A 54,076-nucleotide genomic window follows, 5' to 3' on the forward strand; every position below is an offset into this window, starting at 1 on the left:
GCGGCTGCCCGACCATCTGCGTGACACGCAGCGTCTGCTGTTCATCGCCAAACATGCGCGCTGGACCGGGGGGCTGCACCCCGATGACGGCAATCACGCGCCCTATCACCGGGAAATGCGCGAAACGCTCGAAGGGCTGGGCATGGCGCTGTCGATCGCCGATAATTATGCTGTGCTGTTCGACCGTCCCGCAGTCGACTTCGTCTTTCCGCTCCTCAACCGTGGCGGCTTCTTCAATTCGGAAATGCTGCTTCCCTTGTTGTGCAATCGGCATGGCCTGCGCTATCTCGGCGCCTCGCCGATTGTTCGCGGCCTGTCCGACGACAAGCATCTGACCAAGCTGGAGGCCGCGGCGCGCGGCGTGCCGACCGCACCCTGGGCGCTGTTCCGCCGCGGAGCGCCCGTTGATGCCGCGCGCTGCCCGCCTGCGCGGCGCTGGGTGATCAAGCCCAACAACAGCTCGGCATCGTGGGGCGTCCGCGATGCGCACGATCGCGCGCAGATCGCGCAGGCCGTCGCCGAAATCCATGCGCTCGACCATGACGCGATTGTCGAACCCTTTATCGACGGCAGCGATATCGAAGTTCCCGTGATCACGCTGGGCGGTGAGCCTGCGATGCTGCCGATGATGATCTTTGAACAAGCCGACCCGACGCAGCTGCGCACCTATCAGGAAAAGCGCGATCTGACCGGCCAGGTCGGATATGCGATCAAGCGGTTTGACGATCCGTTTATTGCCGGCCGGATCGCCGACTATACCGCGCGGATGGCGGACGTCTTTCATCCGTTCGACTATGGCCGCTTCGAGTTCCGCATCGACCATGTGACGGGCGATGTCCGGCTGCTTGAGGTCAACCTCAATTGCAACCTCTGGTCGGAAAAGCTGTTCTCGCGGTCGGCGTTGGTGGCGGGGTTCACTCATGCCGGACTGATCGAAACAATCGTGGCCGAAAGCATGATCCGCCAGATCGCACCGGCGGCGGCGCGGCGCGACGCGGCATGAGCGGGTCGATCCTGATCCTGGCCGGGCGTCGTCCGGGCGCGGTCGATGCGCTTGCCAACGCGCATGGCGTGGCGGACAAATGCCTGGTTCCTGTCGCCGGGCGTCCGATGATCGCACATGTGCTTGAAAGCGCGGCGGCGACGGCGGCGACGCATATCTTCGTTTCGACGCACCATGAGCGGCTGCGGGATGATCTGGCTGATCCGGTGGTCGAACGGCTGGGCGACCGGCTTGTCATCGTCCCCGCGGCGGACAATCTGGCCGATTCGGTGCTGGGCATCGCCGAGCGCGCCGCCTTTCCGCTCTTCATCACCACGGCCGACAATTGCCTGCTCACCCCCGCGACGATCGACAAGATCGGCCGCGAAGCAGCGCGGCTGGGGTGCGAAGCGGGGGTGGCGCTGGCGCGGCGCGAGGATGTGCTCGCCGCCCATTCCGAAGGACAGCGGCGCTTTTACGAGTTTTCCGACGTCGCCGTGTCGAACTGCAACGCCTATTGGATCGGCGATCGCCGCGCGCTAAAGGCGGCCGAGGCGTTTCGCGGCGGCGGACAGTTCGTCAAGAAACCGCTGCGGGTGATGCAGGCCTTCGGTCTGGTGAACCTGCTCCGCTTCCGGTTCGGGCTGGGCCCCATTCATCATATTTTCGGGCGTATTTCGCGCCATATGAAGGTCGATGTCGCCCCGCTGCTCGTCAGCGACGGGGCGAGTGCGATCGATGTCGACAATGATCGCTCGCTGCGCGTGACCGAGGCGCTGATGCGGCGCGCCGAAACGCTCAGTCCGCGACCCAATTGCCGTGAAATCCCGGCGGAACGCGATGCGGCAGATGGACGACGGCTTGCGGTGGCCCGGTAAAATCGTCGGCGTTCAGGATGACAAGATCGGTGGTTTCGTCGTTCATGTCGACGACGAGGCCGATCAGCCAGCCGTCATCCTCCGCCCCCGCCGTGCCGCGTGGTACGAACACGAACTCGCCGGGGTGACGGCCGGGACCAAAATCGCGAATATCGGTCGTTCCTTTTTCCAGGTCGTGCCGGAATAGCCGGGTATCGGCGATCTCCATCTCGGTCGCCGGCCGGTCGGGTAACGCGACCGTATAGATATAGCGATAGGGCTGCGTCGTGCGCCGTTCGTCATAGCGCGGAAATTCCTGTGCATGGTCGTGGATCACCGTGCGGGTCGTCGTGCGGGCGGCAGGATCGATCGTCCAGCGTTCCATGCGCGACTTTTCGCTGTCGGGCCCACGCCGCGAGCTCGCGAACATCGTGTCATGCGCCACGACATCGACGATCACCTTGCCGTCGGCGGTTTCAAAAGCGTTGGCGGGATGAAAGACATAGCAGGGGTCGACCGGCACCCAGACGATCTCGTTGCCGCGGCCCTCGCGCGGAAGAAGGCCGACGCGCGCCGGGTGGCTCTCGTTCCACGCATAGGGAAAACGATACCCCGCGAGCAGCATCTTCATCGAGAAGGTGACGGGCAGGTCGAAGACGAGCACATAATGTTCGGTGATCGCGCAATCGTGGATCGAGGGGCCGTCGCTGACCGCAATCGCCTCTTCGCGAACGACATGCGCCTTTTCGTCCAGCACAACGTGCCACACCTTGTTCGGCTCGTCGCCGCGATAGGCGATGGCGTGCGTTTCGCCGGTGAAAGGGTCGGCGTGGGGGTGCGCGGAATAGGCGCCCGCCAGTGTCCCGTCGAAGGGGTTGTGCGCGATGGTGGCGAGGTCATAGTCAAGCTCGACGGGCTTGCCCCCCGCCTCGACGATCGCAAAGGTCCGGCCCGCAATACCGATGACGTTGGTGTTCGGCGCATCGCTATGCGCTTCGCGCGGGCCGGGAGGGAGCGCCTCGCCAAGCATGGCGCACGCTTCGCTGCCGCGCACCCAGCGGTTGCGGTACCAGTTCGCCCGGCCATCTTCGATCCGGATGCCGTGGACCATGCCGGCGCCGGTGAACCAGTGATAGCTGGCGGGATCGGGCGCCGCTACCGGATTGGGACCGTTGCGCAGGTACCGGCCGCGGAGGGCGGCGGGAATTTCGCCGTCGACGCGAAGCTCCTCGATCGTCACTTCTTCGGTCATCGGCTTGTGAATGCCGGTCAGGAAGGGGTGCGCGTCGGTGGGGCGGGGAAGGCGGCGGCGGTTGAAATCGGCGACCTTGCCGATGCCTTTTGCGACGGCGCCGCGGATCAGAGATTCGACGTTGCTAGCCATGGAGAGCCTCCTTACGGATGTTGCAATATATGCCACGCAGCAGAGGGTTGTGCGGTCGACTCGAAATGTTTACATCGGCAACATAATGCACAGCAAAGATAACAGTGTCAACATAAAAGAGGCCGTTGCAAAGGCGGCGGGCGCCTATCATCACGGCGACCTGCGCGCAGCAGTTATCGCGGCCGGGTTGAAGCGCATGGCCGAAGGCGATGGCGGCGATCTGGGGCTACGCGCGCTGGCGCGCGACGTCGGTGTCAGCGCGACCGCGCTGTACCGCCATTTCCCCGACAAGGAGGCGCTGCTCGACGCGCTCGCCGACGAAGGGTTGCGGCGACTGGGCGCGCTTCAGGCGCAAGCGTGGCTGAAGGCGGGCGGCGGGGTCGCGGGGTTCAAGGCGACGGGCATCGCCTATGTCCGCTTTGCCCACGACGAGCCGGCGCTGTTCCGCCTCAGTTTCACGCGCCAGAGAGCGGAACGCAAAGCCGAAGGCGAAGGCGACGGAGGGGAAACGGCCTATAATCTACTGCGCGCAGGTATCGGCGAAGCCTTGCCCGACGCCGCCGATCCCGACATCGCTGCGCTCCATGCCTGGGCGCTGGTGCATGGGCTGGCGATGCTGATTCTCGACCGGCGCGTCGACTGGGACGAGGCGCGGGTTGCCGAAGTGGTCGGCCTGACCTTTGGCGGCGTGGGGTAAGGCGCGCCGCAAAGGCGCGATAATCTTAGCAGTTTATTTTCCTGTTTCCGGCTATTGGGTGGCATGATCCGGTCGCTGCCCCCCAGAGTCGAAGCGGTCTTTTGGTTCCTGTTGACCGCCACAGGCTATTTCTTGCTGGCGAGCCTGTCGCTCTATGCGACGAAAGGCGCCGACAATATCGCCGCGGTCTGGCCGCCGAGTGGTTATTTTCTCGCGCTGTTGTTGCTGATGCCCGATGCGTTGTGCACGCGTCTCGCCGCCTTGGCGGGCATGCTCCTGTCGAGCCTCGCTGCAAATATGTTGGCAGGGGGATCGCTCGATACCAGCGTCGCCTTTTCGTTCGCGAACGGGGCCGAGGCGATCGTCGCGCTCATGCTGATCCGGCTGCACGAAAAAGACACGCCGTCGTTCATGGTGCCGCGATCCGTGATCGCCTTTTGTATCGCGACGATCGCGGCGAGCGTCACGAGCGCGGGGCTGGCGGCGCTGCTGACCGGCGGCGACTTCGACTTTTTCCGGTCGTGGCTGACCACCGTGGCGTTGGGGATGCTGATCGTTACCCCGCCGATTGTGATGCTTGCACGGCTGGTCGAAACCGGGGCGCTCGCGAGCGTGAGCCGCCGGGGCATCGTCGAGGCGATCGCGATCCTTGTCGTGACCGCGATCATCGCCACGGCGAGTTTCTCGCAGGCCGAGTTTCCCGTCACCTTCCTGCCATGCCTTGCGGTTGTTGCCGCCTCCTACCGGCTCGGGCCATTCGGCGCCGCGAGCAGCGTGCTGATTGTCACGGTCATAGTCGCATGGATGACAGGGCGCGGCCTGGGGCCTATCGCGCACATGCACGAACCGCCGACGACGATCATCCTGTTCCTGCAATTTTATCTGCTGATGCTGCTCGGATCGGCGCTGCCGCTTGCGGCATTGCTGGTCGCACGCCGGCGGCTTGCCAAGCGGCTGGAACAGAGCAACCGCTGGCTATTGCAGGCCGAGGCGGCGGCGCTCGTCGGACATTGGCGCGTCGATCTGGTCCGCTGGAGCATCTATTGGTCCGATCAGGCCTATCGTATTCATGGGCTGGAACCCGGATCGGACGTGGGGGTCGAGTTCAGCATCGAGCAATATCTGCCCGAAGACCGCGTCGAAGTCCGAAAGGTGCTCGAAGAAGCCGTGCGGACCGGGCAACCCTTCGAGTTTCAGGGCCAGATCCGGCGCGCCGACGGCAAGATCCGGCATATCAAATCCCATGGATCGATCGAAACGGGACGCCGCGGCCGTGCGATCGCAATTTTCGGTACGATTCAGGACGTGACCGAAACGGTCGAGAATGCGCGGATATTGGAGGCGGCGCGCAGCGCGGCCGAGCGCGTCGCGAACACCGATATGCTCACCGGCCTGCCCAATCGGCGGCATACCCTGGCCTTTCTGGAAAAGGCGATGGCGGGCGCCCGCGAACATGGGGCGCCGCTGGCTGTCGCGATTTTCGACATCGACCATTTCAAACGCATCAACGACCTGCACGGCCATGCGACCGGCGACCGCGTGATCCAGCGCGTCGCCCAACGCGCAAAATCGGCGCTGCGCGACGAGGATCTGGTGGGACGGATCGGCGGCGAGGAATTTGTCTGTATTCTCCAACGATCGAGCGCGCTGGCGGCCGAAATCGTAGCCGAGCGCGTCCGCAAGGCGGTCGAAGTCGGGATGGCCGAAGCAGCCGACCTGCCGTTGGCGACGATCAGCATCGGCCTCGCGGTCTATGACGGCGAACCCGACATCAAGGAGTTGCTGCACCGCGCCGACGAGGCGCTGTACGTTGCAAAACGCGAAGGCCGGAACCGGATGCGCAGCGCCGCCTGAACCGACGCGACAGGAAAAGGGCGCGGAAGCCGTGCTTCCGCGCCCTTGACGCAATCGACCGTGTGAACAGCCTTTTCTGGCCGGTGGTTATCCGCCCGTTGCCTGCGCCACCGCAGCGGCGAACTGTTCGGCGGTGTAGGCGGCAGCGAGACCCGCGGGCGACATCAAAAAGGCGCTGCGCGGAAGGCTGACGTCCGCACCCGCGGGGGTCGTCACGACGACGGCATCCGCGCTCGCCGATTTGACCTTGCCCAGCACGGCGGCGCCCTTGAGGCTGCGCACCTCGGCGCCCGCGACGAGCGCGGCGGCGACCGCGGCATCATCGGCGGCCGCGGCGGTGTTCACTTCCTTCATCGCCGCAGCGAATTGTTCGGGCGTGAAGCTGGTCTGAAGCCCGGCCTGCCCCATGAAAAAGGCGTTGCGCGGCAGCTTGACTTCGCCCGACGGCGTCGTGAGGACGGCGCCGTCGGCGGCGACGAGCTTGACCGTGCCCAGCACGGCTTCACCGTTGACGCCGCGCACCTCGGCGCCCGGTTGCAGCGCGGCGGTCAGCTTGGCTTCATTGGCGGCGGCGGCCTGATCGACCGCGGCGACGACCTGTGCCTTGGTGGCGCCGATCGTCGGTCCCTTTTCGAGCATGCCGAACGAGGCGCTGGGGAGTGCGATCTGTTTGCTGTCGCCAAGATCGACGACGACATTCGGGCCCTGCACGCTGGTCACGGTGCCCAGCTCGGCGCCTTCGGAATCGAAAACCTTGGTGCCGACCGACAGGTCGACGGCCGCAGCGGCGGCATCCTGCGCAAGCGCGGGCGCCGCAGCGGCGGCAGCCATGGTTAGAGAAAGAGTTGCAACAAAGCCTGCGAGTTTCCGCATCGCTTACGGTCTCCTTGGATAAAGTTAGAATGGGAACGATGGGTCTTGAACGCGCCTGAGGCAGCAAGGGCTACGCCACGACTGACGAACCGTGCCTGCGATACGATGAACCGAGTGATTGCGTCCTGAAACGGGCGCCCTGGGGCGGCGCGGCAGCGGGTTTGGGGTTAAGGCGGATCTACAGCATATCGTCATCCCGGCGAAGGCCGGGATCTCAACCTTTCGGTTTACCGCACCGGCGAGATCGTGGCCTCCGCCGGGATGACGGGTAAAAAATGATGGCAGCTCCCTGCCCCAAAGACGCCGCCTTGCCGCCAGTCACTCCTGCGCCGCACGCACGAAGCGCATGTCGCCTTCGGTGCGGTGCAGGATAAGACCCTCTTCGGTCGGCTCGGCGCAGGCGGGGGCGAAATCGGCCGTGCCCATATCGTTCGGGACGAGGATGACGCGGAGCTTGCCACGGTCGTCTGCCGTCAGTTCGAAGCGCGGGGCCGCGATGCGATGAATGGGTTCGTGGAGTTCGACCCAGCGCGGCACGCGGGCGTCGCCCTCGGGCATCGTCCAGCCGTCATATTGGGTGTAGCCCGTCAACGGTTCGCCGCGATCGAAGCCGATGACGAAATCGACCCCCGGAACGCCCCGTCCGCCCGGCCAGGTGACGAGCAGGGTGGGGACGGCCCCGCCGACCTCGATCAATGGCCCCTTGGTCATTGCGGGCGGCACCGGTCTGGGTTCGGTGGTGAGGCAGACAAGGTCATCCTTCGCCTCCCACCGCCCCGCCGCGCGTTCGTCGAGCGCGCCCGCAACGAGCCAATAGGAAAAGCGGCCGTCGCCGCCGATCCGCAGCGCCCCGCCGACATCGGGGCCCTCGGCAAGCCGATAGTCGCCGACGAGCGGCGCGTCCTGTGCGGCGGCGGGCGCAACGAAAAGCGCGGCGACGAGGAGCAGGCTTCGCATCGGCCGATCATGCGCGTGTCGCGGCGCGCACGCCAGCCCCTTTCCACCTTGCCCGCCACCTGCTAGGCGCCCGCGCCATGTCCAAGCATCCCGAACGCCGTACCTTTGCCATCATCTCGCACCCCGACGCGGGCAAGACGACGCTGACCGAAAAATTGCTCGTCGCGGGCGGCGCTATTCATATTGCCGGCGAGGTGAAGGCACGCGGGGCGGCGCGGCGCGCGCGGTCGGACTGGATGAAGATCGAGCAGCAGCGGGGCATTTCGGTGACATCGTCGGTGATGACCTTCGAGCACGCCGGCCTGATTTTCAACCTGCTCGATACGCCGGGGCACGAGGATTTCAGCGAGGACACCTATCGCACGCTCACCGCCGTCGACAGCGCGGTGATGGTGATCGACGCCGCCAAGGGTATCGAACCGCAGACGCTGAAGCTGTTCGAAGTGTGCCGCCTGCGTTCGGTGCCGATCATCACCTTTGTCAACAAGGTCGACCGCGAGGGGCAAACGCCGTTCGAGCTGCTCGACGAGGTCGCCGACCGGCTCGCGCTCGATGTGTGTCCGATGAATTGGCCGGTGGGCATGGGCGGCACGTTTTCCGGCCTTTATGACCTGATCGACCCCGCCCTTGCGGTGCCCGGCCGCGAAGCCTCGCGCGTGTTCGACGGGGAAAGGATCGCGCTGTCGGGCCATGACGATCCCCGGCTCGCGGCGGCGGTCGACGCGCGCGCGCTCGACCAGTTCAACGAAGAGATTGAACTGGCCTCGGCGGGCTATGCGCCTTTTGACGTGGCGGCGTATCGCGCGGGCGATCTTACCCCGGTCTATTTCGGTTCGGCGCTCAAGGAGTTCGGCGTCACCGACCTGCTCGCGGGCCTCGCGAACCATGCGCCGGGGCCGCAGCCGCAGCCCGCCGAACCCGCGCCGGTGCAGCCCGGCGACGATGCCGTCACCGGCTTTGTGTTCAAGGTGCAGGCGAATATGAACCCCGCGCACCGCGACCGCATCGCCTTCATGCGGCTCTGCTCGGGGAAATTCGAACGCGGGATGCGGCTGACGCAGGGCGGGACCGGCAAGGCGATCGCGATCAGCCGCCCGATGCTGTTTCTGGCGCAGGACCGCGAAATGGCCGAAGAGGCGTTTCCCGGCGACATCATCGGTATTCCGAACCACGGCACGCTGCGCGTCGGCGATACGCTTTCCGAGCGCAGCGATATCACCATCACCGGCCTGCCTAATTTTGCGCCTGAAATTCTGCGCCGCGTCGCGCTGGCCGACCCGACCAAGACCAAGCAGCTGAGAAAAGCGCTCGACGACATGGCCGAGGAGGGGATCATCCAGGTCTTTTATCCCGAAATCGGCGCGAACATGATCGTCGGGGTTGTCGGCCAGTTGCAACTCGACGTGCTGATCAGCCGGCTGGAGGCCGAATATAAGGTCGAGGCGAAGCTCGAGCAGTCGCCTTGGGAGACCGCGCGCTGGATCGCGAGCGACGATGCGGCCGCCCTGAAAGCGTTTCAGGCGGACAATCGCGGCGCCGCGGCCACCGACCGCGACGGTGCGCCGGTGTTCATGGCAAAGGACGCGTGGGAGGTCGGTTATATCACCCAGCGCAACCCGGCGATCCGCTTCACCGCCACCAAGGAACGCGTTTTCGCGCCCGCGGGTTGATTGCGCGCGTTCTTTTCGCCACCATGACGTCATCTTCATCGGTGAGGGGGTGACGATGCGTGGATGGATGATGGTGCTGGCGGCGGCGGCCGCGACCAGCGTGTCGGCAATGGCACAGCCGACGATCAAATTGCCGATCGCGCCCGGTTTCTGGACCAACGACAATCAGAAATGCGCGACGGTGCGCTATGGCTATATCTTTGACGGCAAGCGCTGGGGCTCGGTCTATTATTACGGACCGACCGGCAACCTCGGCCCCATGGCCGAATTGCGGGCGATTACCCAGACCCGCCCAGTCGCGGGCGGCTTTACCCAGATGCAGTTCGGCGGCTTCGATGGCGCGGGCTATTTCCGGGTGAAGGCGACCGGGACCGATCGCGCTCTCTATCGCGTCGGCGCGCCGTTTCGCGAGGAAATGCAGGTGACGGACGAGCCGCTGATCCGCTGTTCCTATCAGGCGATGTCACCCAAGATGAAGGCGGCGATACGGCGTTTCGCGCCCGCGCTCGCTAAATAAGGCTGAGCAGGTCGGCGGGGGCGGGGGATAGGTCCTCTTCCTCTTCACCCTCGAACTTGCTCAAGGTCACGCCGAGCAGGCGGATGCCCTGTTCGGCGGGGAGCAGGGGGGCAAGGATCGCCTCCCCAACGGTCAACAGCGAATTGCCGTCGACGATCGGCGAGGGCACCGACCTGGCGCGGGTGATCGTGCGGAAATCGGCGTAGCGCAGCTTCAGCGTCACCGTGCGCCCGCGCGCGCCCTTTCTGGCCGCGCGATCCCATACGACGGTACAGACATGCGCGAGCGCCTCGCGGATTGCGGTGTCGGTGACGAGGTCGTTGAAAAAGGTGCGCTCGCCGCCCAGCGACTTCAGCGGCCGGTTCGACTTGACGCGCCGGTGGTCGATCCCGCGCGCAAGGTTATACAGCCATTCGGCGCTGTTGCCGAAATGCGCAGCGAGCCACGCCATGTCCTTCGCGGCGAGATCGGCGCCGGAAAAGACGCCGAGCCCCTCCATCTTTGCGGCGGTGACGGGACCGATGCCGTGAAAACGCCGGATCGACAGCGTCTGGACAAAGGCGGCGCCCTTGCCGGGCGGAATGACGGTGAGGCCGTCGGGCTTGTTCTGGTCCGACGCCAGCTTGGCGATGAACTTGTTGTAGGAGACGCCGGCGGAGGCGGTGAGGCCGGTTTCGTCGCGAATGCGGCGGCGGATCATGCGGGCCGTCGCGGTTGCGCTGCCCAGCCTCGCTTTGTCGGCGCTGACATCGAGATAGGCTTCGTCCAGGGACAGCGGCTCTACCTCGTCCGCATAGTCGCGAAAGATCGCGCGGATCTGGTGCGAGATGTCGCGATAGACGTCGAAACGCGGCGGTACGAAGATGAGGCCAGGGCATTGGCGTTTTGCGGTGACGCTTGGCATGGCAGAGCGCACCCCGAATTTGCGCGCTTCGTAGCTTGCGGCGGCGACGACGCCGCGCCGCGACGACCCGCCGACCGCCACGGGCTGTCCGCGCAGCGCCGGATCGTCGCGCTGCTCGACCGAGGCGTAAAAGGCGTCCATGTCGACATGGATGATCTTGCGGACCGGAGCCGCGTCTGCACCGCCGCGAGGGTCAGAGGTTTTGCCGTCGTCCACGGCGGATGCTTACCATGTTTCCGAAATGTTCTCAACGATCCGCGACGCGCCGCTTGACTGGCGCCGATCAAAATGGCAATCGCCGCCGACCTTGGCGACGCGGGTATAGCATAGTGGTAATGCTCTAGCCTTCCAAGCTAGCTAGGCGGGTTCGATTCCCGCTACCCGCTCCACCATATTCGGACATCGCTACGCAGTTGCCGGTGGGTTCGATTGGCCGCCGCTTCGCTCTGGCCGTCTCCGGGCTGCGCCCTTCGGCTCCCCGCTACCCGCGCCAGGTTCTCCCCTCATCCCCCGCATCGATGGCGAGCAGCTCGACGGTGAACAACAACGTCGCGCCGCCCGGAATCCGGCCCTTGCCGTCGGGGCCGTAACCAAGCTGCCACGGGATGGCGAACTCGACCTTGTCGCCGACGTGCATCAGTTGGACGCCTTCCTGCCAGCCCGCGATCACGCGATTGAGCGGGAAGGTTGCGGGTTCGCCGCGGCGGATCGAGCTGTCGAACTCGCGCCCGTCGGCGAAGGTGCCGACATAATGGACGGTGACGCGGTCGGCGGGACCGGGACGGGCGCCCGATCCATCGCCCGCGACGCGTCGCCAGCGAAGCCCGCTGGGCGTGACGCGCCAGCCGTCGGCGCCGTGGCGCCCGGCAAGCGCCGCCATCTGCTTGTTGAGCCAGGCCGTTCCCTCAGTTGCCGGCGCTTCGGCAGGCTGCGCCGAAGCCGCGACGGTGAGACCGAGCGCGACGGTCGCGGCAAGCAGGTGGTGGGTCGATAACATGTGACGGCTTCTCCCTCGATCATTGCCGCATAAGCGCCTCGAGTGGTAAATGTGCAAGAGGTCGCCTTGATACAGAGAAGAAAAACCACGCAGCGGCAAAAAATTTTGCGATCGCGGGAACCATCGCGTCGATGCCACGTTTCTCTGACCTATCCGATCGAAAGAAACGATAGAATTTGGTGCCGTCTTCGGACGGAACCGAGGGGAGCCCCGCCGCAGACATGCGACGGGGCTTACTCGTTTTGGAAGCCCCTTCGACCTTTTCCTCCAAGCGGCTGCTTTCCACGCAGCGATCGGCTGAACCGCCGCGCCTTTGCGACGAATGGTTGGCCGGGAAGGCATCAAACCGGGTTTGCGACCGTTTTTCAAGGGCAAGGCCAAATCACCCAATGGAGATTGATATGCAGATGATAAAAAAGGCGGCCATCTCGCTGGCGGCGTTGTCGGTTGTCGCGGCCCCGGTCGCCGCGTCGGCAGCAAGCGGCCTGCGCGCGGCGTCGAATGCGCCCGGCGCGAGCAAGCTTGAAGGCAATTCGAGCTGGATCATCGGGCTGATCGGCCTGCTCGCCGGTATTACCGCCATCGTGCTGGTTGCCGAAGACGATGAGGATTCGCCCGTCAGCCCCTGAGCGATCCCATCGATCCGCTACGATTCTCATCGGTCGGCCGCACATCCTGTGGCCGGCCGTTTTCTTTGCGCTGCGATGAACGGGGGCGCGCCGCTGCGACAATTTGCGACAATTTTTCGCCGACCCGGCACGGCGGTGGGACAAATGATGCCTAGAAAGGCTCCATCGCAAGTGCGGCGCTCCCGTGCCGCCTTGCCACGAAGGAGTTTGTCACATGAAGAAGAAGATCATCTTTTCGACGCTGGGCGCCGCGCTGGTCGTGACGCCCGCGCTCGCCGCGCCCGGCGGCGGCGACCGCAACGCGCCGCAGACGCGCGCCGAGGTGCAGGCGAAGGCCGCTGAAATGTTCGCGCGGATGGACGTCAACAAGGACGGCAAGCTCGACGCCGCCGACCGCGCCGCCGCGCGCGCCGAACGACAGGCCAGGATGTTCGAGCGGCTCGACGCCAACAAGGACGGCAATATCAGCAAGGCCGAATGGGACCAGCATGGCGCCGATCGCGCGGCGAAGCGGGCCGAGCGTGGCGACAAGCGCGCCGATGCTGGCGAAGGCAAGCGCGGAATGCGCGGTCATCACGGCAAGCGCGGCGGCCATCGCGCGATGATGATGGGCAAGGCCGACACCAATGGCGACAAGGCGATCAGCCTGGCCGAGTTCCAGACCGCGGCGCTCGCGCGTTTCGACGCCGCCGACGCGAACAAGGACGGCCAGGTCACGCCCGAGGAACGCCAGGCCAAGCGCGGCGAATGGCGTGCCAAACGCGGCGCCGCGGCCCCGGCGGCTGCTCCCGCAACCGAATAACCCTTTTGGCAGGGGCCTGCGGTCGAGGTCAGGCCATCCCCCTCCCGGCATTGCCTTTGGCGCCGGTCCCTGCCAGCTATCGCCCACCGGTCCTTGGCGGCCGGTGGGCGAACCAGTTTTCGACGGACGAACGATGACCGATAGCGACATGCCGCGCATCCTGTTGATCGACGACGAACCGTCGATCCGCGAACCGCTGGGCGAATATCTGGCGGCGCAGGGTTTTGCCGTCACCGACGCCGCGAGCGCGGCCGAGGCCCGGTCGGTGCTGCGCGCCAGGTCGGTCGATCTGGTGGTGAGCGACATCATGATGCCGGGCGAGGACGGGCTGTCGCTCACCCGCCATCTGCGTGAAACGAGCGGCATTCCGGTGATCCTGCTGACCGCGCGCGCCGAAGATACCGAGCGGATCATCGGGCTGGAGATCGGCGCCGACGACTATATCGTCAAACCCTTCAATCCGCGCGAACTTGTCGCGCGTATACGCACCGTTCTGCGCCGGACCCAGCAGGGGGGGCGAACGCTCGACAGTGGCGGCGCATCCTATGCCTTTGGCGGATGGGTGCTGCGCGAGGTCGAGCGCGTGCTTGTCGATGGCGACGGTAACGAGGTTGCCTTGTCGTCGGGCGAATATCATCTGCTCCACGCCCTGCTGCGCCACCCGCGTCAGGTGATGAGCCGCGACCGACTGCTCGATCTGGTGCGTGGGCGTGAGGCCGACATCTTCGACCGCGCGATCGACAATCTGGTCAGCCGCCTGCGCAAGAAGATCGAAGCCGATCCCGCGCATCCGCAGATCGTCAAGACCGTGTGGGGCGGGGGCTATACGCTCGCGTGCGAAGTGCGGCGGATGGGGCCCGCGGCATGAGATTGCGGCTCTGGCCCCGCAGCCTTGTCGGCCAGCTTGTTTTCGCGGTCGCGGTGATGCTGTTCGTAGCGCAGGCGGTGAATTTCGCGCTGCTCGTGCGCGGCCAGAAACAGCAATCGCTGGCACACGGCGGCGGCATGGCGGTGGCGCGGATCATCGACGCGATGGACCGGCAGGACCGGGTGGAGCGCACCCGCGCCCAAGACCAGCCCCCGCGCCTGACCCGGCAGAGCCGCCGCCGCGCGTCAAAACTGTGGGTCGACGCCGCGCCGCCGCCGGTTCCGGAACGTGCGGTGCCGCTTCCCGATATGGCCAATTATGTCGGCGACTTGCTGGCCGAAGCTAATATCGAATCGCGGAATGTGCGGGCGTGGGCGCTTCCGCAGCCGCCGCGCTTCGGGCGCACGCAATTGCCCGGCCGCACGGTGCTGGTCGTCGCGCAGATCGACGGGCGCTATTATGGCGTGCGCAGCCGGATGCCGGCGGGCGGCCACCGCCTGCAAGGTTTCCTGATCTGGCAGACGCTGTCGCTTTACCTGCTGCTGCTCGTTCCGATCATGCTGATCGCGTGGCGCGCGGCGCGGCCCTTGCGCGACCTGACGCGCGCGGCGCGCGCCAACCCCGCACTGCGCGACGCGACTCCGCTCGACGAGGAGGGGCCGTCGGACGTCCGCGACCTCATCATCGCGTTCAACGCCTATCGCGCGCGGATTGCGACGATGCTGTCGGACAAGGACCGGATGCTCGGCGCGGTCGGACACGACCTGCGCACCCCGCTCGCCAGTCTGCGCGTCCGTGTCGAGGCGGTCGAGGACGAACGGTTGCGTGACAAGATGGTCGCCAGCATCGACGAAATGACGGCGATGCTGAGCGACATATTGGCGCTCGCGCGCTCCGGGGCACGGACCGAGGCGCAGGAGCGTATTCCGCTTCGCGAACTGATCGATGAGCTTGCCGCCGACTATGCCGAGCGCGGCAAGGACGTGACCGCCGCCGATGTCGCCGATGTGACGATAGTTGTGCGCCCGATGCTGCTCAAGCGCGCGCTGCGTAACCTGGCCGACAATGCGCTCGCCTATGGCCAGCGTGGCCGTTTCTCGGCGACGACCGAGGCGGGATGGGTGCGGATTATCGTGTCCGACGACGGACCCGGCCTGACCGACGAACAGATCGGCGCGCTGATCGAACCCTTTGCGCGCGGCGAACAATCGCGCAACCGCGCCACGGGCGGGGCAGGGCTGGGCCTTTCGATCGCGCGCGAGATTGCGCAGGGCGAGGGCGGCGTGCTCACCCTCCAGAGCCGCCCCGGCGGCGGCCTCGACGCGATCATCGAACTGCCGGTTCAGGCGTAAGGCAGACGGCGAAGGGAAGGGCGGTTTGGGGTGGTTTCCCGACCTTCCTTTATCCGTCATCCCGGCCTTCCCGGGCACACCATTGTTATAACTCCCTGGAACTTGCCATTTGAGTTCTTCCGAGGGCAAAGAAGGACGTTTTTGCGCTTCATCTCGGCCGTTGGGGCCATAACTAGGTCGCGTTGACAAAAGACTTCACCTATAGTCGCACGGCGGCGAGGTTGAGGAAGCTTTCGAAGGACAGGACGGATTTGTCGTAACGGGTGGCGATGCTGCGCTGCTGCTTGAGTTTGCCGAACATGCGCTTGATGCGATTGCGGTCCCTGTAACGCCGATAGTCGGGATGGTCGGGCGCCTTGCGGTTCGAGCGCGGCGGGATGATCGGCAGGATGCCCTGGATCAACAGGCTTTCTCGGAAGCGATCACCGTCATAGCCCTTGTCGGCGAGCAGCGCCTTGGGCTTGGCGACCGGGATTTTCATCAGCGGTTCGGCGGCGGCGTAATCCGATGCTTCGCCGCCGGTCAGGAGGAAGCCGAGAGGGCGTCCCTGATTGTCCGAGCGGGCGTGGACCTTGCACGTAAAGCCACTGCGTGATCGACCAAAAGCGTTCGCAGCATCCCCCCTTTTCCGCCGACAGCCGAGAAATGGCCGCGAACCGTGGTGCTATCGATCATGCGCTGCCAGTCGTCGGTGAGCCCCAGATCGACCAGCGTTTGCAGCAGGCCATCCCAGACCCCTTGCTCAGCCCAGCGCCGGAACCGGACAGTCGCACCAATCACCACGTCCATAAGGTGCACGTTTTTCATATCCGACCGTTAGCAGCGGCAATGTCGCATCACCACCGCATTCAATCTCAATTCGCTTCATCCGCAGCAGTGGGCCAATTAGAGTTGGATTTTGTCCACGCCGCCTAGCTCGTGGTACGAACGTCCGCTCTCTCTGTTTGGTCGCCAAAAGCTGCCCTTCTCAAACCGGCCAGCGATCGACGTTCCCCTGCGATCGCTGAAAAGTTCTTCCTAAAATCGTACGCTGGCCGACACCCCGTAAATGCGCGGCTCGTTTGCCATGATGCGGTTCGCGGTGCTGCCCGGAAAGGCGCCGTTGTTGAGCCCGAGTGCTGCACCGAGCGGCTGATAGACCGCTAGCGGGCGATAATGGGTGTTCGTGAGGTTGCTGCCGAAGATCGCAAGCGACCAACGATCGTCGGGACTGTTCAGCGCCAGTCGCGCCCCGAGCAGCGCATAGCCGTCGGCGATCGACTGCGGATTGGCATCGTTGACGGTGCCGACATATTGGTCGGAGACGAAGGAGACATTGGCGTTCGCCGCCCATGTCCATCCGCTCGACCCGACGTCGCCGTTCCAGTCGATCGCGATATTGCCCGACCAGTCGGGCGAGAAACTGTTCGGCTTGCCGGTAAGGTCCTGTGTTCCGCCGATGCCGGGAAGGCCGGAGGCAGTGGCGAAATCGATGAATTCGGAGTCGAGATAGGCGAGCGCGCCCGATAGCGAAAAACGGTCGCTGGGCGCGAGGCGAAGGTCGAGTTCAAAACCCTGCTGGCGGAGGTTGCCCGCATTGCGGACGACGAAGCTCACGCCGTCGAACGCGCGATCCTGAAAACCCGCGATGTCCATGCGAAAGAAGGTGATGTTTGCAGTCAGCGCGCGATCGAGCCAGCTCGTTTTGGCTCCGAACTCGTAATTCTTGACCGTTTCGCGATCGAACACGCGCCGGGTCGAGACCAGATTGCCTTGCGGGTCGAAAGTCGAGAGCGCCGGCACCCCGCCCCCCGAATTATAGCCGCCCGACTTGTAACCCGTCGAATGGGTGGCGAAGAGCATCACATCGTCGGCCGGCTTGTAGTTGAGGCTGATGCGATAGGTGAAGCGGCTTTCCGACAGGCCCGGATAGCGCAGCACCTCGGGCGCACGGATTGTTTGGGTGAAGGGGCTCGACACCTGCGAATAGCCGCCCCGCTTGCGGTCGTTGGTCCAGCGCCCGCCGAGCGTCAGCGTCAGCGCGTCGGCGAGGTAAATATTGCCCTGAGCATAAGCGGCGATGCTGCGGACCTTCTGGAACACGTCCTGATCGGTCGCAGCAATACCGCTGGTGCTCGCGTAATAGGCTGCGCAGGCGGTGCGGCCCGGCCCCGCGGGGACCAGGACGTTGCAGAACTGTGAGTTCATGTTGAGCTGCTCGCCGAGCGCGAACTTCTCCTCGAAATAATAGAGACCCGCAACCATGTCGAAATGGCCGCTCAGCCATTCGCGCTCGGGCGAGATGAACTGGACCTCGTGGTTCCAGCTTCCCGAATCGAAGAGGCTGCGCCGCGTCGCGAGCGGAACGGGGAGGAAGACGATGTCGCCATCAAGCTGGTCGTTCGTCCATTTGCGGTAGCTGTTGATCAGCCGCAGCGTCGATCCGCCGACGATATCGAGCGAGGCGGTGCTCGACACGCCCCAATTCTTGTCGAGCAGGCCCGATGCGACCGACTGGTTCATTACCCGATCACTCAAATTGGTGTCGGGGCCGCCGCTGAACGCCCCTTGCAGGAAGGCGAGCCGCGCGGGGGCAACCGAGGCGGGGTCGAAGTCGAAATTGACGACGCCGTCGCCGTCGAGTCGCGTGTAATCGCCGCGCACGATCCATTCGAGATCGCCGAATTCGGCCTTCACCGTGCCGCGCACCGCGACATCGTCCGACCCGCCATAGGTCTTGCCGTCGTAGCGGTTCTTCCACGGGCCGTGATACCATTGCCCCATGGCGGCGACGCGTGCCGAGACGTTCTCGCCGAGCGGGATATTGACGTGCCCTGACAGCTTGTAGCGGTCGAACGAGCCGGCTTCGGCCGAAACCTGACCCGAAAACTCGTTTTCAGGCAGCGCGCTTCGGATCGACAGGGCGCCGACGCTGGCGTTGCGCCCGAACAACGTGCCCTGCGGCCCGCGCAGCACCTCGACGCCGTCGATGTCGAGGAAGGCGCCGAGGATCGAGCCCGAGCGCGGAACATAGACGCCGTCGACGAACACCGCGACGCTCGGTTCGATCAGCGTGTTGGCGAGGCTGCCGACGCCGCGGATCCCGATGCGCGTCGAGCCGGTGTTCGATGAGCGCACCGTCTGGAAATTGGTCGCGACGCGGCCGAGGTCCATGACGGTCAACACGTTGGCGCTTTCCATCGTCTCGCCGCTGACCGCCGCAATCGAGATCGGGACGTCCTGGATATTTTCGGCGCGCTTCTGCGCGGTGACGACGATCGCGTCGCCCATGTCGGTCGCGCTGTCGGCGGATGTGTTGTCCTGCGCCGCGGCCGGTGTGGCTGCAAGCGCGGCGGCGAAGGCGGCAAGGCTGGTGTAGGCAATCGTCTTCATACGTCCCTCCCAAGATGATTCGTTGTTGTATTTGGCCGGAGGCTATCGAGGCGCCCGGGGCGGTATTTCACATTTCACGACAGGATTTTTGCAATGCGCGTCACAGCGGCGTGAGCGCGAGCCAGCCGAGCACCATCGCCGCGAGCAGCACCGTCTCGCCGACCATAAGCGCGACGGGCTGCCAGCCGACCTGCACAAGATCGCCGAGCCGGGTCTTCATACCGATCGCGGCGATTGCGGTGACGAGGAACCAACTCGACAGCAGCTTCCCCGCCTCGGTTACCGCTGCGGGCAGCGCAACGAAGCTGTTCAGCGCGACCAACGCCACAAACGCGACGACGAACCATGGCAGCAGCGACGGCCGCTCCGTCCCGGCTGCCCCGGCCTCGCGTCTGCTGATCTGCCCGGCGACGAGGATCACCGGCAGCAGCATCGCGACGCGTAGCAGCTTGACGATCGTCGCGGTGTCACCCGCATCGGGAGAAATCGCATAGCCCGCGCCGACGACCTGCGCGACGTCGTGGATCGTCGCGCCAATAAAGACGCCCGCGGTATGATCGCTGAGCCCCAGCGCGCGCGTGATGAGCGGATAGAGAACCATCGCCGTCGTCGACAGCGCCGACACACCGATCACGGTGAACAGCGTCGCCTGCTCCTTCCGGTCGTTCGGGGGCAAGGCTGCGGAGAGCGCCATCGCAGCCGAGGCGCCGCAGATCGCGGTCGCTCCGCCCGAGAGGAAGCCGAACAGCGGGTTGAAGCCCATCGCGCGCGCGGCGAAGGTCGAGATTAGGATCGTCGCGCCGACAAGCGTCCCGACCATGACCACCGGCCCCCAACCAAGCGCCGACACCTGATCCCAGCCGATACGGAAGCCGAGCAGGGCGACGCCGGCGCGCATCAGCCCCTTGGCGGCGAAATCGATCCCGGCCTGACCGCGCGGTGCTTCGGTCACGAAGTTGAGCGCCATACCGAGCAGCAGCGCATAGAGCATGACCGGCGCGTCATAATGTTCGGAGAGGAATGTGGCGGTCGCGGCGACGACGAGCGCGACGGCAAGGCCCGGCGCCGGGGCAGCGGCGCGCGCAGCGAGTGATGGCATGATGCTGATTCCTAAGCTGGGGGTACGACCGCTCTGAGGTCGGCGAGATAGGTCCGCCGCGCGGCGAGGAAGAGGAACGCGGCGATGACGGTGGCGACCGGCAGGAAACGCAGCGCGTCGAGCAACCCGATCGTGTCGGCGATGCGCCCGGTCAGAATCGGTCCCGGCGCGAGCCCGAGGAGGTTGTGCGCGAGCGTCAGCGTCGCGAAGGCCGATCCGTGGAGCGCAGCGGGGGTGAGGTTCGCGACCATCGCTCCCGCTGGCCCGGTGGTTCCGGCAACGAGAAACATTGCTATGCCGAGCAGCACGAGCTGCGGCAATCCGGGGGGAAGCATCAGCGCGAGGCACAGCATGATCGCGCTGCCGAGGCCATAGCCCGAGGCGAGCAAGATTTTGCGGTCGGGCCGGCCCTGCGCGGCGCGGTCGCTCGCGATGCCGCACAGCACCATGCCGCAGCCGCAGATCAACAGGAAAATCGCCGCCATCCGGCCCGCGGCATCGACCGGCATCGCATAATAGCGATTGAAATAGCTCGGTAGCCAAGCGGGAAGCGCGCCCGCGGCGAAGAGCTGGATGCCGCTCGCGCAATAGGCGAGGCGGACGCTGCGGTTCGCGAAGAGCGCGCGCAGCGAGGCGCGCGGTTCGGCGCCGGACGAATTGGCAACGCGCGCGGTCGATCCGGCGATCGCGGCGATCCGCTTCTCTCGAACCACAAGCGGATAGATGATCGCAAGCATGAGGCCGCCGATACCGATTGCAGCGAAGGCCGCGCGCCAGCCGTGACTCGCGGCGATCTCTCCGCCGATCGCAACGCCGAGCACTTGACCGAACAGCCCGCCCGCCATGAAGGCGGCCGACAGGGTCGCGCGCAGCCGCTGTGGAAAGACGCTAATCACGACAGCGATGCCGACGCTGCCATAGGCGGCTTCGCCGACGCCGACCATGATCCGTCCAGCCAGCATTTGCTGATAGCTCGCCGCAATCGCGCAAAAGAGCGTCGCGACGCTCCACAAGGCCGCCATGATTGCAAGGCTGCGTACACGGCCCCAACGGTCGGCGGCGAGCGACAGCGGGAAGGTGAGCAGACCGACCATCAGCGCGACGACCCCCGACAGAAGTCCGAGCTCGGTATCGGTCAGCGCCCATTCGGCCTTGAGCAGCGGGAAGACTGCGTTGAGCACCTGCCGCGCCATATAGTCGGAGATGAGAAGCCCGAAGCTCAACGCGAAGACGATCCAGCCATAGGGCGTCGTATCCCGTGGGCCGGCTGCTGCGATGTCGCCGCTCGCCGTGGGTGCCATTACCGCCACGACCACCTCCACCTGGATGTCGAGAAGCCGGCCGGCGCGTTCATGTCAATCCTGCGCCGTGCCGGGCATCGGAAGCCCGCGCGCCTTCATTTCTTCGACCAGCATCGGCGCGCCGAGCGCCACCGAATGGAGACCGAGCACCGCGACGGCTTCGAGCACCGCCATCACTTCCTCGGGCGTTGCGCCCTTGTCGAGCGCGGCGGCGATGTGACGGCGCGTACCCGGCACATACATGTGGGTGCACGAGGCATCGACCGCGATCGCCAGAAATTCGTAAATCTTGGGATCGAGCACCCCGCGCCGCAGCGGCAGCGTGCCCGCGGCGAGGAAGGTTTCGAGCCATTCGGGGTCGAGCGCCGCCATCTCGTCCCACGCGGCGTTCCACTGGCCGCCCGCGCGCATCGCGTCGCTGACCGGGGTCGCGCTCATCGCACGGTGCTCCGCGCATGATCGGCCAACTCACCCAGCAGGTCGGCAAGCTGGGGCCACGGACCATAGCCCGCCGCCGGGTTGAGGTGCCCGACCTCGCCGGCATCGTGCAGCGCCGCACCCCATGCGTCGGCAAAGCCCGCTACGCGATCGAAGGCGGCGAGCGGATCGTTGCGGCTCGCCACGACCATCGCCGGGAAGGGCACGGGCTTCTTCGGGATCGGAAACCAGCCGCCCGCCTTGAGTACTTCCGGTTCGGGATAACCCCCAGGCAGCGGGTTTTCGATGTCGGCGGGGGTGACGAGCAGTGCCGCGCGGATCGGCCTCGTCGGCGCGAGCGCCCAATGCATGGTTGTCAGGCATCCGGCGCTATGCGCGACGATTACCACCGCGTCGGGGATCGCGCGGAGCGCGGCGTCGAGCGCCGCCACTTGCCCCGCGCGGCTGAGCCGGTCGGCGGCGAGCGGCGCGACCGTCACGGCGCCGGGGATCGCCCGCGCGGCATGGGCCTGCCAATGATCCTCGACATGGTCCCTGAGGCCGGGAACGAAGAGGATCGTTGTCTCGCCTCCGAAAGCCATCATCCCGCTCCCGCCTCACGCCGCGTAGCGCAGCGGCAGCGCGCGCTGGCCGGGCTTGCGGTTCGGCGCCATGCCAAGCTTGGCGAGCGTCTCTTCGGTCGAATTATACTGCACGCCAATGCGGTAGATCTGGCGAGCTTCCTCCCCATTTGCAATCTCGCGTCCCAGCTCGCGTGAGATGCGCACCAGTTGGTCGATCTGTGCAACCGAACCCATCTTGTCGCCCTTGGTATTGTAAATATTGTCCTCGATCCCGCAGCGCACATGCATTCCCATCGCGATCGCAATGGTATTGATCGGCAGGCAATGGCCCATCAGTGATTCAAGCGTAACTGTCGATCCGTCGGGGGCGCGACGGATGAACTCTATGAAATTGTTGGGGTTCGGCCCGTCGAAGCCGCCGCCAATGCCGACCCAGGTCAGGTTGAGCGGCCCCTTGTAGAGCCCGCGCCGCACCAGTCGCTCGACCGTTTCCATGTCGGGCATGCAGGTCAGCTGGAAATGCGGCTGGATACCCGCCCCGGTGAGCCGGCGGATATGCTCCTCCACCCACTGCGGACCTGCCGGGACAACCATCTCGCGGTATGCCTGATACATGGCAGGATGGAAAAGAGTCGTGTCGCCGAGTTCTTTCGGATCCATCAGGTCCATGATGTTCATCTGCGTGGTGTTGACCGCGATCGTCACCTGCTCGGGCGAGGGGTTCAGGTCGGCGAGCATGTGACGGGCTTCGTCGGACAGCCATTTGGCTTCAGCACCCTCTTCGTCATTCTCCGGCGCGAACGAGATCGAGCCGCCGACCTGGATGATCATGTCGGGCACTCGGGTGCGTATTTCCGCGATCAGTTCATTGAAGAAGCTCATTCGCTTAGACCCGTGACCGTCCATCTCCCGGGCGTGAAAATGCAGCACGGTCGCGCCGGCATTATAGCAATCGACGGCCTTTTGAACCTGGTCCTCGAACGTCAGAGGTATGTCCTCGGCGAAATCCTCGGGCATCCATTGCGGTCCATAGGGCGCGGCGGTGATGACCAGCTTGTGCTGATTTTGCGGCAAGAGCGAATCGTCGAGAAATTGCATCATGGTTCTCCAGGTAGGGCTGACTTCAGAAGGGGCGATCGCCGACGATCCCCGCGCGCTCCATGCGGCGGATCGTGGGCGGGTAATCCATGACGGCGTAATGCTGGGTCGACCGGTTATCCCAGATCGCGACGCTGTTCGGCTGCCAGCGCCAGCGCACCTGATATTCGGGGATCTCGGCGCGGCCGATGAGGAAGGCGAGAAGCTGGCTCGCCCCGGGCGCATAATCCTGGCCGTAGCGAACATTGTCGGCTGTATGGAAATTGGTGAAATGGGTCGTGAAGCCGTTGACGAACAGGATCTTCTCGCCCGTTTCGGGATGAGTGCGGACGACCGGATGCTCGGCGTCGGGAAAGCGCGCCTTCAGCGCGTGGCGCTGCTCCTCGCTCATCCGCGCGCCGAAACTCGCCTCGATCGAGTGGCGTGCTTTCAGCGGCGCGATCACTTCTTTCACATGCTCGGGCAGGTCGGCATGGGCCTTCGCCATATTCGCCCACATCGTGTCGCCGCCGACCGTCGGGCAGGCGATGCAGCGCAGCACCGCGCCGAGCGGCGGCGCGTCGCGCCAGGTCGCGTCGCAATGCCAGCTATTCTCATAATGGTCGGGGGGCGACGTCTCATCCTTGTAGATCCGGACGAGCCCCGGATGATCGGGATCACTGCCGACCACCGGATGATCTTCGAGCGCGCCGAAGCGGCTCGCGAAGGCGACATGGTCGGTGCGCGTGATGTCCTGATCGCGGAGGAACAACACCTTATGCTCGATCAGCGCGGCGCGGATTTCGCCGAACAGATCGTCGCTACGCGCCGCTTCGGCGAGATCAACGCCGCTGATCTCGGCGCCGATATGACAGGTGAGCTTCTCGATCTTCATCGCCTCTCTCCCTCAGAGCACAAAGATGGATGATCCGATCGTTTGGCCGGCTTCGAGTTCGCGATGTGCAGCGACACAGTCATCGAGCGCGTAGCGCTGGCCGATCTCGACCTTGACGCGGCCCGCAGCGAGATGACCGAACCACAGGTCCGACAGTTCGGCGCGTTCGGCCGGATCGGCATAATAATCCGCGAAGCCGGGGCGGGTGACATAAACCGACCCCTGCATCAGCAGTTGGAAGGCATCGACGGGCGGGAAGGGCCCCGACGCGGTGCCGCAGGCGGCGAGGACGCCGCGGCGCTTCAGCGATTTGAGCGAGCTCTCGAACGTATCCTTGCCGACGCTGTCGAACACCGTCGTCACGCCTTCGCCGTCGGTCAATTCCTTGACCCGCGCCGCGACATCCTCGCGGCGGTAGAAGATAATCTCGTCGCAGCCGAGCGAAAGCGCCTTTTCGGCCTTCGCTTCGCTCGACACGGTGCCGATGACGCGCAGCCCCATCAGCTTGGCGAGCTGTACCGCCAGCAGGCCGACGCCGCCGGCGGCGGCATGGAGCAGGATCGTGTCGCCCGCCTTCATCGCCGGATTGGTCTTGGCGAGCCAATAGGTCGCCGACAGGCCGCGCATGGTGGATGCGGCGGCATCCTCGATCGCGATGCCGTCGGGAAGCTTGAACAGCGGTGCGGCGGGCATGACGCGCGCTTCGCTATAGGCGCCGAGCGGGCTACCATTATAGGCGACGCGGTCGCCGGACGCGAAGCCGGTCACGCCTTCGCCGACCGCTTCGATGACCCCGGCGCCCTCGACGCCGATCCCGGCGGGAAGCGGGGCGGGGTAATAGCCCGAACGGAAATAGGTGTCGGCGAAGTTGCAGCCGACGGCGGCATGGCGGACACGGACCTCGCCCGGACCGGGCTCGCCTATCGCGACATCCTCGATCCGGAGCACTTCGGGTCCACCAACCTCATAAAAGCGAACGGCTTTGGCCATCTCACACTCTCCCGTTTCGATGGGTCTAGGGCAAAGTGTGGTTGCGCTTTTCACATTTCGTGACATACTTTTGGCATTGTACGCCAATGGGCGCGATCAGGGGAGAAGAGCGTGGCCGAACTCGTCCGCGTTGCGGCGCTGACCGGCTATTTCCCAACGATGCAGGGACTGGGCGCTGACCCGCGGCCTCTGTTGCGCGAATGCGGCCTGTCGCCCGAACTGCTCGCGAACCCCGAACAATTGATCTCGGCGCGCGCGACGATGCGCCTTCTCGAACGCAGCGCCGAGGCGACCGGCTGCGCGACGCTCGGGCTGCGTATGGCCGAGGAGCGCGCACTCGCCAATCTCGGCGTCGCCAGCCTGCTTATCGCGCACCAGCCGACGCTCCGCCTCGCGCTCCAGGCGCTCACCGAGTTTCGCAACCGGATCAATTCGACCCTCGCTCTGCAGATCGAGACATTCGGCGAGGAAATCATACTGCGCGAGCATTTCGCGCTGAGCAGCCCTGAACCGCACTGCCAGTCGTCGGACCTCGCGCTCGGCGTTCTTGCGCGCGTCTGCGCGACCGTTCTCGGCGATACGTGGGCGCCGCTGTCGGTCTGCTTTGCGCATGAAAAGCCGCCCGCCGCCGACATGGCGGTCTATCGGCGCCTGTTCCGCTGTACGATCGAGTTCGATTGCGAGTTCAACGGGCTTGTCATCGCCGGGGCCGATCTTGACCGGCCGGCAGCGCGCGCCGATTCGGCACTGGCGAGCCACGCGCGCGAGCTGATCTCGTCGGTCATGAGCCCGGCGATGCGGACCGCTTCGCAGGAGGTCGAGCAGATGATCATGCTTCTGCTGCCTTCGGGCCGGGCGACGATCCAATATTGCGCGGAATCAATGGGAACCACGGTCCGCACGCTGCAGCGGATGCTCGACGCCGACGGAACCAGCTTCAGCGAACTGCTCAATCGCGCGCGCATGCAACTTTCCACCCAATATCTCGCCAACCCGCGCACCCGGATCACCGACGTCGCCGAAATGCTCGGCTATGGGTCGATCGGGGCCTATACGCGCTGGCACAGCCAGATGTTTGGACTTTCGCCGCGCCAATGGCGGGCTTCGACGGGACGGCGGCCGCAGTGATAGCGGACTTGTTCCGTTTGGGTCCTCGACCGGATTGTCTGCTTTCTTGGATCGACGGTCGAAAGCTGCCCAACCGGAATCGGCCAGAACCGCCAACAAAGGTGTCCCCGGGTTCGCGGGCGCACCTATATTATAACTCGCTGGAAACGGTCATTTGATTCCTTCTTGCGAGAGGAAAGTTGAGCGTTTGCAGCGGATTCAAGGCGGAGGGCCTGATCGGCATTTCACGGGATCGCGCCTTCCTTCGCTGCAACTCCACCGGTATCTACGTGGCCGACCCTTCTGCAATCCGGTAGATTTTTTCGGGAGACAAAATAGTCAGCCGTTGATGCCTGCTGATCAACATGCCCCGGCGCTCCCAGTCCGCGACGAAGCGACTGACGGTGTGTAGCGTCGTACCAGCGATATCCGCGATATCCTTGCGCCGCAGCGGAAATCCGATTCGCATGCCCTCCCCGGTGTGGACCCCGGTTTGGTCGAGCAGCCGCAGGAGCACGTGCGCGACGCGGCGCTCGGCGCTTTGCGTCGCCAGTTCGCGCAGCCGCTCCTGCGCTTCGCCTAGCCGCTTGCCGACGATCGCGACCATGTTGATCGCGACCTGCGAATGACGCTTCATCAGCGCGAGCAGATCGGCGGGGTCCCAGCTCAGTTCGAGGGAAGCGACCATCGAGGTCGCGTCAGCGGGATAGAGACCGTCGGTTAGAACGGGGACGCAGCCGAAGATCTCGCCGGGACCGATGAGGCGGACGAGAATCTCCTCGCCGTCGCTGCCCGATTGCGTGATGCGCACGCAGCCCGACAGCAGGGCATGGGCGCGTCCGGCGCGCTCACCCTGATCGAAAATCCGCACGGCGCGCTCAAGCGGCCGCGCTCGCGCCAGTCCGGCAGCTTCTTCAAGCACGGCGGGCGGCAGCGCGGCCAGCAGCGCGACGTCGGCGAGCATTTTCGCATCGATGGGAATCGGGGCAGCCATATGACTTTCTAGGCTCGCTGCGGCGCGAAGGGGAGAAGTTTGATCCAGCGCAAATTCGTCGCCGTCGATTCTGCTATCCTCCGGACACGGCGAGGGGCCGACCCATGGAGGATAGACGATGTTCTGCCCGGAATGCGGCGAAGTGATCGGATCGGGGCCGCTCGATACGCGCCGCGTGCGCCATGTCGGCGGTGATGGCCTTGCGAAAGCTGTCGGCCGATGGCTGCGCACCCTCGTCCGCCGCGCCCGGCCCCGGGAGCATTGAGCATGGCACTGCATCATTGCGGCCCCGGTGAAGTGGCGCGCCTTGGCGCGCTCGACCTTCGCGCAATTACGACGGCGGCGCTGGCCCGCACTCCGTCCTTCGAGGCGATCCATCTGGTGGTGCGCACCGGTCAGTCGATCGCGCCGCACAGCGTTGCGGGGTCGCTGACGCTCTATTGCGTCGCGGGACACGTACGTATCGAAAGCGAAGTTTCGGCAGAGTTGCAGACCGGCGACTGGCTGTTCCTCGATCTGGGGGCACGGCACGCGATCAAGGCGATCGCGGACACGTCGCTGTTGCTGACGATCCTGTTCGACGAACGCGCGGCAGACTGACACGAATTCCTGAAACGACGGGGAGGCAATGGGCGAATATCGCAAGCTCTGGTGGACGTTGATCGCGGTCCTGACTGTGACCTTCGCCATCCTCGGCATTTCGGGAGTCGAGGTCTATCGCAAGGCGCCGCCCATCCCGGAACAGGTCGTCACCGCCTCGGGCGAGGTGCTGATGATGCGCGAAGACATCATGGCGGGGCAGGCGGCGTGGCAGAGCACCGGCGGAATGGAGCTCGGCTCGATCTGGGGGCACGGCGCCTATCAGGCGCCCGACTGGTCGGCCGACTGGCTGCACCGCGAACTGACCGCCTGGCTGAGCCTCGCGGCGGAAGAAAGCTATGGCAAGCCGTTCGACACTCTCGACATTGAGCAGAAGGCGGCGCTGACCCATCGGCTCAAGCATGAATATCGGCATAACGCCCTCGATCCGGCGACGGGTGTCGTCACCGTGTCGGACCACCGCGCCCGCGCGGCCGCGCTGACCGCCGCCCATTATGGCAAGCTCTATGGCAGCGACCCCGCGCTGCGCGCGATGCGCGACAATTATGCGATGAAGGAGGGGACGCTGCCCGACGCCGCGAAGCGCGCGGCGCTGGCCGACTTCTTCTTCTGGACCGCGTGGGCGGCGTCGACCGAGCGGCCGGGAACGGTCGCCACCTATACCAACAACTGGCCGCCCGAACCGCTGATCGGCAACCAGCCGACGCCCGAGAATATCCTCTGGTCGCTCGCCTGCGTCGTTATCCTGATCGCGGGTGTCGGGGCGCTGATCTGGGGCTGGGCCTTCCTGCGCCGCCACGACGACACGCCGCTCGTCGCCGCGGACAAGGATCCGCTGACGCTTGCGGCACTCACCCCGTCGCAGCGCGCGCTCGGCAAATATCTGTTCGTGGTGCTGGCGCTGTTCGTCTTTCAGGTGTTCATCGGCGGCTTCACCGCGCATTACACGATAGAGGGGCAGAGCTTCTACGGCATCGACGTGTCGCAGTGGTTCCCTTATGTGCTGACCCGCACCTGGCATGTGCAGAGCGCGGTGCTGTGGATCGCGACGGCGTTTCTCGCGGCTGGGCTGTTCCTTGGACCAGTCATCCACGGCGACGATCCGAAGCATCAGAAGCTGGGGGTCGACCTGCTCTTCTGGGCGCTGATCCTGGTCGTCGTCGGATCGTTCGCGGGCCATTACCTCTCGATCGCGCAGGCGATGCCCGACGGGCTCGGCTTCTGGCTCGGGCATCAGGGCTATGAGTTCATCGACCTCGGGCGCGTCTGGCAGATCGCATTGTTCGCGGGACTGCTCTTCTGGCTGGTGCTTATGCTGCGCTGCATGCTGCCCGCGCTGCGCCGCAAGGAAGGTGGCGACAAGAATCTGCTCGCGCTGCTCACCGTCTCGACGGTCGCGATCGGGCTTTTCTACGGCTCGGGCCTCTTCTATGGCGAGCGCACCCACATCACGATCATGGAATATTGGCGTTGGTGGGTCGTCCACCTGTGGGTCGAGGGCATTTTCGAGGTGTTTGCGACCGCCGCCATCGCCTTCATCTTTGTGTCGATGGGGCTGGTGTCGAAGCGGATCGCGACCGCGGCCAGCCTCGCCTCGGCCTCGCTGTTCATGGTCGGCGGGGTGCCGGGCACCTTTCACCATCTCTATTTCTCGGGAACCACGACCCCGGTGATGGCGGTCGGCGCGGCGTTCAGCGCGCTAGAGGTCGTGCCGCTGATCGTGCTCGGATACGAGGCGTGGGAGCATTGGAGCCTGCGCGACCGCGCGCCGTGGATGCGCGCGCTGCGCTGGCCCTTAATATGCTTCGTCGCGGTCGCCTTCTGGAACATGCTCGGCGCCGGGGTCTTCGGCTTCATGATCAACACCCCCGTCGCGCTCTTCTACCTCCAGGGACTCAACACCACCGCGGTCCATGCCCATGCGGCGCTGTTCGGAGTCTATGGCTTTCTTGCTCTCGGCTTCACGCTGCTGGTGCTGCGCTATATCCGGCCGGAGATCGCGTTCAGCGAGGGGCTGATGCGTCTCGGCTTCTGGGGGCTCAACGCGGGGCTGGTGCTGATGATCTTCACCAGCCTGCTGCCGGTCGGCCTGTTCCAGTTCGAGGCGAGCGTGACCACCGGCATGTGGTATGCGCGCAGCGATGCGTTCCTCCAGCAGGACTTCCTCGAAACGCTGCGCTGGGTCCGCACCTTCGGCGACGTCGTGTTCATCGTCGGCGCGATCGCGGTCGCGTGGCAGGTCGTGATCCTCGGCCTGTGGCGGCAGGGCACGCGGGCATGAGCACGGCGGCGGCCGCAAGAGGCGCGGGCGCGGGATCGCCGCTGTGGCTGCGCGGCGGCTATCGCCTGCTGTTCGGATGTGGCGCGGCCTGGGCGGTGATCGTCGTGACCCTGTGGGTCGGCGCGCTCGGTGGGCGCTGGACGCTGCCGATCGCGATGGACCCGCTCGCCTGGCACCAGCACGAGATGCTGTTCGGCTATCTCGGCGCGGTGATCGGGGGCTTCGTCAGCGCCGCCATGCCCAACTGGACCGGGCGGCCGACGGTGACGGGCTGGCGGGTCGCGGCGGTCGGTGGGCTGTGGTTGGCGGCGCGGCTGGCGATCCTCTTTTCGGTGACGGTGCCGCCGCTCGTCGGCGCGGCGCTCGACACACTCTATCTGCTGGTCCTGCTCGCCTATGCGGCGCGTGAGGTTTTCGTCTCGGGCAACCGGAACAAGCCGATCCTGATAATCCTCTTCCTGTTCGCGGTCGCCTGCGTGCTCGATCATGCCGCGATGCTGGGCGCGCTCGCCGACCCCGCGCTCGGCGTGCATATGGGCTTTGCGTTGGTCCTGCTGCTGATCTCCTTGATCGGCGGCCGCATTACCCCAGCCTTTACGCGCAACTGGCTGATGCGGCAGCGGAAGGGCGAGGGGCTGCCGACCTTGCCGAACCGCTTCGACATGGTCGTGATCGGGATGACGGCGCTGGCGCTCGCGGCATGGGTTGCCGGCCCTGCAAACCACGTCGCAGCCGGGTTGCTGATCGCGGCGGGCGCGCTTCAGTTCGTTCGCCTCGCGCGCTGGGCGGGGCTGAAGGCGCTCAGCGATCCGCTCGTCTTTGTCCTCCACCTCTCCTACGCTTGGCTCCCGGCCGGGCTGATCCTGCTCGGCAGCGCGATGCTGTATCCGCTCCTGCCGGTGTCGAGCGCGGTGCATGCGCTCGGCGCCGGGGCGATGGGCGCGATGACGCTGGCGGTGATGACGCGCGCGACGCGCGGCCACACCGGCCGCCCGATCGAGGCCGACCGCGCGACCGTGCTCATCTATATCCTCGTCCACGCGGGCGCGCTGCTGCGCGTGATCGCGCCGCTCCTGCCGTTCGACTATATGCGAGTCATCGCGGCCGCGGGCGGGCTGTGGGCGGCGGCGTTCCTGCTGTTCCTGCTCGTCTATGTCCCGATGGCGGTGCGGCCCGCGCCCGGTGCTGGCGCGGCATGACCGGCGCGCTCTTCGCTCCATCGTCCCTTCCCACGGGGACCGCAGTCGATTATGGCGGGAAGGTGACCGACTGTGCCTCCTGCGTCGTCCGTAACCGGGCGATCTGCGCAAGCCTCGATGCCGAAGAACTCGCGCTGCTCGGCAAACTCGGCCGGAATCATCGCGTCAATGCGGGGCAGACCCTGATGTGGGAAGGCGACGACGCGCCGGTCGTCGCCAATGTCCTCGACGGCGTACTGAAGCTGGTCCTCGCGGCCGCCGAAGGGCGCGAGCAGATCGTCGGCATCGTCTTTCCGTCCGATTTCATCGGCCGCCCGTTCGGCAAGGAAAGCCCCTACAGCGTCACCGCGATGACCGATGCCGAGATCTGCATCTTCAATCGCAAGAGCTTCGACGATTTCGCGAACGCGCACCCCGATTTGCAGCACAAGCTGCTGCGCCGCACGCTCGACGAGCTCGACCGGGCGCGGCACTGGATGATGCTACTCGGCCGCAAGTCGGCGGAAGAGAAGGTCGCCTCCTTCCTGCTCGAAATGTCCGAGCGATTGTCGGGTCAGGGGTGCGGCGGCGGGCCGCAGAGCGGATTCGAGCTGCCCTTCGGCCGCCAGCAGATCGCCGACATATTGGGGCTGACGATCGAGACGACCAGCCGCCAGCTCACCCGGATGCGCGCCGAAGGCCTGCTCGACCTGCCGTCGCGCCGCGAGATCGTGATCAACGACCGCGCGGCGATGGAGGCCATCGCGGGCTGACCTGCTTCTCGGTCAGATAAATCGCACCCCTCCAAGTCGCGCTTTCCCGCCGCGGCCTGGGACAAATCGTCCCATTGATGCGTCGCAGCATTTTTCGTTGATCCAGGTCAATGTTCCGGGCCGCGCTCGCGGTCATGGGGCTGGATGAGCGCGGCCGATGGAGCCGCGCCGAATGGGGATTCGCGATGATGGACGATCTGGTTTTCGAAGCAGGCGGCTGGTTCGGGCTCGCCTTGCTGGCGCTGGTCTTTGCGGCGCTGGCCGTCGACACGCCCTTTGCGGTGCATATGGTCATCGTCGCGGTCACCTGCCTGATCATATTGTGGACCCGCATGTCGCGCGCCGACTATGCTAGGATGGCGCGCGGCCTCCTCAAGATGCCGCCCGATCAGGGCGTATATGACGACGATCCGGTGCGCTGGGGCGTCATCGCCACCATCTTCTGGGGCGTCGCGGGTCTCGCGGTCGGCCTCTATATCGCGCTGCAGCTCGCCTTTCCGGCGCTTAACTTGGGGCTTGAATATACCAGTTTCGGGCGGCTGCGCCCGCTGCACACGTCCGCGGTCGTCTTCGCCTTCGGCGGTAATGCGCTGATCGCGACGAGCTTCTATGTCGTCCAGCGCACCTGCCGCGCGCGACTCGCCCTCCCCGGCGCCGCCCGCTTCGTCTTCTGGGGCTATCAACTCTTCCTCGTGCTCGCGGCCACCGGATATCTGATGGGCGTCACGGCAGCGCGCGAATATGCCGAGCCCGAATGGTATGTCGACCTGTGGCTAACGATCGTCTGGGTCGTCTATTTCGTCGTCTTCGTCGGCACGATCGTCAAACGCCGCGAGCCGCATATCTACGTCGCCAACTGGTTCTACCTCAGCTTCATCGTCACCATCGCGATGCTCCACATCGTCAACAATCTGGCGGTGCCGGCGACGATCTTCGGGTCGAAGAGCTATTCGGCCTTCGCGGGGGTGCAGGATGCGCTGACGCAATGGTGGTACGGGCATAATGCGGTCGCATTCTTCCTGACCGTGCCCTTCCTCGCGATGATGTATTATTTCGTGCCCAAGCAGGCGGAACGGCCGATCTACAGCTATCGCCTGTCGATCCTCCACTTCTGGTCGCTGATCTTCCTCTATATCTGGGCGGGGCCGCACCACCTTCACTACACCGCGCTGCCCGACTGGGCGCAGACGCTGGGCATGGTGTTCTCGGTCGTGCTGTGGATGCCGAGCTGGGGCGGCATGATCAACGGGCTGATGACGCTGAACGGCGCGTGGGACAAGATCCGCACCGACCCGATCATCCGCATGATGGTCGTCGCGCTCGCCTTCTATGGCATGGCGACCTTCGAGGGGCCGATGCTGTCGGTGAAGGCGTTCAACAGCCTCAGCCACTATACCGAATGGACGATCGCGCACGTCCACGCCGGGGCGCTCGGCTGGAACGGCATGATTACCTTCGCCGCGGTCTATTATCTGGTGCCGCGCCTGTGGGGGCGGCCGCGCCTCTATTCGCTGCGCATGGTCAACTGGCACTTCTGGCTCGCGACGCTGGGGATCGTCTTCTACGCCGCCTCGATGTGGGTCGCGGGCATCATGCAGGGGCTGATGTGGCGCGAATATGGCGCCGACGGCTACCTCGTCTACAGCTTTGCCGAGACCGTCGCGGCGATGCACCCGATGTATCTGATCCGCGCCGCGGGCGGGGCGATGTATCTCGCCGGCTTCCTGCTGCTCGTCTTCAACGTCTGGGCGACGCTCGCGGGCGCGGTCCGCGCGGAAAAGCCGATGACGGAGACCCCCTATAACGCCGCCGCGGATCGTCCGCTCGCGCCCGTTCCCGCCGAATAAGGAGCCAGAGGCCATGGCGACCCAACCCGCCGAAAAGCGTTTCAGCCACAAGAAGCTGGAACGCAACGTCAGCCTGCTCGGCTTTTTCTCGCTGATCGCCGTCGCGATCGGCGGCATCGTCGAGATCGCGCCCTTGTTCTGGATCGACAACACGATCGAGAAGGTCGACGGGATGCGGCCCTATACGCCGCTCGAACTCGCGGGGCGCAACATCTATATCCGCGAGGGCTGCTATACCTGCCACAGCCAGATGATCCGCCCGTTCCGCGACGAGGTCGAACGCTATGGTCACTACAGCCTGGCGGCGGAGAGCATGTACGACCACCCCTTCCAATGGGGGTCGAAGCGCACCGGACCCGACCTTGCGCGCGTCGGCGGCCGCTATTCGGACGAATGGCACAAGGAGCATCTGATCGACCCGCGCAGCGTCGTGCCCGAATCGATCATGCCCGGCTACGCCTTCCTCGCCGATCGCGACCTCGAGGCGAGCGACATGGCGCGCGACCTGACCGCGCTCTACCGCGTCGGCGTTCCCTATACGAAGGCCGACATTGCCAAGGCGAACGACGACATCCGCGCGCAGGCCGATCCCGATGCGGGCGCCGGCGACCTCGTCAAGCGTTACCCCAAGGCGCAGGTGCGCGATTTCGACGGCGATCCCGGCCGCGTGACCGAAATGGACGCGCTGATCGCCTATCTCCAGATGCTCGGCACGCTTGTCGATGTCGAGAAGGCGGCGCCGCAGGAGCAGGCGCATGTGCCCGCCGCAGCATCGGGGGCGTCGCGATGAACTATGACGAAGTGCGGCATTTCGCCGACAGCTGGGGGCTGATCGTCATGGTGGCGATGTTCCTCCTCTTCATCGCCTGGCCCTTTCGCAAGGGCGCGCGCCGTCATCACGACGAAGCGGCGAACATGATCTTCAAGGACGACGACAATGGCCGATCATAAGCGCATCGACGAAGTGACCGGCACGAGCACGTCCGGCCACGAATGGGATGGCATCGAGGAGCTCGACACGCCGATGCCGCGCTGGTGGCTGTGGTCGCTCTATGCGACGATCATCTGGGGCATCATCTATGTCATCCTCTACCCCGCCTGGCCGATGGTCCATGGCGCGACCGAGGGGGTGCTCGGCTGGACCAGCCGCGGCCAGCTCGAAGTAGAGATGCAGGCCGACGCGGCGCGCCGCGCACCGGTGATGAATGCGATCGCCGCAACACCTATTGCCGGCCTGCCCGCGAAGCCCGTACTGATGCAGGCGGCGGTGCAGGGCGGCGCGGCGGCCTTTCGCGTCCATTGCATCCAGTGTCACGGCGCGGGCGGCGCGGGGGTGAAGAAGCTCTATCCCAGCCTGACCGACGACGACTGGCTGTGGGGCGGCGACCTCTCCACGATCGAATATACGATCACCCACGGCATCCGGAACCCCGACCATGATGCGACGCGCACCAGCCTGATGCCCGCCTTCGGGCGCGACGGCATCCTCGACGCGGGGCAGATCGCCGACGTCGTCAGCCATGTCCGCGTCATCAGCCGCCAGGAAAAGCCGAGCGCGTCGTCGGCGCGCGGAGCTACGCTGTTCGAGGCGAACTGCGCCGTCTGCCACGGCGAGAACGGCGAGGGCGGGCGCACGGTCGGCGCTCCGAAGCTGACCGATGCCATCTGGCTATATGGCGGCGACCGCGCGAGTATCGCGGCGACGGTGACCCAGCCGCGCAATGGCGTGATGCCGCGCTGGAACGGCCGGCTCGATCCCGCGACGATCAAGATGCTCGCCGCCTATGTCTATTCGCTCGGCGGCGGCGAGAAGGCGCCGGCGCCGGCCGCGGAAGGGCAGGGAGCCGATGGTCAGCCCTGACGACCTGACCGGCGAGCATGGGTCGCTCTATGCGGCGCGAAAGGGCGTTTACCCCAAGAAGGTGGACGGCCCGTTCCGCCGCTTCAAATGGGCGATCATGGCGGTCACGCTGGCGATCTATTACGCTACGCCCTGGATCCGCTGGGATCGCGGGCCGCACGCGCCCGATCAGGCGGTGCTCGTCGACCTTGCGAACCGGCGCTTCTACATGTTCCAGATCGAAATCTGGCCGCACGAATTCTATTATGTCGCGGGCCTGCTCATCATGGCGGGGATTGGGCTGTTCCTCGTCACCAGCGCGGTCGGGCGCGCCTGGTGCGGCTATGCCTGCCCGCAGACGGTGTGGACCGACCTGTTTCAGCATGTCGACCGGCTGATCGACGGCGACCGCAACGCGCAGATCCGTCTCGCGAACGGGCCGTGGACGGCCGAGAAAATCGCCAAGCGAACGCTGAAATATGCGATCTATCTGACCGTCGCCTTCTGGACCGGCGGCGCGTGGATCATGTATTTCGCCGACGCGCCGACGCTGACGCACGATTTCTGGACCGGACAGGCGGCCCCGGTCGCCTATGTCACCGTCGCGGTGCTGACCGCGGCGACCTTCCTCCTCGGCGGCTTCCTGCGCGAGCAGGTGTGCATCTATATGTGCCCCTGGCCGCGCATCCAGACCGCGATGATGGACGAGAAATCGCTGCTCGTGACCTACAAGGACTGGCGCGGCGAACCGCGCGGCAGCGTCAAGAAGGCCGAGAAGAATCCCGGCGCCTTCGGCGACTGCGTCGACTGCAACCAGTGCGTCGCGGTCTGCCCGACCGGCATCGACATCCGCGAAGGGCCGCAGATCGGCTGCATCACCTGCGCGCTGTGCATCGACGCCTGCGACAGCGTGATGGCGCAGGTCGGCCGCCCGCGCGGGCTGATCGACTATTGCACCCTCGACGACGCCGCCACCGAAAAGGCGGGCGGGGTCGCGCCGCCGATCCGCAAGACGCTGTTCCGCCCGCGCACCCTGATCTATTTCGGCCTGTGGGGCGCGATCGGGCTGGCGATGCTCTTCACCCTCGGCCAGCGCACCCGGCTCGACCTTGCCGTCCAGCACGAGCGCAGCCCGCTCTACGTCCAGCTGTCCGACGGCGCGATCCGCAACAATTACACGCTGAAGCTGCGCAACATGGAGCTGAGGCCGCGCCGGGTCGAAATCAGCGTCAGCGGCCTGCCCGAGGCGCGATTGTGGATCGACGGCGGGTCGCGCGAAACGGCGCGGCAGAGCCTGCACATGCCGCTGGCGCCCGACAGCGTGACGAGCGCGCGGCTGTTCGTCGTCGCGCCCGGCGCGGGACCGGCGCGGCAGGATTTCACCATCGCGGTGCGCGCGCTCGACGACGATCCGCGCGGCGACCGCGAGACCATCCAGTTCGACCGTCCGGGGACCGAGCCATGACCGACAAGCGCGAGCAGGGGCCCTTCACCGGGCGCCATGCGGCGATAATCCTGATCGCCTTCTTCGGCACCGTCATCGGCGTCAATATGGTGATGGCGAGCTTCGCGCTGTCGACCTTCGGCGGCACCGTCGTCGACAACAGCTATGTCGCGAGCCAGCATTATAATGAATGGCTCGCGCGCGCCGATGCGCAGGATCGGCTCGGCTGGGACAAGAGCGTCGCGGTCGACGAAAGCCGCCACGTCCGGCTGATCGTCCGCAAGGACGGCGCGTCGGTGGACGGACTGCGCGTCGTCGCGACGCTTCGCCACCCGCTCGGCCGCACGCCCGCGCGCGCGATTCGCTTCTTCGCCGCGGCGGACGGCGCGTTGCGCTCGCTCGATGCGCTGCCCGCCGGGCGCTGGCAACTCGACCTGTCGGTGCATCGCGGCGCCGACGAGGCCCGCTACCGGATCGACCTCAAATGACCGAAGCCGCCGCCCTGCTCGTCGAGCGCAATTTCGCGGTGCCCGACATCCGCTGTGCGGGCTGCATCGCCAAGCTCGAACAGGGGCTGGTGCGCGACCGGCGGATCGCGGCGGCGCGGGTCAATTTCACCGAAAAGCGCGTGCATATCTCCTGCACCCCCGACGCCGAAACGCCCGAACTGATCAGCGCCTTCTCGCTGCTCGGCTTCGAGGCGCATCCGATCGGCGACGGCCCCGCCGAGGTCGATGGCGGCGCGTCCGATAGCCGGGCGCTGCTGCGCGCGGTCGCGGTCGCGGGCTTCGCGATGATGAACATCATGCTGCTGTCGGTGTCGGTGTGGTCGGGCGCGAGCGGCGCGACGCGCGACCTGTTCCACTGGCTGTCGGCGGCGATCGCGCTGCCTACGGTGGCTTATGCCGGGCGCAGCTTCTTTCGCTCCGCGTGGCGCGCGGTGCGCCACGGCCGCACCAATATGGACGTGCCGATCAGTATTGGCGTGCTGATCGCGACCGCGCTCAGCCTCTATGAAACCGCGACGCACGGCCCCCACGCCTATTTCGACGGCGTAGTGATGCTGCTCTTCTTCCTGCTCTGCGGCCGCTGGCTCGACAGCGTGATGCGCGACCGCGCGCGCGGCGGGGTGACCGCGCTGCTCCGCAACATGGGGACCGGCGCGATGGTCGTCGGCGCCGACGAGACGAGCCGCTGGGTTGACGCCACTGCACTCCAGCCCGGCATGGTGATGCTGGTCGCCGCGGGCGAGCGCCTGTCGGCGGACGGCGTCATCGCTGGCGGCGCCAGCCGGATCGACCTGTCGCTGCTGACCGGCGAGAGCGCGCCGCAGGCCGTAGGGCTCGGCGATCCGGTCCACGCCGGGACGCTGAATATCGAGGCGCCGATCCGCGTCCGGGTGATCGCGGCGGGCGCCGACACCGCGATCGCCGACATCGCGCGGCTGATGGGCGAGGCGGCGCAGGGCAAGTCGCGCTACGTCCGCATTGCCGACCGCGCGGCGCGCTATTATGCGCCCGCGGTCCACACGCTGGCGCTGCTCGCCTTCGCCGGGTGGATGATCGCAGGGGCGGGCTGGCATCACAGCCTGCTGATCGCGGTCGCGGTGCTGATCATCACCTGTCCCTGCGCGCTCGGCCTTGCGGTGCCGGCGGCGCAGATCGTCGCGGCGGGCACGCTGATGCGCGTCGGGGTGCTGGTGAAGGACGGGTCCGCGCTCGAACGGCTGGCCGAGGCCGACCGCGCGATGATCGACAAGACGGGGACGCTGACGCTCGGCCGCCCGGTCGCGACCAATCTGGACGAGGCGGACGCGACCGTACGCGCGCTGCTGCTCGCGCTCGCGCGCGCCAGTCGCCATCCGCTCAGCGAGGCACTGACCCGCGACCTGCCCGCGGCGGGGGTGACGCCGCTCCCGGTGGAAGCGATCCGCGAAACCCCCGGCTTCGGCGTCGAGGCCGAATGGGAAGGCCGCCGGGTGACGCTGGGCCGCCCAGCCCAGCCCACAGCCGACAGTGCGCTCGCCACCCAGCTCGCGATCGATGGCGCGCCGGCGATGACCGTCCGCTTCGCCGATGCGCTGCGCCCCGATGCCGCCGACACGATTGCCGCGCTGCGCCAGGCGGACGTCGTGCCGAGCATCCTGTCGGGCGACCGCGCCGCGGCCGTCGCGCCGGTGGCGCGCGCGCTCGGCCTGACCGCCCAGACCGGCATGAGCCCGCAGGACAAGCTCGCCGCCATCGCGCGGCAGGCGGCAGCGGGGCACAAGGTGCTGATGATCGGCGACGGGCTCAACGACGGTCCCGCGCTCGCCGCGGGTCATGCCTCGATCGCGCCGGGCTCGGCGAGCGACGCGGGCAAGAATGCCGCCGACTGCATCTTCCTCGGCGACCGGCTGATGCCGGTGGTGCAGGCGATCCGCGTCGCGCGGCGGACGCAGGCGATCGTGCGGCAGAATTTCGCGCTCGCCATCGGCTATAATGTCATCGCGGTGCCGCTCGCCTTCATGGGATATGTGACGCCGCTGGTCGCCGCCATCGCCATGTCGGGATCGTCGCTGATCGTCGTCGGCAACGCGCTGCGGCTGAAGGGCGCGGCGCGATGAACGGCCTGCTCGTCCTGATCCCGGTCGCTCTCGGGCTCGGCCTCATCGGGCTCGCCGCCTTCCTCTGGTCGCTGCGGGGCGGGCAGTTCGACGATCTCGACGGTGCGGCGCTGCGCATCTTCGTCGGGGATGAGGAAGAGGACGCGCGATGACCGCGCGCCATGTTGTCCTGATGCTGGGCGCGGCAGCGCTGATGCAGCCGCCCGTCGCGGTCGAGTCGCGCGTGCTGACGCTCCGGGCATGCGGCGGCGCGGCGCATCGGATGCTGCTGCCGGGCGACCCTGCCGACCCCGCGGAGCGGCGCGACTGCGCCAAGGCGTGTCACGCGGTCACTGAGCGTCGCGGCAAATCGGTAGGGTCGAAGCGTTGTTGCTGAAAATCCGCCGCCATTGATCCCGGTCAATGTCGCAGCGCCCGATCGGGCATAGAGTGCGGGCATGTGGTCCTATCACCCCGATCTGCTCGCAAAGCCAGTGCCGCGCTACACCAGCTATCCGACGGCGATGGAATTCGCCGAAGATGTCGGTGCCGACGATTATGCGCAGGCGCTCGACGCGGTCGAGCCCGCGACGCCCATCTCGCTCTACGTCCACATCCCCTTTTGCGAAAACATCTGCTGGTATTGCGGCTGCAACACCGGCGCGGCAGGGCGCAAACAGCGGCTCGACGATTATCTGACCGCGCTCAGGGCGGAGGTCGCGCTCGTTGCGAAGCGGCTGGGCGGACGCGGGCGCATTCGCCGCATCGCGTTCGGCGGCGGTAGCCCGAATGCGATCGCGCCAGTCGAACTGGTGCGCCTGCTCGACCTGCTGCTCATTGTCTTCGACGCGCAGCGGCCCGACGTCTCGATCGAGCTCGACCCGCGCGGCTTCTCGTCCGAATGGGCGCTGGTGCTCGCGGCGGCGCATGTCACGCGCGTCAGCCTAGGTGTCCAGACCTTCGCGCCGCACGTCCAGCAGGCGATCGGGCGCATCCAGCCGCTCTCGCACATCGAGCGCGTCGTCGCCGCGCTGCGTCTGCGCGGCATCGATGCGATCAACTTCGACCTGATGTTCGGGCTACCGGGGCAAGAACTCGCGGATCTCGACGCGACGCTCGACGAGACCATCCGCCTCATGCCGAGCCGGATCGCGCTGTTCGGCTATGCCCATCTTCCCGACATGATCCCGCGTCAGCGGAGGATCGACGCCGCGAACCTGCCCGACGCGCGGCTGCGCTTCGATCAAGCCCGGCTCGGCTATCGGCGCCTGACAGCGGCCGGCTATATTCCCGTCGGCTTCGATCATTTCGCGCACGCCGATGATCCACTTGCGGTTGCGGCGCGCGAAGGCCGGGTGAACCGCAATTTCCAAGGTTTTACCGAAGATGACGCTCCCATCCTCATCGGCTTCGGCGCCAGCGCGATCAGCAAATTCCCCAACCTGATCGTCCAGAACGAGAAAAAATCGGGCCCGTATCGCGACCTCGTCGGCGAAGGGTGGCTTGCGGCGGTGCGAGGCGTCCACGTCGATGCGCGGGAACAGCGTCGCGCCGTGCATATCCGCGACCTGCTATGCAACGGACGGGCGCATCTGGACGCCGCCGAAATCCCTTCGGCTAAAGATGCTTTGTCGGATTTCGAGCAGAAGGGCGTGATCGAGTGGGACGGGGAGGCGCTGGTGATACGCGATTGTGGTCTGCTCTATGCTCGCCACGTCGCCGCCTGCTTCGACGGGATCCGAGGAAATATCGCCGCGGTTTGAGTTGCCGTCTGCCGACTAGTGGATGGCGATGAGCGGCAGGACCACGCCGATGACGACGAGGAACAGCCCCGCCGCCTGACAGCGAACCGGTTCGCGCAGATAGGAATGCGCGAAGTCGATGGTGAAGACGACCTCGACTTGCCCGACGATCCATGCAAGATGAAGAAGGTGTGGCATAGTCGTGACGACGACGAGTGGTTCGAGGCCAAGGCGCAGTTCGCCGTCATCATCGGGGAGCGCTTCGCGGTCTGATGAACAAACCGGCCCCGCGCACAAAATTACTGGGAGGCCCGAACTTCTACTCGCTCCGAGGCCCGGATCCTGATCGAAGTCTGGTGCCGGCATTACAACACCGTCCGGCAGCACAGCTCGCTCGGTTATCGGGCACCGGCGCCGGAGGCCGTTCCGTCAATACACTAACCTAAAGCCCGGACCACTCGGTGGGGGCCGGTCAAACGTCTTCGGCCTTCAATCCGCAGGCGAGAGCCTTCGGTCTTGGCAGCGGGAGAATGTTCGACCGATAGTTTGCTTCGCCTAAGGTCGTTTCGCAGGTGGCACGGCTCCCCACGAATGACGGCCATCATGCGACTTCCCCTATCTAAATTGCAATTGCTCTGTCGGCCCTTTCAACTCGGCGTATTAGGGGTCGGGGTGATTTCGATCGTGCACCGCACAGGGCGTTTCAGATTGAGGGCTCGCTTTTCGCACGCCGCGATCTTGTCCTTATTGTCGCGTCGCATTTCGGCAGCGTCAGAAATCGCGCGCCACGCTTCGGGGCTCCCGACCTGCATCAACCGCACCCGGCCTTCCCAAATCGTCGGCGCGCGTAGCACGCGTGCTGCGATCTTCTCCGGCATGTGCCAGCTCTCGGGTAGCCGAACTCGAACGCGAGCGGCAGGAGATCAACGCTCGGCTTGCGGAAGCACCGCAGGACGTTCCCAATGTCCATCCCGGCATCGCCGAAATCTACAAGCGCAAGGTCGCCAGCCTCGCCGAAACGCTCAAAGACCCAGAAATGCGGCTCGACGCCTCAAGCGATATCCGCACTCTCGTCGGCAAGATTGTCCTCCATCCCGGCGAGCGGCGCGGCGAGGTTCACGCAACGCTCCATGGCTCGCTCATGAGCATTCTCGACTTTGCTAACGATAACCTGCAAATCGGGGAGCGCCGAATTATAACATCGGTGTCCCCGGGTTCGCCGGGATGACGATAGAGTTAAGGGCAGCTTTCGGTCGAAACCCGTCGTTCGCCAACCTTCGTCATCCTTGGCCGATCTATGCGGCGCACTCGCCTTGGACGGCGACAACGATGGCATGGAGACCCGCTCCCAGCCGCACTCACGCGTAAATCGCGATCGCCTGACTGCCGCTCAGCACCGGTTCGCCCGCGCGGTTCCACAGCATCATGTCCTGCACCGACAGCCCGTGGCGTGCATAGCCGGTCTTTGCCGACAAGAGCCACCAGCCGTCCTCGGTCTGCGGCGTGCCGGTCAGCATGTTCACCGTCCAGTTCATCGAGCTGATCGGGCCGAACTGGCTGAACAGCGCCATCGCCGCGGGGGGCAGCGCGTCGCCCATCGCGAGCAGCGCGACCGTGGGGTGGCACATCGGTTCCTCGACGAAGCGCACCCAGGTCAGATATTCGCCCACGTCGCTTTTCCACGCAAAGCGCGGGCCGGTCGTCGGGCGCATGTCGAAATGGCGCGTGAAGGCCGGGCGCGCCTTGTGCTCGGGCACGGGTTCCAGCGTGTCGGGATCGGGCGCATCGGGCATCGTCAGCCGGTTGTGGTCGACATGGCTTTCGCGATCGGGTGAAAAGGCAAAGACCGCCGCGGTGCCGAAACCCATATCGCTCGACACGCCGGCGTCGACGAACAGGCTCGACTTCGACCGGCGCAGTTCGCGCGCCGTAACGGTGCACTCGCCGCCGACTGGGCCGACAAAGCTGATCTGGGCATAGCGCAGCGGGGTTTCGGTGGGGTGCAGCGCCATCGTTCCCGCAAGCGCGACCGCCGAACTGATCCCGCCATAGGCGGTGCGCCCTTGCATCCAGCCCTCGTCGATATGCGCCTTGGCGACGTCGCCTTCGGTGCGCAGCGTGGCGAGCAGCGCGTCGAGCGCGCCGGGGGAGGTCGTCATTCGGCTTTTATTCCTCTAGTCGAAAAGTCAGCCCGGCATTCGCCGTCAGCCGGTCGATCAGCGCCTCGCCGAGCAGCGCCCCCGGCGTCCAGACGCCGCCGCTGCCCTTGTTTCCGAGCAGCGCGATGCCGGTTTCGGCGAGCATCTTCGACGTCGAGCCATAGCCGGGGTCGCGGTCGCCCTGCACACTCGCGCGGACCGTGGTGCCGTCCGCATATTCGCCGATGAAGAGGATGTCGTAAAAGCCCTTCTCGCGCTCTTCCTTGCTTGGACCTTCGCCCGGCTGGAGCTTGGAATCGCCGAACGGGTTCGCCTTTGCCATCGCCTCCGCCATCGCTTTTCCGGCATCGCCGATCGTCGTCATCACCATCTCGTCATAGACAAGGTCGGCGCCCCATGGGTGACCAAGCAGGAAGTTGGTGCGATGGACATTCTTGGTGTTGATCGGCGCCATGACAAAGGGTGCGGTCCAGGTGCCCGTTGCAGCATCATATTCGGGGATCAGGCCGGTCGGCTGCGACGGCCCCTCGAACCCCGGCGTCAGCGCGAAGGAGGATTTGAGCAGAAGCGCGAGCGAGGGGTTTTTCGCCACCGCTTTCAGCGTTTCGGTGAGGCTGGCGATCGTGCCGCCCGACGCGCCGCCCGCCATCTTGCGCACGCGGCCCTTGACGCGTGGCGCGGGTTTGCCGTGTCGCTTCGCCGCTTCGGCCTGGAGGAACAGCACGCCCAGGTCGAACGGGATCGAATCGAAGCCGCAGGAAAAGGTGATGCGCGCGCCCGACGCCTTCGCCGCATCATGGTGCGTGTCGATCATCTCGCGCATCCAGCCGGGTTCGCCGCAAAGGTCGGCATAGGCGGTGCCGGCGCGGACGCAGGCGGCAATAAGCGCGCTACCGTAAAGCTGATAGGGACCGACAGTGGTGAGGACGACTTTGGTTCTTTCCGCCATCGCGTCGAGGCTTTTGGGATCGCCGGCGTCGGCGACGATCAGCGGCGTATCCGGGCTTGCGCCGATCAGGTCGCGTACCTCGGCGAGCTTGTCGAGTCTGCGCCCCGCCATCGCCCATTGGGGCGCATCCTTGCGGCCCTTGTAATGGTGCGCGAGATATTCGGCGACGAGGCGGCCGGTAAAGCCCGTCGCGCCATAGACGATGATGTCGAGATCGCGTGCGCTGGCCATCGAACCTCCCCCTTTACGTAAACGTCAAGTTGGCACGCTAGCGCATATGCACCGTCGTGCCAAGGGGTGAGGGCGGAGCGGTTCGCCGCGGGTTGTGGCTCGTTGTCGACCCATGTTTCATTGTCATCCCGGCGAAGGGTGCCCAGAGGCACGTGACTCTGAAACACGATTTCGCCGGTGTGTCATTCCGCCAGGGCGAGATCCCGGCCTTCGCCGGGATGACGGTAAGGGATGGACGATATGCTCCCGGCCCGGAAGTCGCCAACGACCCCGCCCAAAAGAAAGGGCCGGACGGTCGCCCGTCCGGCCCCTCCCTTTTTCCGCCGCCTTAGCGCCAGCGGAAATGGTTGCGATAGACGCGGATCACCTTGCCGCTGCGCATATTGACCAGCAGCAGGTCGTTATAGTGGCGTACATAGGTCAGGTTGCGCCCCGCGCGGGGCACGCCCCAGCGGCTGTCCCAGGCCGGGCGATAGGCCGGCGCGTAATAATTGGGGCGCAGCGTCGCGCCGATGCGGAACGACTGATAGGCGAAGGGCGCGCGATAATTTTGATAGCGCTTGTCGCGGCGCCAGTCGTTCCTGCTGTCGCGCAGGTCGCGGCGCGCGTCATTATATTCGCGCCGCTCTTCGCGAATGTCGTGCCGGTCGCCATGGCGAAGCGCCTCGCGATACTCGCGCCGTTCTTCACGAACCTCGCGGCGGTCGCGTTCGATCTCGCGGGTCTGGGCCTGCGCGGCCACCGGGACGATCATCGCGGCGATCAGGCCGGCGGCGAGAAATTTCGTCTTCTTCATTGTGCCATTCCTTTGCATCGTCAGGGGGGCGGGGATTCGCCCGATGACTGATGGCGGAATAGGCGGTTCGATTTGAACGGGTGCGGAATACCCCGTTTATTTTCAGGTCATTAGTGTCGCAAATTGTCGCGCCAGAACGACGAAAGGGCGCCGCCTTGCGGCGACGCCCCGGAACTTTCGCCAACGAAGGGAAATCAGACCAGCTCGATCGCCACCGCGGTCGCTTCGCCGCCGCCGATGCACAGGCTGGCGATGCCGCGCGTCTTGCCGTGGCGCTGGAGCGCCGCGATCAGCGTGGTGACGATGCGCGTGCCGCTGGCGCCGATCGGATGGCCGAGCGCGGTTGCGCCGCCGTGGACGTTTATCTTTTCGTGCGGGATGCCAAGGTCGTTCATCGCGAACATCGCGACGCAGGCAAAGGCTTCATTGACTTCGAACAGGTCGACGTCGGCGATCGACCAGCCGGTCTTGGCGAGCAGCTTGTTGATCGCGCCGACGGGGGCGACGGTGAAGTCCTTGGGTTCCTGCGCGTGCGCGGCGTGCGCGACGAGCTTCGCGACGGGTTTGGCTCCCTTCGCTTCGGCGACCGACAGGCGGGTGAGCACGACCGCGGCGGCGCCGTCCGAAATCGACGAGCTGGTCGCCGCCGTGATCGTGCCGTCCTTGGCAAAGGCGGGGCGCAGCGTCGGGATCTTGTCGGGCATCGCCTTGCCCGGCGCCTCGTCGGTGTCGACGACGACGTCGCCCTTGCGGCCCGCGATCGTCACCGGCGCGATTTCGGCGGCGAAGGCGCCGTCGGCGATCGCTGCCTTCGCGCGGCTCAGCGAGGTGAGCGTATAATCGTCCATCGACTGACGGCTGAGCTGATAGGCATCGGCGGTGTCTTGCGCAAAGGTGCCCATCGCGCGGCCCGCGTCATAGGCATCCTCCAGCCCGTCGAGGAACATATGGTCATAGGCGGTGTCGTGGCCGATGCGCGCGCCCGAACGATGCTTTTTGAGCAGATAGGGGGCGTTCGTCATCGACTCCATCCCGCCCGCGACGATCAGGTCGACGCTGCCCGCGGCGAGCGCCTCGGCGCCCATGATGACCGTCTGCATCCCCGAACCGCACACCTTGTTCACGGTCGTCGCCTGCACCGACTTGGGCAGGCCCGCCTTGATCGCCGCCTGGCGCGCAGGCGCCTGCCCGAGTCCGGCGGGAAGGACGCAGCCCATATAGATGCGCTCGACATCTTCGCCCGCGACGCCTGCGCGCTCGACCGCTGCCTTCACCGCGGTCGCGCCAAGGTCGGTCGCGCTCGCGTCCGACAGGCTGCCCTGCATACTGCCCATCGGAGTGCGCGCATAGGAGAGGAAAACGACGGGATCGGTGGCGGTCATGGCAAAAGACTCCGTAAGGGAAAGCAATGTCGGCCGCCCGATTAGCGGCTTTGCTGCAATTGCGAAAGGGGCAGCGCCAAGATGGGAGGCGCGTTTCATCTTGCAACCCTCCGCCCGCCATGGTCAAACATCGCGCGAAACGATCAGGGGAGACAGGTCATGGCCATGCCGAGCGCAGAGAATATCGCAGGCGAAACTGCGCGGATGCATGAAGTGCTGACCGCGCAAAAGGCGAGCTTTACCGCCGCGATGCCCGAAAGCCTCGCCGTCCGCAGTGACCGGATCGACCGCGCGATCGCGTTGCTGGTCGACAATGCCGAGGATTTCGCCAACGCGGTGAGCGAGGATTTCGGGCACCGCAGCCGCGAACAGACGTTGATGACCGACATCCTGCCTTCGGTCAGCGCGCTCAAACATGCAAAAAAGCATATGGCGAGCTGGGCGAGGGGGGAGAAGCGCAAGCCGACCTTTCCGCTCGGGCTGCTGGGCGCCAAGGCTGAAGTGCAGTTTCAGCCCAAGGGCGTTGTCGGCGTCGTCGCGCCATGGAATTTCCCGATCGGCATGGTCTTTGTCCCGATGGCGGGCATCCTTGCCGCGGGCAATCGCGCGATGATCAAGCCGAGCGAGTTCACCGAACATGTCTCGGCGCTGATGGCGCGGCTTGTCCCCGACTATTTCGACGAAAGCGAAATGGCGGTGTTCACCGGCGATGCCGAGGTCGGGATCGCCTTTTCGAAGCTCGCCTTCGATCATATGATCTTCACCGGGGCCACCAGCGTCGGTCGCCACATTATGCGCGCCGCCGCCGACAATCTGGTGCCGGTTACGCTGGAGCTCGGCGGCAAATCGCCGACCTTTATCGGACGCAGCGCGAACAAGGATCTGGTGGGGCAGCGCGTCGCGCTGGGCAAGATGATGAACGCGGGGCAGATCTGTCTGGCGCCGGATTATCTGCTGGTCGCCGACGATCAGGAAGGCGAGGTGATCGACAGCGTCAGCAAGGGCGCAGCCGCCCTTTATCCGACCCTGCTCGCCAACGGTGATTATACGTCGGTGGTCAACGGGCGGAATTACGACCGGCTGCAATCCTACCTCGCCGACGCGCGCGACAAGGGCGCCGAGGTGATCGAGGTCAATCCGGGGAATGAGGATTTTGCGAGCGCCAACGGGCACAAGATGCCGCTCCACATCGTGCGCAACCCGACCGACGAGATGAAGGTGATGCAGGAGGAAATCTTCGGTCCCATCCTGCCGGTGAAGACCTACAGGACGATCGACGAGGCCATCGACTATGTGAACGAACGCGACCGTCCGCTCGGCCTTTATTATTTCGGGCAGGACAAGAGCGAGGAGGAACGCGTGCTGACGCGCACCATTTCGGGCGGCGTCACGGTCAACGATGTGCTGTTCCACAATGCGATGGAGGATCTGCCCTTTGGCGGCATCGGGCCATCGGGGATGGGCAATTACCACGGCGTCGACGGCTTTCGCACCTTCAGCCATGCGCGCGCCGTCTATCGCCAGCCCAAGCTTGACGTCGCGGGTCTCGCGGGTTTCAAGCCGCCTTATGGCAAGGCGACCGCGAAGACGCTGGCGAAGGAATTGAAGAAATAGCCAGCAGGCCTGTCATTGCGAGCGCAGCGAAGCAATCCAGAGCGGTTTATGCTACTCTGGATTGCTTCGCTGCGCTCGCAATGATGAGCAAAAATGCTAATCCCGCCCGGCGATCTTGATGTCCTTGCCCAGCAGCGTTTTCACATAGATGCGCTGCACGAGCACATAGATCACCACGGTCAGCGGCGCGGCGAGCAGCACGCCGAGAAAGCCGAACAGCAGCCCGGCCGCGACGACGGCGAACAACAGCACCGCGGGCGGCACGTCGACCGCCTGTTTCTGGATCATCGGCTGCAGGAAATTGCCCTGCAATTGCTGGATGGCGAGGAACAGGATCAGCGTCCACAGCGCGGTCGCCGGCGACACGGTGAAGGCCAGCAGCACGGCGGGGATGCCGGCAATGATCGGCCCGATCATCGGGATGACATCGAGCAGGCCGGCGATGAGGCCAAGGCCGCCCGCTGCGGGCACGCCGAGCAGCGCGAGCCCCGCCCAGGTCAGTGCGGCAACGACGAGCGACGATACCGCTTGTCCTACCATCCACCCTTTCAGCCCGCGCGCGGCGTCGTCCAGCGCGAGGTCGACGGTCGCTTCAGCCCGCGCGGGCATCAGCAGCAACAGCCCGCGGCGATAGGTCGCCGGGTCGCCGGCGAGAAAGATGGCCGCGACGAGCACGAGCACGAAATCGGCAATCCCGCTCCCCGCGGCGAGCGCATAGCCCCCCGCTTGCGAGAGGAGCTGCGAAATATCCTCGCTCCCCACCTCGGCCAGCGCACGCACCCGCGCGCCGAGGCCGTAGCGGTCGAGGAAGGCCTCGACCCCCTGCAAGGCACGCGGCACCTGTTGCTGGATCGTGTCGATCTCGCGCGCGAGCTGCGATCCGAACAGAATGAAGGCACCGGCAAAGACGGCAACGATCCCCGCGACCGACAGCGCGAGCGCGATGCCGCGTCCGATGCCGGTACGGCGCACAAGCGCGCTCGCGATCGCATCGAATACCGCGCCGAGCACGACGGCGGCAAAGACCAGCATGAAAAAGCGCGTCAGGCTGACCGCGAGCCACGCCACGCCTGCGATCGCGACCACGATTATCGCGGCCGTCGCAATGCGGCCGGGTTCGAAAGGGGGCGCGGGCGGCACCTTGGCGCGCGCCGCGGCGGATGGGGCAGGGGACGCCTTGCTCTTGTCGCTCATCTGCCCTTCTTATGCACGATGCCGCTTATCCACTAGACGAAAAGCATCTTTCTGTGGCAACGGCTGCCGCGCAGCGACCGGCGGCGGAGAATCATCTTCGGTGCCGGACGCCGCCCACGGGCCCCTGTGGTGAAATTGGTAGACGCGCTCGACTCAAAATCGAGTTCCGCAAGGAGTGCTGGTTCGAGTCCGGCCAGGGGCACCATCATCTTTCCCGAACATCGGCAGTCCATCGCTTTTACCGGGCCGACCAAGAATTGCGCCGCCTGCCCCCATGGAGCGGGACGGTGCGACGAAGGCGCTTGGCGCGCGCCTACGCTGCGAAAAAAGGGCGGCCCGTTGCCGGACCGCCCTGTCTTGTTTCTGCGATGAACCGCCCGGATCAGCGCGAATAGAATTCGACGACCAGATTGGGTTCCATCTTCACCGGATAGGGAACTTCGTCGAGCGTGGGCACGCGAACGAAGGTCGTCTTGGTGCCGTCGACCGCCAGATATTCGGGCAGGTCGCGTTCGGGCAGGCTCTGCGCTTCGGCGACGAGCGCCATTTCCTGCGCCTTCTTGCCCAGCGTGACTTCGTCGCCCGGCTTCACGAGGCGGCTTGCGATATTGCACTTCACGCCGTTGACATAGACGTGGCCGTGGCTGACGAGCTGGCGCGCCGAGAAGATCGTCGGGGTGAACTTCGAACGATAGACGACCGCGTCGAGACGGCGTTCGAGCAAGCCGATCAGATTCTGGCCCGTATCGCCCTTCATGCGCGAGGCCTCAAAGTAGTTCTTCTTGAACTGCTTTTCGGTGATGTCGCCGTAATAGCCCTTCAGCTTCTGCTTGGCGCGGAGCTGAATGCCGAAGTCCGACATCTTGCCCTTGCGGCGCTGGCCGTGCTGGCCGGGGCCATATTCGCGGCGGTTGACCGGGCTCTTCGGGCGACCCCAGATATTTTCGCCCATGCGGCGGTCGAGTTTATACTTGGCGCTCTGGCGCTTCGACATGATCGTCTCCAATTTGCTGTTTGCCGAAGGATTTCGGCGGTTCCCGGGTCGCACCGCACGGGCCGGGCCGTGCGCGACCACCGCTTCACCGGGGTGCGGGGTCAATTTGCGAAGGCGCGCGGGTAGACGGGGCGGGGCACAAAGTCAAGCGCCGAGGCGCGCTCGACAGCCGCGAAAAAGCCGCTAAAGGCTGCCCGCATGACCTCCGCCAAACTTCCCGAACAATGCGAAACCATGTCCGATGTGCGCGCCGGGGTCGATGCCGTCGACCGCGAACTTGTCGGCCTGCTCGTCCGCCGGTTCGGTTATATGGATGCGGCCGCCCGCATCAAGACCGACCGCGACAGCGTCCGTGATGAAGCGCGCAAGGCCGAAGTGCTGAACAATGTGGCGCGCGCGGCCGAGTCCGCGGGACTGGAACCCGCGCGTCTGCGGGCCGTGTGGAACGAACTTGTCGAGCAGTCGATCGAGTATGAAGCGGTCCGGTGGGATCGCCTGCACGGCAGGGGCTGAACCAGTGTTGCCGCGCGCTACTTAGGCCGCAAGCCGTTCTAGTGGGCGCTTCCGGTTGCCGGCTTTTCCGTGGCCGCCTGTTCGGTCGCATCCTCGGGCTTGGCGGGCTCGGTGATCGTGCGGCAAACGCGCTTCGGTACCGAGCTGCCTGTCATTTCGACCTTCTGGCAGACCTTCTTGGGCTTGGCGGGCTTGTCGGTGTGGTGGGGTTCCGGCGAAGCGGTGGTCGCGGGCGCCGCCGCGGATAGGGAAAGAGCAAGCAACAGGCTGATCATCGAACGAAACTCCTGGATGGGGCGAGCCGGCCGGCTTCAAGCGGCAATGAAATCGCTGATAATCAGCGATATAATCCGCCGCAATAACCTCTGAGATAGTGGGTCTTAAAGGCAGCAGTCGGCGCGTGTTCAGGCTGGCCGACCTGTCGGCCCGATCTAGTCGACGGCGCCGTTGCCGAGCTGCGCCTTGTAACTTTGGTCGATCAGGTCGAGCGATTGCGCGCCGTCGCCGCTTTCGTTCGCCCACTCCTGTTCGGTCTTGCACACACGGCGGCTGAGGTTGCTGCCTGTCCGCCGTGTGCTACGGCACACGCGTTTGGACTTCTGTGCCTTTTCCGGCGCAGCCTGCGTCGGCGTTGTCGCCTGATCGGTGGCAGCGGTCGCCGACGACGCAGAAAGTGCCGCCGCCAAAATAAGGGTCATCATCGGAAGGGGACTCCTGAATTTATGTATTGCGGTCAACCTATTGCATTTTTTTTCCGCGGCCAAGAGCTACGATGATCCCGTGCATCATGCGGATGTCGTTGTGCGACCAGCCGGTCTTGGTGAGCGTGGTGCGCAGCGTGCGCAGCGTCGCATCGCGGCGTTCGGGCGGGAAAAAATAACCGCTCTGGTCGAGGTCGCGGACCAGATGCCCGATAAGCTCTTCAAGCTCGCCGTGCGGCGCGGGGGGATCGAGCGGCACCTCGGGCGGGCTTGCCAGCGCCGCGCCGCCTTCGGCCTGGGTGGGCAGCTGCTTCGACCATTCATAGGCGAGCAGGATCACCGCCTGCGCGAGGTTCAGCGACCCGAATTCGGGGTTGATCGGCACGGTGACGATCGTGTGCGCCAGCGCGACATCGTCGGTTTCGAGCCCCGACCGTTCGGGACCGAAAACATAGGCCGAGCGGCCCGTGTTCGCATGCACGTCGCGCGCTGCGGCTTCGGGGGTCAGAACCGGCTTGGTCACGCCGCGCTTGCGCACCGTTGTGGCATAGATGGTGGTGCAATCGGCGACCGCTTCGGCCAGTGTCTCGAACACGGTCGCCCCGGCAAGTACGATGTCCGCGCCTGCGGAGGCGGGGCCGGCATCGGGGTTCGGCCAGCCGTCGCGGGGTGCCACGAGGCGCATTTCGGTCAGCCCGAAATTGAGCATTGCGCGCGCCGCCTTGCCGATATTCTCGCCAAGCTGCGGACGGACGAGGACGATGACGGGGGGCGGGGCGGCCGCGGTCATTTGATCGGCCGCGCTGCCTCGGTGATCGTCGAGGCAAATTCCTCGAAATCCTTGGCCTCGGTGAAGTCGCGATAGACGCTGGCAAAGCGGATATAGGCGACATTGTCGAAGCCTTTGAGCGCCTCCATCACCATCGCGCCGATCTGCGTCGCCTGCACTTCGCTTTCGCCCGATGTTTCAAGCTGGCGCTGGATACCCGACACCAGCCGTTCGATCCGCGCACCGTCGATCGGGCGCTTGCGGCACGCAATCTGCACGCTGCGCATCAATTTTTCGCGGTCGAAGGGTTCGCGCGTCCCGCCGGCCTTCAGCACCGCGACTTCACGGAGCTGGATGCGTTCAAAGGTGGTGAAACGTGCGCCGCAATCCTCGCACTGGCGGCGGCGGCGAATGGCGGCGCCGTCCTCGGTCGGACGGCTATCCTTCACCTGGCTGTCTTCATGGCCGCAATAGGGACAGCGCATGGGTCAGCGCTTCACTTGCATCACCAGCGCGATCGCCGCACCCGCGAACAGGCCGACGGGCCAGCTTATCATGTCGATGGCCAGGCCCACCAGCCCGCCGATTGCGCCGCCGATCAGCACCGGGCGCGTCGAGGGATGGTCCATCCCCTGACGGCCCATCGCCTTGGCTTCCTCGATCGATCGTTCGAGCAGGGTAGGCTCTTCGGGGTTGGGGCGCGCCATCGCCCTTATCCCTGATAGATGGGGAAGCGTTCGCAAAGCTTGCGGACGCGGCCGCGCACATCGGCTTCGACATCGGCGTCGCCATGCTCGCCCTTGTCGCGCAGCGCTTCCAGAACGTCGGCGACCATATCGCCGATTTCCTCAAACTCGGCGACACCGAAACCGCGCGTCGTGCCCGCGGGCGAACCGACGCGGATGCCGCTGGTCTTCACCGGCGGCAGCGGATCGAAGGGCACACCATTCTTGTTGCAGGTTATCGCGCTGCGTTCTAGCGCCTCGTCGGCATCGCGCCCGGTGATGCCGAGCGGGCGAAGGTCGATCAGCGCCAGATGCGTGTCGGTGCCGCCCGCGACGACGTCGGCGCCGCGCGCCTTCAGCCGGTTCGCCAGCGCCTGCGCATTGGCGATCGTCGCCTTCGCATAGTCCTTGAACTCGGGGCGCAGCGCTTCACCAAAAGCCACTGCCTTGGCGGCGATGACGTGCATCAGCGGGCCGCCCTGCAGGCCGGGGAAGACCGCCGAATTGATACGCTTCGCAATCGCTTCGTCATTGGTCAGGATCATGCCGCCGCGCGGGCCACGCAGCGTCTTGTGCGTCGT

The 54,076-nt window shown here is 65.7% G+C and carries 57 protein-coding genes, 2 tRNA genes and 2 pseudogenes (2 of these 61 running past the window's edge); 33 read left to right on the plus strand and 28 right to left on the minus strand.

What is annotated here, in order from left to right:
- Together RIA72_RS06215 and RIA72_RS06220 are read left to right on the plus strand one after the other, a co-directional pair.
- A protein-coding gene (locus RIA72_RS06215) for a D-alanine--D-alanine ligase family protein (protein WP_350031448.1) crosses the window boundary here: on the plus strand, positions 1-1,003 show its 3' portion. The gene continues 26 nt to the left of window position 1, outside the view; 1,003 of the gene's 1,029 nt are visible here — the last part of the coding sequence; its start codon lies off the left edge, out of view; it ends in the stop codon at positions 1,001-1,003.
- The gene (locus RIA72_RS06220; RefSeq protein ID WP_350031449.1) at positions 1,000-1,860 is read left to right on the plus strand and encodes an NTP transferase domain-containing protein; all 861 of its coding nucleotides are present in this window, start codon (positions 1,000-1,002) and stop codon (positions 1,858-1,860) included. The genes RIA72_RS06215 and RIA72_RS06220 overlap by 4 nt, the downstream gene beginning before the upstream one ends.
- On the opposite strand, the gene RIA72_RS06225 is transcribed toward RIA72_RS06220, so the two are convergent.
- On the minus strand, positions 1,781-3,223 hold the full coding sequence (locus RIA72_RS06225; protein WP_350031450.1) for an 8'-apo-carotenoid 13,14-cleaving dioxygenase: 1,443 nt from the start codon (positions 3,221-3,223) through the stop codon (positions 1,781-1,783). The two genes, RIA72_RS06220 and RIA72_RS06225, sit on opposite strands and share 80 nt — an antisense overlap.
- An 85-nt stretch (positions 3,224-3,308) precedes the next feature.
- On the opposite strand from RIA72_RS06225, the gene RIA72_RS06230 reads away from it, so the two are divergent.
- Together RIA72_RS06230 and RIA72_RS06235 are read left to right on the plus strand one after the other, a co-directional pair.
- Positions 3,309-3,920: a TetR/AcrR family transcriptional regulator gene (locus RIA72_RS06230; RefSeq protein ID WP_350031451.1), complete on the plus strand. Its 612-nt coding sequence runs from the start codon at positions 3,309-3,311 to the stop codon at positions 3,918-3,920.
- Between the two features lie 63 nt (positions 3,921-3,983).
- Positions 3,984-5,774: a sensor domain-containing diguanylate cyclase gene (locus RIA72_RS06235; protein WP_350031452.1), complete on the plus strand. Its 1,791-nt coding sequence runs from the start codon at positions 3,984-3,986 to the stop codon at positions 5,772-5,774.
- A gap of 87 nt (positions 5,775-5,861) precedes the next feature.
- Here the strand turns inward: RIA72_RS06235 and RIA72_RS06240 are convergent, their stop codons facing one another.
- Both RIA72_RS06240 and RIA72_RS06245 read right to left on the minus strand, forming a co-directional pair.
- Positions 5,862-6,647 carry a hypothetical protein gene (locus RIA72_RS06240; protein WP_350031453.1) on the minus strand — a complete coding sequence of 262 codons (786 nt, stop codon included), beginning with the start codon at positions 6,645-6,647 and terminating at the stop codon, positions 5,862-5,864.
- Positions 6,648-6,965: 318 nt separating this feature from the next.
- Entirely contained in the window at positions 6,966-7,604 is a 639-nt protein-coding gene (locus RIA72_RS06245) for a hypothetical protein (protein ID WP_350031454.1), read from the minus strand.
- Between the two features lie 77 nt (positions 7,605-7,681).
- Between RIA72_RS06245 and RIA72_RS06250 the strand changes: the two genes are divergently transcribed.
- Both RIA72_RS06250 and RIA72_RS06255 read left to right on the plus strand, forming a co-directional pair.
- Complete coding sequence (locus RIA72_RS06250) at positions 7,682-9,274, plus strand: peptide chain release factor 3 (protein ID WP_350031455.1); 1,593 nt, start codon at positions 7,682-7,684, stop codon at positions 9,272-9,274.
- Between the two features lie 55 nt (positions 9,275-9,329).
- Positions 9,330-9,791 (plus strand): hypothetical protein, encoded by a 462-nt coding sequence (locus tag RIA72_RS06255; RefSeq protein WP_350031456.1) that lies wholly within the window; start codon positions 9,330-9,332, stop codon positions 9,789-9,791.
- Here RIA72_RS06255 and dinB read toward each other — a convergent pair.
- A complete protein-coding gene (gene dinB, locus RIA72_RS06260; RefSeq protein ID WP_350031457.1) occupies positions 9,784-10,911 on the minus strand; it encodes a DNA polymerase IV in 1,128 nt (375 codons plus the stop codon). The genes RIA72_RS06255 and dinB overlap by 8 nt on opposite strands.
- 99 nt (positions 10,912-11,010) lie before the next feature.
- Between dinB and RIA72_RS06265 the strand changes: the two genes are divergently transcribed.
- Positions 11,011-11,084: transfer RNA gene (locus tag RIA72_RS06265), tRNA-Gly, on the plus strand.
- Between the two features lie 92 nt (positions 11,085-11,176).
- On the opposite strand, the gene RIA72_RS06270 is transcribed toward RIA72_RS06265, so the two are convergent.
- Positions 11,177-11,692, minus strand: coding sequence for an FKBP-type peptidyl-prolyl cis-trans isomerase (locus RIA72_RS06270; RefSeq protein ID WP_350031458.1), 516 nt, complete (start codon positions 11,690-11,692; stop codon positions 11,177-11,179).
- A gap of 401 nt (positions 11,693-12,093) precedes the next feature.
- Here RIA72_RS06270 and RIA72_RS06275 point away from each other — a divergent pair, with 401 nt between their 5' ends.
- From RIA72_RS06275 to RIA72_RS06290, 4 genes are all read left to right on the plus strand, one after another.
- Positions 12,094-12,321 (plus strand): hypothetical protein, encoded by a 228-nt coding sequence (locus RIA72_RS06275; protein ID WP_350031459.1) that lies wholly within the window; start codon positions 12,094-12,096, stop codon positions 12,319-12,321.
- A 214-nt stretch (positions 12,322-12,535) separates the two neighbouring features.
- Positions 12,536-13,123 (plus strand): hypothetical protein, encoded by a 588-nt coding sequence (locus RIA72_RS06280; RefSeq protein WP_350031460.1) that lies wholly within the window; start codon positions 12,536-12,538, stop codon positions 13,121-13,123.
- A 133-nt stretch (positions 13,124-13,256) separates the two neighbouring features.
- Entirely contained in the window at positions 13,257-13,991 is a 735-nt protein-coding gene (locus RIA72_RS06285) for a response regulator (RefSeq protein ID WP_350031461.1), read from the plus strand.
- Positions 13,988-15,343, plus strand: coding sequence for a sensor histidine kinase (locus tag RIA72_RS06290; RefSeq protein WP_350031462.1), 1,356 nt, complete (start codon positions 13,988-13,990; stop codon positions 15,341-15,343). Before RIA72_RS06285 ends, RIA72_RS06290 begins: the two co-directional genes overlap by 4 nt.
- Positions 15,344-15,542: 199 nt before the next feature.
- Here RIA72_RS06290 and RIA72_RS06295 read toward each other — a convergent pair.
- The 9 genes and pseudogenes from RIA72_RS06295 to RIA72_RS06340 all read right to left on the minus strand — a co-directional run.
- Positions 15,543-16,108 (minus strand): annotated as a pseudogene (locus tag RIA72_RS06295) (IS5 family transposase); the annotation flags it as partial.
- Between the two features lie 252 nt (positions 16,109-16,360).
- Entirely contained in the window at positions 16,361-18,715 is a 2,355-nt protein-coding gene (locus RIA72_RS06305) for a TonB-dependent receptor (protein ID WP_350031464.1), read from the minus strand.
- 100 nt (positions 18,716-18,815) lie between these two features.
- Positions 18,816-19,814, minus strand: a complete 999-nt coding sequence (locus RIA72_RS06310; RefSeq protein WP_350031465.1) for a YeiH family protein — start codon at positions 19,812-19,814, stop codon at positions 18,816-18,818.
- Positions 19,815-19,825: 11 nt separating this feature from the next.
- Positions 19,826-21,115 (minus strand): MFS transporter, encoded by a 1,290-nt coding sequence (locus RIA72_RS06315; RefSeq protein ID WP_350031690.1) that lies wholly within the window; start codon positions 21,113-21,115, stop codon positions 19,826-19,828.
- A 54-nt stretch (positions 21,116-21,169) separates the two neighbouring features.
- A complete protein-coding gene (locus RIA72_RS06320) occupies positions 21,170-21,553 on the minus strand; it encodes a carboxymuconolactone decarboxylase family protein (RefSeq protein ID WP_350031466.1) in 384 nt (127 codons plus the stop codon).
- On the minus strand, positions 21,550-22,134 hold the full coding sequence (locus RIA72_RS06325; protein WP_350031467.1) for an RBBP9/YdeN family alpha/beta hydrolase: 585 nt from the start codon (positions 22,132-22,134) through the stop codon (positions 21,550-21,552). The genes RIA72_RS06320 and RIA72_RS06325 overlap by 4 nt, the downstream gene beginning before the upstream one ends.
- Before the next feature lie 15 nt (positions 22,135-22,149).
- Positions 22,150-23,217, minus strand: a complete 1,068-nt coding sequence (locus RIA72_RS06330; RefSeq protein WP_350031468.1) for a beta-keto acid cleavage family enzyme — start codon at positions 23,215-23,217, stop codon at positions 22,150-22,152.
- 22 nt (positions 23,218-23,239) lie between these two features.
- The gene (locus tag RIA72_RS06335; protein WP_350031469.1) at positions 23,240-24,088 is read right to left on the minus strand and encodes a TauD/TfdA dioxygenase family protein; all 849 of its coding nucleotides are present in this window, start codon (positions 24,086-24,088) and stop codon (positions 23,240-23,242) included.
- 12 nt (positions 24,089-24,100) lie between these two features.
- Positions 24,101-25,078 carry a quinone oxidoreductase family protein gene (locus RIA72_RS06340; RefSeq protein WP_350031470.1) on the minus strand — a complete coding sequence of 326 codons (978 nt, stop codon included), beginning with the start codon at positions 25,076-25,078 and terminating at the stop codon, positions 24,101-24,103.
- A 111-nt stretch (positions 25,079-25,189) separates the two neighbouring features.
- On the opposite strand from RIA72_RS06340, the gene RIA72_RS06345 reads away from it, so the two are divergent.
- Positions 25,190-26,206 carry an AraC family transcriptional regulator gene (locus RIA72_RS06345; protein WP_350031471.1) on the plus strand — a complete coding sequence of 339 codons (1,017 nt, stop codon included), beginning with the start codon at positions 25,190-25,192 and terminating at the stop codon, positions 26,204-26,206.
- Positions 26,207-26,471: 265 nt separating this feature from the next.
- Here the strand turns inward: RIA72_RS06345 and RIA72_RS06350 are convergent, their stop codons facing one another.
- On the minus strand, positions 26,472-27,179 hold the full coding sequence (locus tag RIA72_RS06350; RefSeq protein ID WP_350031472.1) for a Crp/Fnr family transcriptional regulator: 708 nt from the start codon (positions 27,177-27,179) through the stop codon (positions 26,472-26,474).
- A 118-nt stretch (positions 27,180-27,297) separates the two neighbouring features.
- Between RIA72_RS06350 and RIA72_RS06355 the strand changes: the two genes are divergently transcribed.
- The 17 genes and pseudogenes from RIA72_RS06355 to RIA72_RS06435 form a co-directional block, all read left to right on the plus strand.
- Positions 27,298-27,444: a hypothetical protein gene (locus tag RIA72_RS06355; protein WP_350031473.1), complete on the plus strand. Its 147-nt coding sequence runs from the start codon at positions 27,298-27,300 to the stop codon at positions 27,442-27,444.
- 2 nt (positions 27,445-27,446) lie between these two features.
- Positions 27,447-27,779, plus strand: a complete 333-nt coding sequence (locus RIA72_RS06360; protein ID WP_350031474.1) for a cupin domain-containing protein — start codon at positions 27,447-27,449, stop codon at positions 27,777-27,779.
- Positions 27,780-27,807: 28 nt separating this feature from the next.
- On the plus strand, positions 27,808-30,060 hold the full coding sequence (locus tag RIA72_RS06365) for a nitric-oxide reductase large subunit (RefSeq protein WP_350031475.1): 2,253 nt from the start codon (positions 27,808-27,810) through the stop codon (positions 30,058-30,060).
- Complete coding sequence (locus RIA72_RS06370; RefSeq protein WP_350031476.1) at positions 30,057-31,259, plus strand: NnrS family protein; 1,203 nt, start codon at positions 30,057-30,059, stop codon at positions 31,257-31,259. Before RIA72_RS06365 ends, RIA72_RS06370 begins: the two co-directional genes overlap by 4 nt.
- A 62-nt stretch (positions 31,260-31,321) precedes the next feature.
- The gene (locus RIA72_RS06375; RefSeq protein ID WP_350031691.1) at positions 31,322-32,011 is read left to right on the plus strand and encodes a Crp/Fnr family transcriptional regulator; all 690 of its coding nucleotides are present in this window, start codon (positions 31,322-31,324) and stop codon (positions 32,009-32,011) included.
- A gap of 188 nt (positions 32,012-32,199) precedes the next feature.
- A complete protein-coding gene (gene ccoN / locus RIA72_RS06380; protein WP_350031692.1) occupies positions 32,200-33,858 on the plus strand; it encodes a cytochrome-c oxidase, cbb3-type subunit I in 1,659 nt (552 codons plus the stop codon).
- Positions 33,859-33,871: 13 nt separating this feature from the next.
- Complete coding sequence (gene ccoO / locus RIA72_RS06385) at positions 33,872-34,648, plus strand: cytochrome-c oxidase, cbb3-type subunit II (protein ID WP_350031477.1); 777 nt, start codon at positions 33,872-33,874, stop codon at positions 34,646-34,648.
- Positions 34,645-34,809, plus strand: a complete 165-nt coding sequence (locus tag RIA72_RS06390) for a cbb3-type cytochrome c oxidase subunit 3 (RefSeq protein ID WP_350031478.1) — start codon at positions 34,645-34,647, stop codon at positions 34,807-34,809. The genes ccoO and RIA72_RS06390 overlap by 4 nt, the downstream gene beginning before the upstream one ends.
- Positions 34,796-35,719: a cytochrome-c oxidase, cbb3-type subunit III gene (gene ccoP, locus RIA72_RS06395; RefSeq protein WP_350031479.1), complete on the plus strand. Its 924-nt coding sequence runs from the start codon at positions 34,796-34,798 to the stop codon at positions 35,717-35,719. Before RIA72_RS06390 ends, ccoP begins: the two co-directional genes overlap by 14 nt.
- Positions 35,706-37,163 carry a cytochrome c oxidase accessory protein CcoG gene (gene ccoG / locus RIA72_RS06400; protein WP_350031480.1) on the plus strand — a complete coding sequence of 486 codons (1,458 nt, stop codon included), beginning with the start codon at positions 35,706-35,708 and terminating at the stop codon, positions 37,161-37,163. Before ccoP ends, ccoG begins: the two co-directional genes overlap by 14 nt.
- Positions 37,160-37,630, plus strand: coding sequence for a FixH family protein (locus RIA72_RS06405; RefSeq protein ID WP_350031481.1), 471 nt, complete (start codon positions 37,160-37,162; stop codon positions 37,628-37,630). Before ccoG ends, RIA72_RS06405 begins: the two co-directional genes overlap by 4 nt.
- Entirely contained in the window at positions 37,627-39,747 is a 2,121-nt protein-coding gene (locus RIA72_RS06410) for a heavy metal translocating P-type ATPase (RefSeq protein WP_350031482.1), read from the plus strand. Before RIA72_RS06405 ends, RIA72_RS06410 begins: the two co-directional genes overlap by 4 nt.
- Positions 39,744-39,899 (plus strand): cbb3-type cytochrome oxidase assembly protein CcoS, encoded by a 156-nt coding sequence (gene ccoS / locus RIA72_RS06415; RefSeq protein ID WP_350031483.1) that lies wholly within the window; start codon positions 39,744-39,746, stop codon positions 39,897-39,899. Before RIA72_RS06410 ends, ccoS begins: the two co-directional genes overlap by 4 nt.
- On the plus strand, positions 39,896-40,123 hold the full coding sequence (locus RIA72_RS06420; protein ID WP_350031484.1) for a hypothetical protein: 228 nt from the start codon (positions 39,896-39,898) through the stop codon (positions 40,121-40,123). The genes ccoS and RIA72_RS06420 overlap by 4 nt, the downstream gene beginning before the upstream one ends.
- Before the next feature lie 61 nt (positions 40,124-40,184).
- Positions 40,185-41,489 carry an oxygen-independent coproporphyrinogen III oxidase gene (gene hemN, locus RIA72_RS06425; RefSeq protein WP_350031485.1) on the plus strand — a complete coding sequence of 435 codons (1,305 nt, stop codon included), beginning with the start codon at positions 40,185-40,187 and terminating at the stop codon, positions 41,487-41,489.
- An 18-nt stretch (positions 41,490-41,507) separates the two neighbouring features.
- The gene (locus RIA72_RS06430) at positions 41,508-41,741 is read left to right on the plus strand and encodes a hypothetical protein (RefSeq protein WP_350031486.1); all 234 of its coding nucleotides are present in this window, start codon (positions 41,508-41,510) and stop codon (positions 41,739-41,741) included.
- Between the two features lie 17 nt (positions 41,742-41,758).
- Positions 41,759-41,891 (plus strand): annotated as a pseudogene (locus RIA72_RS06435) (integrase core domain-containing protein); the annotation flags it as partial.
- Between the two features lie 224 nt (positions 41,892-42,115).
- Here RIA72_RS06435 and RIA72_RS06440 read toward each other — a convergent pair.
- Positions 42,116-42,346, minus strand: coding sequence for a DUF6118 family protein (locus RIA72_RS06440; protein WP_350031487.1), 231 nt, complete (start codon positions 42,344-42,346; stop codon positions 42,116-42,118).
- Here RIA72_RS06440 and RIA72_RS06445 point away from each other — a divergent pair.
- Positions 42,325-42,696, plus strand: a complete 372-nt coding sequence (locus RIA72_RS06445; protein WP_350031488.1) for a hypothetical protein — start codon at positions 42,325-42,327, stop codon at positions 42,694-42,696. The two genes, RIA72_RS06440 and RIA72_RS06445, sit on opposite strands and share 22 nt — an antisense overlap.
- Before the next feature lie 130 nt (positions 42,697-42,826).
- Here the strand turns inward: RIA72_RS06445 and RIA72_RS06450 are convergent, their stop codons facing one another.
- The 4 genes from RIA72_RS06450 to RIA72_RS06465 all read right to left on the minus strand — a co-directional run bounded on the left by RIA72_RS06450 (position 42,827) and on the right by RIA72_RS06465 (position 46,985).
- On the minus strand, positions 42,827-43,627 hold the full coding sequence (locus tag RIA72_RS06450) for an acyl-CoA thioesterase (protein ID WP_350031489.1): 801 nt from the start codon (positions 43,625-43,627) through the stop codon (positions 42,827-42,829).
- A 7-nt stretch (positions 43,628-43,634) separates the two neighbouring features.
- On the minus strand, positions 43,635-44,807 hold the full coding sequence (locus RIA72_RS06455) for a saccharopine dehydrogenase family protein (protein ID WP_350031490.1): 1,173 nt from the start codon (positions 44,805-44,807) through the stop codon (positions 43,635-43,637).
- Between the two features lie 328 nt (positions 44,808-45,135).
- Complete coding sequence (locus RIA72_RS06460; RefSeq protein ID WP_350031491.1) at positions 45,136-45,603, minus strand: hypothetical protein; 468 nt, start codon at positions 45,601-45,603, stop codon at positions 45,136-45,138.
- A 194-nt stretch (positions 45,604-45,797) separates the two neighbouring features.
- Positions 45,798-46,985, minus strand: a complete 1,188-nt coding sequence (locus tag RIA72_RS06465) for an acetyl-CoA C-acyltransferase (protein ID WP_350031492.1) — start codon at positions 46,983-46,985, stop codon at positions 45,798-45,800.
- Between the two features lie 159 nt (positions 46,986-47,144).
- Between RIA72_RS06465 and RIA72_RS06470 the strand changes: the two genes are divergently transcribed.
- Positions 47,145-48,599: a coniferyl aldehyde dehydrogenase gene (locus RIA72_RS06470; RefSeq protein WP_502957939.1), complete on the plus strand. Its 1,455-nt coding sequence runs from the start codon at positions 47,145-47,147 to the stop codon at positions 48,597-48,599.
- Positions 48,600-48,695: 96 nt separating this feature from the next.
- On the opposite strand, the gene RIA72_RS06475 is transcribed toward RIA72_RS06470, so the two are convergent.
- A complete protein-coding gene (locus RIA72_RS06475; RefSeq protein ID WP_350031493.1) occupies positions 48,696-49,793 on the minus strand; it encodes an AI-2E family transporter in 1,098 nt (365 codons plus the stop codon).
- Positions 49,794-49,913: 120 nt separating this feature from the next.
- On the opposite strand from RIA72_RS06475, the gene RIA72_RS06480 reads away from it, so the two are divergent.
- Positions 49,914-49,998, plus strand: a tRNA-Leu gene (locus tag RIA72_RS06480).
- Positions 49,999-50,175: 177 nt separating this feature from the next.
- On the opposite strand, the gene rpsD is transcribed toward RIA72_RS06480, so the two are convergent.
- Entirely contained in the window at positions 50,176-50,787 is a 612-nt protein-coding gene (rpsD, locus tag RIA72_RS06485) for a 30S ribosomal protein S4 (protein WP_350031494.1), read from the minus strand.
- 198 nt (positions 50,788-50,985) lie between these two features.
- Between rpsD and RIA72_RS06490 the strand changes: the two genes are divergently transcribed.
- Entirely contained in the window at positions 50,986-51,300 is a 315-nt protein-coding gene (locus RIA72_RS06490; RefSeq protein WP_350031495.1) for a chorismate mutase, read from the plus strand.
- A 38-nt stretch (positions 51,301-51,338) separates the two neighbouring features.
- Here RIA72_RS06490 and RIA72_RS06495 read toward each other — a convergent pair whose 3' ends face one another.
- The 6 genes from RIA72_RS06495 to glyA form a co-directional block, all read right to left on the minus strand.
- A complete protein-coding gene (locus RIA72_RS06495) occupies positions 51,339-51,575 on the minus strand; it encodes a hypothetical protein (protein ID WP_350031496.1) in 237 nt (78 codons plus the stop codon).
- 156 nt (positions 51,576-51,731) lie between these two features.
- A complete protein-coding gene (locus RIA72_RS06500) occupies positions 51,732-52,001 on the minus strand; it encodes a hypothetical protein (protein ID WP_350031497.1) in 270 nt (89 codons plus the stop codon).
- A 37-nt stretch (positions 52,002-52,038) separates the two neighbouring features.
- Positions 52,039-52,791: an RNA methyltransferase gene (locus RIA72_RS06505; protein ID WP_350031498.1), complete on the minus strand. Its 753-nt coding sequence runs from the start codon at positions 52,789-52,791 to the stop codon at positions 52,039-52,041.
- Positions 52,788-53,255 (minus strand): transcriptional regulator NrdR, encoded by a 468-nt coding sequence (nrdR, locus tag RIA72_RS06510; protein WP_350031499.1) that lies wholly within the window; start codon positions 53,253-53,255, stop codon positions 52,788-52,790. The genes RIA72_RS06505 and nrdR overlap by 4 nt, the downstream gene beginning before the upstream one ends.
- A 3-nt stretch (positions 53,256-53,258) precedes the next feature.
- A complete protein-coding gene (locus RIA72_RS06515) occupies positions 53,259-53,477 on the minus strand; it encodes a hypothetical protein (RefSeq protein ID WP_350031500.1) in 219 nt (72 codons plus the stop codon).
- Between the two features lie 5 nt (positions 53,478-53,482).
- Positions 53,483-54,076 carry the 3' portion of a serine hydroxymethyltransferase gene (gene glyA / locus RIA72_RS06520; protein ID WP_350031501.1) on the minus strand. Its footprint extends 714 nt past the window's final position, so only the last 594 of its 1,308 coding nucleotides appear in the window; its start codon lies beyond the right edge, outside the window; the stop codon is at positions 53,483-53,485.

It is taken from the genome of Sphingopyxis sp., from assembly GCF_040216815.1.
In the GTDB taxonomy this organism is placed as follows: Bacteria; Pseudomonadota; Alphaproteobacteria; order Sphingomonadales; family Sphingomonadaceae; genus Sphingopyxis.

What these genes read in the sequence shown, in the direction of transcription:
- RIA72_RS06475 (WP_350031493.1), bottom strand. Translation starts at nt 49,793, where the DNA reads ATGAGCGACAAGAGCAAGGCGTCCCCTGCCCCATCCGCCGCGGCGCGC.
- RIA72_RS06315 (WP_350031690.1), bottom strand. Translation starts at nt 21,115, where the DNA reads ATGGCACCCACGGCGAGCGGCGACATCGCAGCAGCCGGCCCACGGGAT.
- RIA72_RS06305 (WP_350031464.1), bottom strand. Translation starts at nt 18,715, where the DNA reads ATGAAGACGATTGCCTACACCAGCCTTGCCGCCTTCGCCGCCGCGCTT.
- RIA72_RS06495 (WP_350031496.1), bottom strand. Translation starts at nt 51,575, where the DNA reads ATGATCAGCCTGTTGCTTGCTCTTTCCCTATCCGCGGCGGCGCCCGCG.
- RIA72_RS06515 (WP_350031500.1), bottom strand. Translation starts at nt 53,477, where the DNA reads ATGGCGCGCCCCAACCCCGAAGAGCCTACCCTGCTCGAACGATCGATC.
- ccoN (WP_350031692.1), top strand. Translation starts at nt 32,200, where the DNA reads ATGGACGATCTGGTTTTCGAAGCAGGCGGCTGGTTCGGGCTCGCCTTG.
- RIA72_RS06500 (WP_350031497.1), bottom strand. Translation starts at nt 52,001, where the DNA reads ATGATGACCCTTATTTTGGCGGCGGCACTTTCTGCGTCGTCGGCGACC.
- RIA72_RS06440 (WP_350031487.1), bottom strand. Translation starts at nt 42,346, where the DNA reads ATGCCGGAGAAGATCGCAGCACGCGTGCTACGCGCGCCGACGATTTGG.
- RIA72_RS06320 (WP_350031466.1), bottom strand. Translation starts at nt 21,553, where the DNA reads ATGAGCGCGACCCCGGTCAGCGACGCGATGCGCGCGGGCGGCCAGTGG.
- RIA72_RS06355 (WP_350031473.1), top strand. Translation starts at nt 27,298, where the DNA reads ATGTTCTGCCCGGAATGCGGCGAAGTGATCGGATCGGGGCCGCTCGAT.
- RIA72_RS06335 (WP_350031469.1), bottom strand. Translation starts at nt 24,088, where the DNA reads ATGAAGATCGAGAAGCTCACCTGTCATATCGGCGCCGAGATCAGCGGC.
- RIA72_RS06470 (WP_502957939.1), top strand. Translation starts at nt 47,145, where the DNA reads ATGGCCATGCCGAGCGCAGAGAATATCGCAGGCGAAACTGCGCGGATG.
- RIA72_RS06235 (WP_350031452.1), top strand. Translation starts at nt 3,984, where the DNA reads ATGATCCGGTCGCTGCCCCCCAGAGTCGAAGCGGTCTTTTGGTTCCTG.
- RIA72_RS06325 (WP_350031467.1), bottom strand. Translation starts at nt 22,134, where the DNA reads ATGGCTTTCGGAGGCGAGACAACGATCCTCTTCGTTCCCGGCCTCAGG.
- ccoS (WP_350031483.1), top strand. Translation starts at nt 39,744, where the DNA reads ATGAACGGCCTGCTCGTCCTGATCCCGGTCGCTCTCGGGCTCGGCCTC.
- RIA72_RS06310 (WP_350031465.1), bottom strand. Translation starts at nt 19,814, where the DNA reads ATGCCATCACTCGCTGCGCGCGCCGCTGCCCCGGCGCCGGGCCTTGCC.
- RIA72_RS06370 (WP_350031476.1), top strand. Translation starts at nt 30,057, where the DNA reads ATGAGCACGGCGGCGGCCGCAAGAGGCGCGGGCGCGGGATCGCCGCTG.
- RIA72_RS06245 (WP_350031454.1), bottom strand. Translation starts at nt 7,604, where the DNA reads ATGCGAAGCCTGCTCCTCGTCGCCGCGCTTTTCGTTGCGCCCGCCGCC.
- RIA72_RS06410 (WP_350031482.1), top strand. Translation starts at nt 37,627, where the DNA reads ATGACCGAAGCCGCCGCCCTGCTCGTCGAGCGCAATTTCGCGGTGCCC.
- RIA72_RS06455 (WP_350031490.1), bottom strand. Translation starts at nt 44,807, where the DNA reads ATGGCCAGCGCACGCGATCTCGACATCATCGTCTATGGCGCGACGGGC.
- RIA72_RS06285 (WP_350031461.1), top strand. Translation starts at nt 13,257, where the DNA reads ATGACCGATAGCGACATGCCGCGCATCCTGTTGATCGACGACGAACCG.
- RIA72_RS06490 (WP_350031495.1), top strand. Translation starts at nt 50,986, where the DNA reads ATGACCTCCGCCAAACTTCCCGAACAATGCGAAACCATGTCCGATGTG.
- ccoO (WP_350031477.1), top strand. Translation starts at nt 33,872, where the DNA reads ATGGCGACCCAACCCGCCGAAAAGCGTTTCAGCCACAAGAAGCTGGAA.
- RIA72_RS06275 (WP_350031459.1), top strand. Translation starts at nt 12,094, where the DNA reads ATGCAGATGATAAAAAAGGCGGCCATCTCGCTGGCGGCGTTGTCGGTT.
- RIA72_RS06290 (WP_350031462.1), top strand. Translation starts at nt 13,988, where the DNA reads ATGAGATTGCGGCTCTGGCCCCGCAGCCTTGTCGGCCAGCTTGTTTTC.
- RIA72_RS06270 (WP_350031458.1), bottom strand. Translation starts at nt 11,692, where the DNA reads ATGTTATCGACCCACCACCTGCTTGCCGCGACCGTCGCGCTCGGTCTC.
- RIA72_RS06450 (WP_350031489.1), bottom strand. Translation starts at nt 43,627, where the DNA reads ATGACGACCTCCCCCGGCGCGCTCGACGCGCTGCTCGCCACGCTGCGC.
- nrdR (WP_350031499.1), bottom strand. Translation starts at nt 53,255, where the DNA reads ATGCGCTGTCCCTATTGCGGCCATGAAGACAGCCAGGTGAAGGATAGC.
- RIA72_RS06360 (WP_350031474.1), top strand. Translation starts at nt 27,447, where the DNA reads ATGGCACTGCATCATTGCGGCCCCGGTGAAGTGGCGCGCCTTGGCGCG.
- hemN (WP_350031485.1), top strand. Translation starts at nt 40,185, where the DNA reads ATGTGGTCCTATCACCCCGATCTGCTCGCAAAGCCAGTGCCGCGCTAC.
- RIA72_RS06460 (WP_350031491.1), bottom strand. Translation starts at nt 45,603, where the DNA reads ATGAAGAAGACGAAATTTCTCGCCGCCGGCCTGATCGCCGCGATGATC.
- RIA72_RS06365 (WP_350031475.1), top strand. Translation starts at nt 27,808, where the DNA reads ATGGGCGAATATCGCAAGCTCTGGTGGACGTTGATCGCGGTCCTGACT.
- RIA72_RS06350 (WP_350031472.1), bottom strand. Translation starts at nt 27,179, where the DNA reads ATGGCTGCCCCGATTCCCATCGATGCGAAAATGCTCGCCGACGTCGCG.
- RIA72_RS06280 (WP_350031460.1), top strand. Translation starts at nt 12,536, where the DNA reads ATGAAGAAGAAGATCATCTTTTCGACGCTGGGCGCCGCGCTGGTCGTG.
- ccoG (WP_350031480.1), top strand. Translation starts at nt 35,706, where the DNA reads ATGGTCAGCCCTGACGACCTGACCGGCGAGCATGGGTCGCTCTATGCG.
- ccoP (WP_350031479.1), top strand. Translation starts at nt 34,796, where the DNA reads ATGGCCGATCATAAGCGCATCGACGAAGTGACCGGCACGAGCACGTCC.
- RIA72_RS06220 (WP_350031449.1), top strand. Translation starts at nt 1,000, where the DNA reads ATGAGCGGGTCGATCCTGATCCTGGCCGGGCGTCGTCCGGGCGCGGTC.
- rpsD (WP_350031494.1), bottom strand. Translation starts at nt 50,787, where the DNA reads ATGTCGAAGCGCCAGAGCGCCAAGTATAAACTCGACCGCCGCATGGGC.
- RIA72_RS06240 (WP_350031453.1), bottom strand. Translation starts at nt 6,647, where the DNA reads ATGCGGAAACTCGCAGGCTTTGTTGCAACTCTTTCTCTAACCATGGCT.
- RIA72_RS06330 (WP_350031468.1), bottom strand. Translation starts at nt 23,217, where the DNA reads ATGATGCAATTTCTCGACGATTCGCTCTTGCCGCAAAATCAGCACAAG.
- RIA72_RS06390 (WP_350031478.1), top strand. Translation starts at nt 34,645, where the DNA reads ATGAACTATGACGAAGTGCGGCATTTCGCCGACAGCTGGGGGCTGATC.
- RIA72_RS06420 (WP_350031484.1), top strand. Translation starts at nt 39,896, where the DNA reads ATGACCGCGCGCCATGTTGTCCTGATGCTGGGCGCGGCAGCGCTGATG.
- RIA72_RS06255 (WP_350031456.1), top strand. Translation starts at nt 9,330, where the DNA reads ATGCGTGGATGGATGATGGTGCTGGCGGCGGCGGCCGCGACCAGCGTG.
- RIA72_RS06340 (WP_350031470.1), bottom strand. Translation starts at nt 25,078, where the DNA reads ATGGCCAAAGCCGTTCGCTTTTATGAGGTTGGTGGACCCGAAGTGCTC.
- RIA72_RS06505 (WP_350031498.1), bottom strand. Translation starts at nt 52,791, where the DNA reads ATGACCGCGGCCGCCCCGCCCCCCGTCATCGTCCTCGTCCGTCCGCAG.
- RIA72_RS06465 (WP_350031492.1), bottom strand. Translation starts at nt 46,985, where the DNA reads ATGACCGCCACCGATCCCGTCGTTTTCCTCTCCTATGCGCGCACTCCG.
- RIA72_RS06405 (WP_350031481.1), top strand. Translation starts at nt 37,160, where the DNA reads ATGACCGACAAGCGCGAGCAGGGGCCCTTCACCGGGCGCCATGCGGCG.
- RIA72_RS06230 (WP_350031451.1), top strand. Translation starts at nt 3,309, where the DNA reads ATGCACAGCAAAGATAACAGTGTCAACATAAAAGAGGCCGTTGCAAAG.
- RIA72_RS06225 (WP_350031450.1), bottom strand. Translation starts at nt 3,223, where the DNA reads ATGGCTAGCAACGTCGAATCTCTGATCCGCGGCGCCGTCGCAAAAGGC.
- RIA72_RS06250 (WP_350031455.1), top strand. Translation starts at nt 7,682, where the DNA reads ATGTCCAAGCATCCCGAACGCCGTACCTTTGCCATCATCTCGCACCCC.